Source organism: Candidatus Streptomyces philanthi, from assembly GCF_059553635.1.
The window spans coordinates 1-57,022 of record NZ_JCANQV010000007.1 but is presented as its reverse complement, the minus strand read 5'-3'; the positions used below and the strand labels follow the sequence as shown (position 1 = coordinate 57,022).

Annotated in this window: 54 protein-coding genes and 1 pseudogene; 25 read left to right on the top strand and 30 right to left on the bottom strand. The window is 69.8% G+C overall.

Annotated elements, in window-relative coordinates; all coding sequences use genetic code 11:
• Window positions 1-122: 122 nt before the first annotated feature.
• The 4 genes from AC51EU_RS02360 to AC51EU_RS02345 form a co-directional block, all read right to left on the bottom strand.
• Complete coding sequence (locus AC51EU_RS02360; protein WP_496264904.1) at window positions 123-548, bottom strand: SsgA family sporulation/cell division regulator; 426 nt, start codon at window positions 546-548, stop codon at window positions 123-125.
• A gap of 104 nt (window positions 549-652) precedes the next feature.
• Complete coding sequence (locus tag AC51EU_RS02355; protein ID WP_496264903.1) at window positions 653-1,429, bottom strand: IclR family transcriptional regulator; 777 nt, start codon at window positions 1,427-1,429, stop codon at window positions 653-655.
• A gap of 349 nt (window positions 1,430-1,778) precedes the next feature.
• Window positions 1,779-2,006, bottom strand: coding sequence for a DUF5326 family protein (locus tag AC51EU_RS02350; protein WP_496264902.1), 228 nt, complete (start codon window positions 2,004-2,006; stop codon window positions 1,779-1,781).
• Window positions 2,007-2,216: 210 nt separating this feature from the next.
• The gene (locus tag AC51EU_RS02345; protein WP_496264901.1) at window positions 2,217-2,534 is read right to left on the bottom strand and encodes a cupin domain-containing protein; all 318 of its coding nucleotides are present in this window, start codon (window positions 2,532-2,534) and stop codon (window positions 2,217-2,219) included.
• 48 nt (window positions 2,535-2,582) lie between these two features.
• On the opposite strand from AC51EU_RS02345, the gene AC51EU_RS02340 reads away from it, so the two are divergent.
• The 4 genes from AC51EU_RS02340 (at window position 2,583) to AC51EU_RS02325 (ending at window position 5,256) form a co-directional block, all read left to right on the top strand.
• Window positions 2,583-2,960 carry a phage holin family protein gene (locus AC51EU_RS02340; RefSeq protein ID WP_496264900.1) on the top strand — a complete coding sequence of 126 codons (378 nt, stop codon included), beginning with the start codon at window positions 2,583-2,585 and terminating at the stop codon, window positions 2,958-2,960.
• A gap of 73 nt (window positions 2,961-3,033) precedes the next feature.
• Window positions 3,034-3,507: a low molecular weight protein-tyrosine-phosphatase gene (locus tag AC51EU_RS02335; protein WP_496264906.1), complete on the top strand. Its 474-nt coding sequence runs from the start codon at window positions 3,034-3,036 to the stop codon at window positions 3,505-3,507.
• Window positions 3,504-4,634, top strand: coding sequence for a cystathionine gamma-lyase (locus tag AC51EU_RS02330; RefSeq protein WP_496264899.1), 1,131 nt, complete (start codon window positions 3,504-3,506; stop codon window positions 4,632-4,634). The genes AC51EU_RS02335 and AC51EU_RS02330 overlap by 4 nt, the downstream gene beginning before the upstream one ends.
• Window positions 4,635-4,776: 142 nt before the next feature.
• The gene (locus AC51EU_RS02325; protein ID WP_496264898.1) at window positions 4,777-5,256 is read left to right on the top strand and encodes an NUDIX domain-containing protein; all 480 of its coding nucleotides are present in this window, start codon (window positions 4,777-4,779) and stop codon (window positions 5,254-5,256) included.
• Between the two features lie 19 nt (window positions 5,257-5,275).
• On the opposite strand, the gene AC51EU_RS02320 is transcribed toward AC51EU_RS02325, so the two are convergent.
• The 3 genes from AC51EU_RS02320 to AC51EU_RS02310 form a co-directional block, all read right to left on the bottom strand.
• Complete coding sequence (locus AC51EU_RS02320) at window positions 5,276-5,914, bottom strand: pyridoxamine 5'-phosphate oxidase family protein (protein ID WP_496264897.1); 639 nt, start codon at window positions 5,912-5,914, stop codon at window positions 5,276-5,278.
• A gap of 4 nt (window positions 5,915-5,918) precedes the next feature.
• Window positions 5,919-6,170 carry a hypothetical protein gene (locus AC51EU_RS02315; protein ID WP_496264896.1) on the bottom strand — a complete coding sequence of 84 codons (252 nt, stop codon included), beginning with the start codon at window positions 6,168-6,170 and terminating at the stop codon, window positions 5,919-5,921.
• A gap of 243 nt (window positions 6,171-6,413) precedes the next feature.
• Window positions 6,414-7,049 (bottom strand): HAD family hydrolase, encoded by a 636-nt coding sequence (locus AC51EU_RS02310; RefSeq protein ID WP_496264895.1) that lies wholly within the window; start codon window positions 7,047-7,049, stop codon window positions 6,414-6,416.
• A 97-nt stretch (window positions 7,050-7,146) separates the two neighbouring features.
• Here AC51EU_RS02310 and AC51EU_RS02305 point away from each other — a divergent pair, with 97 nt between their 5' ends.
• On the top strand, window positions 7,147-7,599 hold the full coding sequence (locus tag AC51EU_RS02305; protein WP_496264894.1) for a GNAT family N-acetyltransferase: 453 nt from the start codon (window positions 7,147-7,149) through the stop codon (window positions 7,597-7,599).
• 40 nt (window positions 7,600-7,639) lie between these two features.
• On the opposite strand, the gene AC51EU_RS02300 is transcribed toward AC51EU_RS02305, so the two are convergent.
• The 7 genes from AC51EU_RS02300 to dnaB form a co-directional block, all read right to left on the bottom strand.
• The gene (locus AC51EU_RS02300; protein ID WP_496264893.1) at window positions 7,640-8,422 is read right to left on the bottom strand and encodes a TetR/AcrR family transcriptional regulator; all 783 of its coding nucleotides are present in this window, start codon (window positions 8,420-8,422) and stop codon (window positions 7,640-7,642) included.
• A gap of 805 nt (window positions 8,423-9,227) precedes the next feature.
• Window positions 9,228-10,373, bottom strand: coding sequence for a pyridoxal-phosphate-dependent aminotransferase family protein (locus AC51EU_RS02295; protein ID WP_496264892.1), 1,146 nt, complete (start codon window positions 10,371-10,373; stop codon window positions 9,228-9,230).
• 125 nt (window positions 10,374-10,498) lie between these two features.
• Window positions 10,499-11,977 (bottom strand): serine hydrolase domain-containing protein, encoded by a 1,479-nt coding sequence (locus AC51EU_RS02290; protein WP_496264891.1) that lies wholly within the window; start codon window positions 11,975-11,977, stop codon window positions 10,499-10,501.
• 130 nt (window positions 11,978-12,107) lie between these two features.
• Window positions 12,108-12,431, bottom strand: coding sequence for a hypothetical protein (locus AC51EU_RS02285; RefSeq protein ID WP_496264890.1), 324 nt, complete (start codon window positions 12,429-12,431; stop codon window positions 12,108-12,110).
• A 74-nt stretch (window positions 12,432-12,505) separates the two neighbouring features.
• Window positions 12,506-12,853 carry a MerR family DNA-binding transcriptional regulator gene (locus AC51EU_RS02280; protein ID WP_496264889.1) on the bottom strand — a complete coding sequence of 116 codons (348 nt, stop codon included), beginning with the start codon at window positions 12,851-12,853 and terminating at the stop codon, window positions 12,506-12,508.
• A gap of 180 nt (window positions 12,854-13,033) precedes the next feature.
• Complete coding sequence (locus tag AC51EU_RS02275; RefSeq protein ID WP_496264905.1) at window positions 13,034-14,485, bottom strand: amidase; 1,452 nt, start codon at window positions 14,483-14,485, stop codon at window positions 13,034-13,036.
• 113 nt (window positions 14,486-14,598) lie between these two features.
• On the bottom strand, window positions 14,599-16,062 hold the full coding sequence (dnaB, locus tag AC51EU_RS02270) for a replicative DNA helicase (RefSeq protein WP_496264888.1): 1,464 nt from the start codon (window positions 16,060-16,062) through the stop codon (window positions 14,599-14,601).
• 458 nt (window positions 16,063-16,520) lie between these two features.
• Here dnaB and AC51EU_RS02265 point away from each other — a divergent pair, with 458 nt between their 5' ends.
• Both AC51EU_RS02265 and AC51EU_RS02260 read left to right on the top strand, forming a co-directional pair.
• Window positions 16,521-17,858, top strand: coding sequence for an MATE family efflux transporter (locus tag AC51EU_RS02265; protein ID WP_496264887.1), 1,338 nt, complete (start codon window positions 16,521-16,523; stop codon window positions 17,856-17,858).
• 39 nt (window positions 17,859-17,897) lie between these two features.
• Entirely contained in the window at window positions 17,898-18,782 is an 885-nt protein-coding gene (locus tag AC51EU_RS02260) for a trypsin-like serine peptidase (protein WP_496264886.1), read from the top strand.
• A 67-nt stretch (window positions 18,783-18,849) separates the two neighbouring features.
• On the opposite strand, the gene rplI is transcribed toward AC51EU_RS02260, so the two are convergent.
• The 4 genes from rplI to rpsF all read right to left on the bottom strand — a co-directional run bounded on the left by rplI (window position 18,850) and on the right by rpsF (window position 20,636).
• Complete coding sequence (gene rplI / locus AC51EU_RS02255) at window positions 18,850-19,296, bottom strand: 50S ribosomal protein L9 (RefSeq protein ID WP_496264885.1); 447 nt, start codon at window positions 19,294-19,296, stop codon at window positions 18,850-18,852.
• An 18-nt stretch (window positions 19,297-19,314) separates the two neighbouring features.
• Window positions 19,315-19,551, bottom strand: coding sequence for a 30S ribosomal protein S18 (gene rpsR / locus AC51EU_RS02250; protein WP_003978893.1), 237 nt, complete (start codon window positions 19,549-19,551; stop codon window positions 19,315-19,317).
• Window positions 19,552-19,680: 129 nt separating this feature from the next.
• On the bottom strand, window positions 19,681-20,265 hold the full coding sequence (locus AC51EU_RS02245) for a single-stranded DNA-binding protein (RefSeq protein WP_496264884.1): 585 nt from the start codon (window positions 20,263-20,265) through the stop codon (window positions 19,681-19,683).
• An 80-nt stretch (window positions 20,266-20,345) separates the two neighbouring features.
• On the bottom strand, window positions 20,346-20,636 hold the full coding sequence (gene rpsF / locus AC51EU_RS02240) for a 30S ribosomal protein S6 (protein ID WP_383414766.1): 291 nt from the start codon (window positions 20,634-20,636) through the stop codon (window positions 20,346-20,348).
• A 231-nt stretch (window positions 20,637-20,867) separates the two neighbouring features.
• On the opposite strand from rpsF, the gene AC51EU_RS02235 reads away from it, so the two are divergent.
• The 3 genes from AC51EU_RS02235 to AC51EU_RS02225 all read left to right on the top strand — a co-directional run bounded on the left by AC51EU_RS02235 (window position 20,868) and on the right by AC51EU_RS02225 (window position 23,516).
• Window positions 20,868-21,185, top strand: coding sequence for a hypothetical protein (locus AC51EU_RS02235; protein ID WP_496264883.1), 318 nt, complete (start codon window positions 20,868-20,870; stop codon window positions 21,183-21,185).
• A 120-nt stretch (window positions 21,186-21,305) separates the two neighbouring features.
• Window positions 21,306-22,424, top strand: a complete 1,119-nt coding sequence (locus AC51EU_RS02230; protein ID WP_496264882.1) for a lipid II:glycine glycyltransferase FemX — start codon at window positions 21,306-21,308, stop codon at window positions 22,422-22,424.
• Window positions 22,425-22,484: 60 nt separating this feature from the next.
• On the top strand, window positions 22,485-23,516 hold the full coding sequence (locus AC51EU_RS02225) for an alanine racemase (RefSeq protein ID WP_496264881.1): 1,032 nt from the start codon (window positions 22,485-22,487) through the stop codon (window positions 23,514-23,516).
• Window positions 23,517-23,607: 91 nt separating this feature from the next.
• Here AC51EU_RS02225 and AC51EU_RS02220 read toward each other — a convergent pair whose 3' ends face one another.
• On the bottom strand, window positions 23,608-25,089 hold the full coding sequence (locus tag AC51EU_RS02220; RefSeq protein ID WP_496264880.1) for a glycosyltransferase family 87 protein: 1,482 nt from the start codon (window positions 25,087-25,089) through the stop codon (window positions 23,608-23,610).
• Between the two features lie 130 nt (window positions 25,090-25,219).
• Window positions 25,220-27,892: a transglycosylase domain-containing protein gene (locus AC51EU_RS02215; RefSeq protein ID WP_496264879.1), complete on the bottom strand. Its 2,673-nt coding sequence runs from the start codon at window positions 27,890-27,892 to the stop codon at window positions 25,220-25,222.
• Window positions 27,893-28,252: 360 nt separating this feature from the next.
• Here AC51EU_RS02215 and AC51EU_RS02210 point away from each other — a divergent pair, with 360 nt between their 5' ends.
• From AC51EU_RS02210 to AC51EU_RS02195, 4 genes are all read left to right on the top strand, one after another.
• On the top strand, window positions 28,253-28,933 hold the full coding sequence (locus AC51EU_RS02210; protein WP_496264878.1) for a PadR family transcriptional regulator: 681 nt from the start codon (window positions 28,253-28,255) through the stop codon (window positions 28,931-28,933).
• A 43-nt stretch (window positions 28,934-28,976) separates the two neighbouring features.
• Window positions 28,977-30,059 (top strand): inositol-3-phosphate synthase, encoded by a 1,083-nt coding sequence (locus AC51EU_RS02205; protein ID WP_496264877.1) that lies wholly within the window; start codon window positions 28,977-28,979, stop codon window positions 30,057-30,059.
• Between the two features lie 72 nt (window positions 30,060-30,131).
• Window positions 30,132-31,391, top strand: a complete 1,260-nt coding sequence (locus AC51EU_RS02200) for an MFS transporter (protein WP_496264876.1) — start codon at window positions 30,132-30,134, stop codon at window positions 31,389-31,391.
• A 404-nt stretch (window positions 31,392-31,795) separates the two neighbouring features.
• Complete coding sequence (locus AC51EU_RS02195; protein WP_496264875.1) at window positions 31,796-32,113, top strand: LppU/SCO3897 family protein; 318 nt, start codon at window positions 31,796-31,798, stop codon at window positions 32,111-32,113.
• Window positions 32,114-32,224: 111 nt separating this feature from the next.
• On the opposite strand, the gene AC51EU_RS02190 is transcribed toward AC51EU_RS02195, so the two are convergent.
• A complete protein-coding gene (locus tag AC51EU_RS02190; RefSeq protein ID WP_496264874.1) occupies window positions 32,225-33,706 on the bottom strand; it encodes a CCA tRNA nucleotidyltransferase in 1,482 nt (493 codons plus the stop codon).
• A 172-nt stretch (window positions 33,707-33,878) separates the two neighbouring features.
• On the opposite strand from AC51EU_RS02190, the gene AC51EU_RS02185 reads away from it, so the two are divergent.
• From AC51EU_RS02185 to trxA, 7 genes are all read left to right on the top strand, one after another.
• Window positions 33,879-36,203 (top strand): DUF6049 family protein, encoded by a 2,325-nt coding sequence (locus AC51EU_RS02185; RefSeq protein ID WP_496264873.1) that lies wholly within the window; start codon window positions 33,879-33,881, stop codon window positions 36,201-36,203.
• A gap of 46 nt (window positions 36,204-36,249) precedes the next feature.
• Window positions 36,250-38,379, top strand: coding sequence for a murein biosynthesis integral membrane protein MurJ (gene murJ / locus AC51EU_RS02180; protein WP_496264872.1), 2,130 nt, complete (start codon window positions 36,250-36,252; stop codon window positions 38,377-38,379).
• A 107-nt stretch (window positions 38,380-38,486) separates the two neighbouring features.
• Complete coding sequence (locus tag AC51EU_RS02175) at window positions 38,487-40,202, top strand: protein kinase family protein (protein WP_496264871.1); 1,716 nt, start codon at window positions 38,487-38,489, stop codon at window positions 40,200-40,202.
• 218 nt (window positions 40,203-40,420) lie between these two features.
• Window positions 40,421-41,110: an RNA polymerase sigma factor SigM gene (gene sigM, locus AC51EU_RS02170; RefSeq protein WP_496264870.1), complete on the top strand. Its 690-nt coding sequence runs from the start codon at window positions 40,421-40,423 to the stop codon at window positions 41,108-41,110.
• The gene (locus AC51EU_RS02165) at window positions 41,107-42,024 is read left to right on the top strand and encodes an anti-sigma factor family protein (protein ID WP_496264869.1); all 918 of its coding nucleotides are present in this window, start codon (window positions 41,107-41,109) and stop codon (window positions 42,022-42,024) included. Before sigM ends, AC51EU_RS02165 begins: the two co-directional genes overlap by 4 nt.
• Before the next feature lie 116 nt (window positions 42,025-42,140).
• Window positions 42,141-43,115, top strand: a complete 975-nt coding sequence (trxB, locus tag AC51EU_RS02160) for a thioredoxin-disulfide reductase (RefSeq protein WP_496264868.1) — start codon at window positions 42,141-42,143, stop codon at window positions 43,113-43,115.
• A 47-nt stretch (window positions 43,116-43,162) separates the two neighbouring features.
• Window positions 43,163-43,492: a thioredoxin gene (gene trxA / locus AC51EU_RS02155; RefSeq protein WP_496264867.1), complete on the top strand. Its 330-nt coding sequence runs from the start codon at window positions 43,163-43,165 to the stop codon at window positions 43,490-43,492.
• Window positions 43,493-43,563: 71 nt separating this feature from the next.
• On the opposite strand, the gene AC51EU_RS02150 is transcribed toward trxA, so the two are convergent.
• From AC51EU_RS02150 to rpmH, 9 genes and pseudogenes are all read right to left on the bottom strand, one after another.
• Window positions 43,564-44,181 carry a GNAT family N-acetyltransferase gene (locus AC51EU_RS02150; RefSeq protein WP_496264866.1) on the bottom strand — a complete coding sequence of 206 codons (618 nt, stop codon included), beginning with the start codon at window positions 44,179-44,181 and terminating at the stop codon, window positions 43,564-43,566.
• A 305-nt stretch (window positions 44,182-44,486) separates the two neighbouring features.
• A complete protein-coding gene (locus AC51EU_RS02145) occupies window positions 44,487-45,581 on the bottom strand; it encodes a ParB/RepB/Spo0J family partition protein (RefSeq protein WP_496264865.1) in 1,095 nt (364 codons plus the stop codon).
• Window positions 45,578-46,651: a ParA family protein gene (locus AC51EU_RS02140; RefSeq protein ID WP_496264864.1), complete on the bottom strand. Its 1,074-nt coding sequence runs from the start codon at window positions 46,649-46,651 to the stop codon at window positions 45,578-45,580. Before AC51EU_RS02140 ends, AC51EU_RS02145 begins: the two co-directional genes overlap by 4 nt.
• 315 nt (window positions 46,652-46,966) lie before the next feature.
• Window positions 46,967-47,692 (bottom strand): 16S rRNA (guanine(527)-N(7))-methyltransferase RsmG, encoded by a 726-nt coding sequence (gene rsmG, locus AC51EU_RS02135; protein WP_496264863.1) that lies wholly within the window; start codon window positions 47,690-47,692, stop codon window positions 46,967-46,969.
• Between the two features lie 128 nt (window positions 47,693-47,820).
• Complete coding sequence (locus AC51EU_RS02130) at window positions 47,821-48,327, bottom strand: Jag family protein (protein WP_496264862.1); 507 nt, start codon at window positions 48,325-48,327, stop codon at window positions 47,821-47,823.
• Window positions 48,328-48,340: 13 nt separating this feature from the next.
• Window positions 48,341-49,474: a membrane protein insertase YidC gene (gene yidC / locus AC51EU_RS02125; protein WP_496264861.1), complete on the bottom strand. Its 1,134-nt coding sequence runs from the start codon at window positions 49,472-49,474 to the stop codon at window positions 48,341-48,343.
• A gap of 3 nt (window positions 49,475-49,477) precedes the next feature.
• Window positions 49,478-49,795: a membrane protein insertion efficiency factor YidD gene (yidD, locus tag AC51EU_RS02120; RefSeq protein WP_496264860.1), complete on the bottom strand. Its 318-nt coding sequence runs from the start codon at window positions 49,793-49,795 to the stop codon at window positions 49,478-49,480.
• A gap of 74 nt (window positions 49,796-49,869) precedes the next feature.
• Window positions 49,870-50,226, bottom strand: a pseudogene (rnpA, locus tag AC51EU_RS02115) (ribonuclease P protein component); the annotation flags it as partial.
• Window positions 50,227-50,251: 25 nt separating this feature from the next.
• On the bottom strand, window positions 50,252-50,389 hold the full coding sequence (rpmH, locus tag AC51EU_RS02110; RefSeq protein ID WP_003949374.1) for a 50S ribosomal protein L34: 138 nt from the start codon (window positions 50,387-50,389) through the stop codon (window positions 50,252-50,254).
• Window positions 50,390-50,767: 378 nt separating this feature from the next.
• Here rpmH and dnaA point away from each other — a divergent pair, with 378 nt between their 5' ends.
• From dnaA to recF, 4 genes are all read left to right on the top strand, one after another.
• A complete protein-coding gene (gene dnaA, locus AC51EU_RS02105; RefSeq protein WP_496264859.1) occupies window positions 50,768-52,585 on the top strand; it encodes a chromosomal replication initiator protein DnaA in 1,818 nt (605 codons plus the stop codon).
• Window positions 52,586-53,548: 963 nt separating this feature from the next.
• Entirely contained in the window at window positions 53,549-54,679 is a 1,131-nt protein-coding gene (gene dnaN / locus AC51EU_RS02100) for a DNA polymerase III subunit beta (RefSeq protein ID WP_496264858.1), read from the top strand.
• Between the two features lie 181 nt (window positions 54,680-54,860).
• Window positions 54,861-55,739 (top strand): phosphogluconate dehydrogenase (NAD(+)-dependent, decarboxylating), encoded by an 879-nt coding sequence (gnd, locus tag AC51EU_RS02095; protein WP_496264857.1) that lies wholly within the window; start codon window positions 54,861-54,863, stop codon window positions 55,737-55,739.
• A 37-nt stretch (window positions 55,740-55,776) separates the two neighbouring features.
• Complete coding sequence (gene recF, locus AC51EU_RS02090; protein WP_496264856.1) at window positions 55,777-56,943, top strand: DNA replication/repair protein RecF; 1,167 nt, start codon at window positions 55,777-55,779, stop codon at window positions 56,941-56,943.
• Window positions 56,944-57,022 lie beyond the last annotated feature (79 nt).

Sequence of the window (57,022 nt, the reverse complement as noted above, 5' to 3'; positions counted from 1 at the left end):
CTGGGGTGGGCAGCCGCGGCACGGGCACCGGCCACGCCTCGTGCGTGGCGGCGGACGCGTGTCCGGGCCGTCGCACACCGCTCGGCGCCCCGTGGGGACCGGCGGTGGACACGGCCCGGACGTCAACCCGCCTTGGACGCCTCCGCGAGAATCCGGTCGAGGGCGGCGTCGAGGGTGTCGCACACCTCTTCCGTGCCGAGCGGGACCAGGCGGTCCGTACGGTCGAGGAACGCCACCAGGGGCGGTGCGCTGACGCGGAAGAGCGCGCGGTCACCGCCGACCTGGAGGCTGATGAAGACATCGCTGAGGTGTCCGCCGGAGGCGGGTTCGATGCGTACGTCCCCTTCGCCGGACGGGCGGCTCAGCCCGTCGAGCAGCAGTTCCCGGCTGAAGGCCCAGGTGACGGGCACATCGCCGGGAAGGTCGAAGGTGAGACGGACGGCGTAGGGATCGGCGGCGTCGAAGTCCAGCTCCACCGGGATACGGAATGCGAGTTCCTCCGAAACGAGAAAGCTCATGATCACTTCTGCCTGAACTGTGTCGGTCATCAACCACTGCCCCGCACTTCATCAGAGATGGCCGGGTTTCAACCCCCGTGGCCCTATTGACGCCATCGTCTGTCACGTGCAAGCAGATCACAAGGAGTGAGTTTTCAGATACTGATAGAGAATGCGAGTGTCGTTAACACGGACTCGGCCTTCGTGCGTAGCTGATCAGTGACGAAGCGCAATCGGTGCTGTTCCTCGGCGGGGAGCGAAACCGCCAGGGCGGCCGCCGCGGAGCCCACCTGGATGGGGATGGCGGAGCATACCGTGCCCATGGCATATTCCTGCTGATCGTACGCGACCAGCCCGCGACGCACCGTGTTCAGACGGTGTCTCAGGTCCCCCTCCGAGCTGACGGAAAACGGCGTTATCGAGTGCACGGGATGGCGGGACAGATGCTCCCGCCGGCTCCGTTCGTCGAGCTGGGCGAGCAGGCACTGACCGATGGCGTGGGCATGCGCGGTCGTTCGGAAATCCACCCATTCGTCCACCGGCGGACGCCGGGGATCACCACTGACGGCGACCACCTCGACCTCGCCCTCGCGGTAGACGGCGAAGTAGAGGGCGGCGTTCAGTTCCTTGCCCAGAGCGTCCAGCACCTCGGTGATCCGGCGGCGCTGCCTGCGGCGCGCCCCCGTCCGACCGAGGGCCGCGGCGGCCTCACCGAACACGAAGACGCCGTTGACGCGGCGCAGATAGCCCTCGTGGGTCAGGGTCCGCAGCAGGTGGTAGGTCGTGGGGAGCGGAAGTCCGGTCTCTCTGGCGAGTTGCTTGGCGGGAGCCCCTTCGGCGTGCTCCCCCACCGCTTCGAGCAGGCGCAGCGCGCGCTGCACCGAGCCGATCAGGGTGGGGTGGGAAATCGATTCCTCGTTCACGTCGGTCACTGACAACCCCCTGGTCCGAACGCCGCGGGGCGCCAGGCCCCCAGCCGCGGGACCGTTCCCGCGCCGCACGCGTCTCCCGGGGGGTCGCCGCCGTGGACCCGGTCCCGCCTCACCCCGTTATTTTCCGGAACGTCAACCTCCGGAAGACGCCTGAGACGGCACTCTAACTTGGCCGATCAGAGAGGTAACCCGATCGGCCTGCGAGTTAACTCACCTGGCGCACGTCTTGACCTGCGGTCACCTAACGGAGTGCCATGCGCACCAGTCGTGAGTCACCCGGTCCCCGCACACCAAGGCGCCCCGCTCCGGGAAGGGGAGCGGGGCGCCGGGCGGAGGTCGTCGGAAGGGCCTACCAGTCGCTCTTCGACGACGACGAGGAGGACGAGCCGGTGAACCGGCGCACCAGGTAGATCACCCCCGCGATCAGCGCCGCCGCGATCAGGATCTTGAACAGCAGGCTGATCAGGAAGCCCACGGCCGTCGCGATCAGACCGCCGAACACGACGATCAGCACCACGGGCACCACGACCCAGGTGACCCACCACGGAAGCCCTGCGAATATCCCCTTACCGGCCATCGCTCTGCCCTGCTTTCTGCGTCTGTCGCCTCGGTGCGTCTGCCACGTCGGAATGCCCGTCGTACCGGTACCGCCGACCACGTTCCGCGCCTGCGGCCTCACGTCGCCGATCCCCGTCCCTCCCGATGCTAGGGTTCCGCGCCACCCGGTGGACGCCCCGCGTCCCCGGACCTTCCCTGAACCGTCCCCTACGGGTCCCGGCCCCGCCCGTCAGCTCTCCGGCGGAGAGAAGACCACGATCACCCGCAGATCCTCGCTGATGTGGTGGAACTTGTGCGGCACCCCCGCCGGTACGTACACCACGCTGCCGCGCGCCACCGTCTGCGTCTCGTCCCCGACGGTGATCGCCGCCCGGCCGCTGACCACCATGTACACCTCGTCCTGGGCGTGCGGCGCCTGCGGATCGGTGCTCCCGGCGTCCAGCGCGTACAACCCGACGGACATGTTCCGCTCCCGCAGGAACTGCAGATACGCGCCGTTGTGCGCGGCCCGTTCCGCCTCCAGCTCGTCGAGTCGGAAAGCCTTCATCCCGTTCGCACCCCTCAATGGTCCGGTCTCGTCTGCGACGATCTCACCATGAAGAATTTCGTGGTCAAGACGATCGCCAACGCCGCGGCGCTTGCCGTGGCCATCTGGCTCCTCAGTGGCATCACGCTCACCGGGGAGAACACCGGCCGCAAGGCCCTCACGCTGATCCTCGTCGCACTGCTCTTCGGGCTGGTCAACTTCCTGGTGAAGCCCGTGGTGAAGCTGCTCTCCTTCCCCCTCTTCCTCCTCACCCTCGGGTTGTTCACCCTCGTCGTGAACGCCCTGATGCTCCTGCTCACGTCCTGGCTCGCCGGAAAGTTCCAGCTCGCCTTCCATGTGAGCGGCTTCTGGACTGCGGTACTCGGCGGCGTGATCATCTCGGTGGTCTCCTGGGCGATGCACATGCTGCTGCCCGACGAGGACTGACGGAAGGGAACCGGCCGTGACCGCCGCATTCCGCGTCTGCTTCGTCTGCACCGGCAACATCTGCCGCTCGCCGATGGCCGCTTCCGTCCTGCGTGCCCGCGCCGCCGGGGCCGGGCTCGGCGACCGCGTCGAGATCACCAGCGCGGGCACCGACGGCTGGCACGAGGGCGAGGACGCCGACCCGCGCACCGTCGCCGTGCTGGAGGCGGCCGGCTACCCCACCGCGCACACCGCCCGGCGGTTCACGGCCGACCGGTTCGCCCGGCTCGACCTGGTGATCGCGCTCGACGGCGGCCATCTGCGGGCACTGCGCCGCCTGGCCCCCACCGCGCGCGACGCCGCCAAGGTGCGGCTGCTGCGCTCCTACGACCCCGGCGCGGACCACCTCGACGTCCCCGACCCGTACTACGGCGGCCCGGACCGCTTCGAAGCCTGCCTGGACATGATCGAAACGGCGGACGAGGGCCTCCTGGAGGCGATCCGCACCGCCCTCGCCTCCGGGCGGCCCGAGGACGCCGCACCCCACTCCTGGAAGGACAGCGCATGACCGGCGACAGCACCCGGGCCGTACGCGCCGGACTGCCCGAGGCGGAGCCCTGGCAACCGGCCCTCCCCGGACCGGTGTTCGCGGCCCACTTCCACCTCCCCGGCGAACCCACCGGCCCGTACACCTACGGCCGCGACGCCAACCCCACCTGGACCGGTCTGGAATCGGCCATCGGCGAACTGGAGTCGCCGGACGCGCCCGCGCACACCGTGACCTTCGCCTCCGGGATGGCCGCGATCAGCGCCGTCCTCTTCTCCCTGCTGCGCTCCGGCGACGTGGCGGTCCTGCCCGACGACGGCTACCAGCTGCTGCCCGCCGTCCGCACCCGGCTGGAGAGCTACGGCATCGAGGTCAGGACCGCCCCGACCGGCGGTGACGCCCAGCTCGACGTGCTGGACGGCGCCCGGCTGCTGTGGCTGGAAACCCCATGCAACCCCGGGCTCGACCTCTGCGACGTCCGGCGGCTGGCCGACGCCGCGCACCGTGGGGGCGCGCTCGTCGCCGTCGACAACACCCTCGCCACCCCGCTCGGGCAGCGCCCGCTCGACCTGGGCGCCGACCTCTCCGTCGCCAGCGGCACCAAGGCCCTCACCGGCCACGGCGATCTGCTGCTCGGGTACGTCACCACCCGCGACGCGGCGCTCGCCGACTCCGTACGGCTGTGGCGCAAAACCGTCGGCGCGATCCCCGGCCCCATGGAGAGCTGGCTCGCCCACCGCTCGCTGGCCACCCTCCCGCTCCGGGCCCGCGCCCAGGCGGCCGGGGCGCTGGCGCTCGCCGAGGCGCTGCGCGAGCGCGACGACGTCACCGGGCTGCGCCACCCCGGCCTGCCCTCCGACCCCGGCCACGCCCTCGCCGTGCGGCAGATGCGGCCGGGAATGTTCGGCTGTGTGGTGTCCTTCGTCCTGCCCGACCGGGACCACGCGGAACGGTTCCTCGCCGCGCTGACCCTGGTCGACGACGCCACCAGCTTCGGCGGCGTACGGTCCACGGCGGAGCGGCGGGGCCGGTGGGGCGGCGACGCCGTCCCGGACGGCTTCATCCGTGTCTCGGTCGGCGTCGAGGACCCGGAGGACCTGGTCGCGGACGTCCTCGCGGCCCTGGACACGGCGCGGGACGGGGGCTGAGGCGCCGCCGGGCCGGTCCTGCGCGGGCACGGCGTCCGGGTGGTGGAACGACGGCGTCCGCAGGGTGGGCGAACGCCGTCCCGACCGAACGGGCCTGGTGCTGCTGGGTTTCGTGAGGCGCCGACTGCGGCATCTGTCCCGTATGACCGTACGTCCCGTCGTCAAACGCACCGCCCGGGCGATTCTCCTGGACGGCACCGACCTCGTACTGATCAAGCGCACCAAGCCGGACCGTTCCCCGTACTGGATCACTCCCGGGGGCGGCGTCGAACCCGGGGACGCCACGGTCGTCGCCGCCCTCCACCGCGAACTGGACGAGGAGCTGGGGGCGAAGGTCACCGACGTCGTCCCGGCGTTCGTCGACACCGTCGAGCACTTCGGCGACGACGGGGTGGACGGCGTGAAGGTGCAGCACTTCTTCGTCTGCCGACTGGAGTCGATGGACCCGTCCCGGCGGCACGGCCCGGAGGTCGACGCCCCGTGCGGCGCGTACGAGATCGTCCGGGTGCCGTTCACCCGCGTCGGCATCGCCTCCGTCGAGGTCGTCCCGCTGTCCCTGCGGCACTACCTGGACGGCAACATCGAGGGCGTGCGCGCGCTGCACGCCCCCGACCTGGGCTGAGACCGGCCGCGCCGCGGGCTCAGCAGCGCGGCCGCCGTGCCGCTGCCACGCCGAAGTAGTCGCCGCCCTTGCGCCGCCGGTCGTCGCTGCCCCAGGCCCGTTCCTCGCGGGAGCGGACGGGCACCTTCTGGAGATGCGGTATGTGTTTGGCGCAGTGGATGTACGCCTCTTCCACCTCGGCCGTCACCCAGAGCCGCGCCCGCCTCCCCGGTACCGGGTCGACCGGCAGACCGGGGTAGCGCAGCCGCATCTCCTCGTCCGGTGTCACCCGCGCCCGGCCGTTGATGTGCAGCCCGATGCGGTCCCGGGTGAAGTCGATCATGAGGATGCCCAGTCGCGGGTTCTCGGTGATGTTGCCCAGGGAGGCCATGACGCCGTTGCCCCGGTACTCGGGATAGGCAAGTAACCGGTCCCCCAGCACCCTCACGAACCCCGGCGGCCCGGCCCGGAACGTGGAGTCACAGGAGCCGTCCCGGTCCGCGGTGGCCAGGAAGAACATCTCCTGCCTCGCCACGAACTCCCGCATCGGCCCGTTGAGATGGTCGAGCACCTGCTCCGCGGCGAAACGCTCGGCCCGTGCGCTGGTGCCCATGGCCTGCTGGAGCAGACGCTCGCCCCCGGGGCCGTCACCCGTCCGTTCGTCGTCCTGCGCTGCCACACCTTCACCCTTCTGCCGAAACCAGCTCCCCGAGGGAGTCGTGCCGCATACGGTCGGACGGTGCCCCGGTCCCCACGTCGCGGATCAAGCCGGGTGGCTCGAAGAGGTACGCGTCGTACTCCCGCCACGGGCCGTAGTGCCGTACGGCGTCGGCGAGTTGATCCCGGACACCGTTGGTCGGCCCGGCACCGGCCGGACCGGTGGCGACGACCGGGCGCACCGACAGCCACGGATGGCCGCGCTCCAGGCGCGGCATCGCGTCGAAGTCGTAGAGATCACGGTCGCTGCGGGCCCCTCACCGACCACCGCACGGCCTTCGCACCCCCGGCAGCCCCACGGGCACCGTCCCCTTCCGGATACCGTGGCCGGCCCCGTTCCGCCGGAGCTCCGCGGGCCCCGCAGGACACCACGGCACATTCCGCACGGCCACCGGAACCGTGATACTCCCCGCCGGGGGCGGTTCACCACGCCATGGGCGGAATCTTTGCGAAAACCGTAATCAGCGGCCGGTGCGCCCCAGTTCGTACGCCTCCCGGAGGTCCCGTCCGCGGTACGCGCAGGAGGCCAGCGCGCTGACGTGGTGATCCCCGTTCACCGCGACGGACACCGGGACGGCCGAGAACAGGTCGGCGTCCGACATCGAGTCCCCGTACGCCACACAGTCCTTTCGGGTCAGCCCGAAACGCGCGCACAGCTCGTCCGCTATCCGGACCTTCGCCGCGGACGAGAGGATGCCCGCCGGCTCCACCGGCTCCCGGAACGGCAGCTCCGGCCAGCGCGAACCGTGTGCCGCGTCGGCGCCCCACGCCAGCAGCCGTTCGACGAAGAAACCGGGCGAGAGCGAGATCACCGCACAGCGCTCACCGCGCGCCCGGATATCGCTCCACACATCCCGGATACCGGACAGCCAGGGAGCGTTCTCGAACGCCGCCGCCACCTGCGTCTCCGTCAGGCCGTCCGCCCAGAGGTCGCACGCCCGCTGGGCGAACCGCGGCGGCGTCAGCTCGCCGGCCGCGAACCCGCGCTCCAGCTCGGCGATCTCCCGCTCCAGCCCCAGCTGCCGCGAGATCTCCACCGCGGCCGCGGAACCGTAGAGCAACGTCCCGTCCATGTCGAACAGATGCAGCTTGGCCATGTGCGCAGCCTAGGCTTCCCGGGGCAAGGCCCTGCCGGGGGCCGCGCCCCCTTGCACCGGCGGACGGTCTCCGGAGGCACCCCCTAAGGTCACGCCCATGAGCCCTGTCGAGATACGCCCCGCGACCGCCGCCGACCTGCCCGAGATCGTCGCCATGCTGGCCGACGACCCCCTGGGCGCCACCCGCGAGACCCCTGACGACCTGGCGCCCTACCGGGCCGCGTACGAGACCCTGGCCGGCGATCCGCATCAGCATCTGGTCGTCGCCGTACGCGACGGACGCACCGTGGGCACCCTCCAGCTCACGGTCATCCCTGGCCTCTCCCGCCGCGGCGCGACCCGCTCGGTCATCGAGGGCGTACGCATCCACGCCGACGAGCGCGGCAGCGGCCTGGGCACCACGCTCATCGAATGGGCCATCGCCACCTCGCGCACCCTCGGCTGCCGGATCGTCCAGCTCACCTCGGACACCAGCCGCGTCGACGCCCACCGCTTCTACGAACGACTCGGCTTCGAGGCGACCCACCTGGGCTTCAAGCTCACGCTCTGACGCCCGGCCCCGGCGCGGCCCGCACTCCTATTACCCCGGGTTACCCCTGGTCATCGGAGGACGGTGACGCGTCCGGAGTATCCATGGGGCCTCCCGTGCGGCCGCGCCGTGCGCGGTGTGCCTTCTGGCGGCAGGCACCACCGCAGTACCGTGCGGGCCGCCCGGTTCGCGCCGGGGCGAGCGGCCCGCCACACACCTCACACCGGGTTCCGTTACGATTTTCTGCCTGGATCGGGAGTTCCGTTACTCCACGACCTGCCCGCAGGCCGTCGCAGAGCAGCGCCGTGGCCCGCCCCCCGAACGCCGTCTCCCCCTCCGCGCTCCGCCGTTCCATGGCGGCGCAGCCCGCCAGCAGTACCCGGACGTCCTCCGGGGTGACGTCCTTCCGTACCGCGCCCGCATCCTGGGCCCTGGCTAGCAATACCCCCAGCGCATCGGCGAAATCCCGCCCGAACCCGGCCTGCCGCGCGTCACTTCCGTGCGCCTCTTCCAGTACCTCGCACAGGGCCTTGTTGCCGGCGGCGTGCCGCACCACCGAGCCCAGGAAACGGAAGAAGACCTCGCCGGGATCGGGCACATCCGCCAGGTCCCGCGCGGCATCGGTGAACAGCTGGATCCGGTCCGCGACCGCCGCCCGGAACAGCGCCTCCTTGGACGGAAAGTGCCGGTAGACGGTACCGGCCCCCACCCCCGCGCGTCGAGCGATCTCTCCAAGCGGAACCCTCAACCCCCTTTCCTCGAAGGCGGATCTGGCCGCCTGGAGCACCAGCGCACGATTGCGCCGCGCATCCGCCCGAACGGGTGATGTACCGGCATCGGCCATCCGTGTCTCTCCCTGAAAACCGACGGCAACCCCTTCGGCAAAGCCCGGGTTGCAAGCGGGTTGTACGTTCCGATTTTACGGAACACTTTCGGGAAGGTCCTCAGCGACGTGACGGGAGACGCGATCAGCGCGAGGCGATCACGAGAGCGACGGACGAGCCGGCCGCCGAAAGCGGGGTTCGAGAAACGAGGGCGACCCGAGAGAGAGGCCCAGGGAGAGCAGAAGCCGTCGAGAGCGCGGTAGCGCGCACGCGCCTCTCGTTCCGTTGCACCCGTTCCGTTTTTACGACCAGGAGAAAAGCACCCCCAAGCCTCGATGGCGTGACACCGGGGCAATTCGAGAGCGAGGGCCGCAGGCACGTCCAGGTGCCCTCGCGAAAGCCCTCTTCGCCCAACTCTCCTTCAGGTTGAGGAAGTTGAAGATCAACAGGGAGGTCCCGGCAGGGAATCCCCCACGAAATCGGCTGACGCCTCAGCGCATTCCACGGCGGCCCGCCGGCCCGGGAGAACACCCAGGACAGATCGGTGACCCCCAGGGCCCTCCACCTCTTCGGACTCCTGACGGCTGGGGCATCGCTTGAGGCGCGCCCATGGCAGCGGTAGCGGCCCTTTGCGCCAGCGCCTACCCCAGGACTTCAGCTGGAGAGACCACCTCTCACTCGCCCCCGAAGGGCATCAACATCCCTACATCAACGGCCACTTGCCGCTCCCTGTACACAAAACGGGGCCTGGTTTCACGTGAAACCAGGCCCCGCGTCAGGGTTCATCGTCCGCAGCCCACCCGGGCTGCCCAGTGGCTCGCCCGCTCAGGAGCCGACGGCCTCCACCGTCGCGTCCCAGGCCGCTCCGGCCGCCTCGGCCGCCGCGTCGGCGTCCACGTCCGCCCCCAGCGCTCGCAGGCCCTCGGCCAGCACCGCCAGGGAGGCCAGCACCACCTCGCGGTCCGCTGCGCGGCCGTAGTGGTTCACCCGGATCATCTCCTCGGCCAGCGCCCCGGCGGCGGCCTGCACGGGAACGTTGCCGTCGGCGGCGAGCGCCGCGGCCACCACGTCCCTCGCGTCCACCCCTTCGGGGGCACGCAGCGTGGTCGCCGCCGGTGCCGCGTCCTCGTCGCGGATCACATACGGCGTCAGCCCGCCGAGCGCTCGCACACCGGCCCGGACCGCCGCCGCTGCCGCACGGTGACGGGTGATGACCGCGTCCAGGCCCTCGGCGCCGACCCGGTCCACGGCCTGCTCCAGGGCGAGCATCTCCAGCTGCGCCGGAGCGTGCGGCAACGCCGTGCGGCCGCCGTCGATCCAGCGCTCCTTCCAGTCCAGCAGCGACAGGTACGAGCGCCGCGGCGCCTGCTCGTTGGCCATGATCCGCTCCCAGGCGCGGGCGCTCACCGAGACCGCGGAGACCCCCGCGGGCCCCGCCAGCGCCTTCTGCCCGCCGATCACGCACAGGTCCACGCCCCATGCGTCGGTGAGCAGCGGCTCCGCCCCCACGGACGCCACCGCGTCCAGCATCAGCAGCGCGCCGTGCTCCCGCACCACGGCACCGATCTCGGCGACCGGGTTGGTGTTGCCGGTCGCCGCCTCGGCGTGCACCAGGCTCACGAACTCGATCTCGGGGTGCTCCCGCAGCGCGTCCGCGACCTGCTGAGCACTCACGGCCCCCGTGAACGGCGCGGAGAGGGTGATGACCTCGGCACCGCAGGACCGCAGCCAGCCACCGAACGTCTCCCCGTACGGCCCGGTGATGACATTGAGCGCCGTGGAGCCGGGCCGTACGGCGGAGCGGATGCACGCCTCCAGCGGCAGCAGCGCCTCGCCCTGCGTCGCCACGACATCGCAGCGGGTGTGCATCAACGCGGCGACCTTGTCCTCGATCCGCGCGAAACGCGCCGCGTCGAGCGGCGGCAGATCGAGCAGAACCGGGGCGTCGGCGTTCACAGTCACGGCAGTCACAGCGACCTTCCAGCGGTAGCGAGCCGCGCGGTGCGGCGGCCCTGGACATCTCGCTCGACTGTACGTCCGTGCCTCACAGGGCCGCCGTACGGCCCGGACCGCCGTCACGTGCGGCCCGCGCCCGCTCAGACCCGCCAGCCCTCCGGGTCCACCCCGCCGGGCACCGTCCCCGCCGGAGCATAGGGCTCCCTGGTGAAGACGAACGTCCCCAGGTCCAGATGGCTGACCGCCCCGTCGGCGGTCCGCTCCACGCGCAGGGTCTCGCCCGTGTAGTAGCCGTCCAGGCCGGTCCAGGTGCCGTCGGGTTCCGCGCGGAACCGCGAGCTGCGGCCCGTTCCGGCCAGCGGGGTGAGCTCCAGTCCGCGTGCGGCGCGCAGCCGCAGCGCGAACGGGTGCGCGCCCCAGTACCAGGGGCCGGTCAGTGCGAGCAGGTCCGGGTCGAGCGGGCCGGGCAGCGGCCGCCACGGTTCGGGGATGCGCGGCTCGCGCTCCGCGACGATCTCCAGCAGATCGGCCGCCAGCCCGCTGATGGCGGGGCCGGACGTGCAGTTGGCCAGCGCGATTCCCGCGAGGTCCTCCTCCGCGTCGGTCCACAGCGCGGCCAGGAACCCCGGCATCGACCCGGTGTGCCCCGCCAGACGGCGCCCGTCCGCGGTCCGCCGCCCCGCGTCGGGGCCGACCGCGTCCCGCCGTACGAGCTGGAGCCCGAGGCCGTAACCCCCGTCCCAGTCCTCCCCCACCGGCGGCACTGCGGGCGCCCGCATTTCCGCGACACCGTCCGCGCTCAGCACGCGCTCGTCACCGCGCAGTAGGAACGCGGCCCAGTGGCAGAGGTCGTCCACCGTGGACCACAGCTGGCCGGCCGGCCCCATCGGGCCGGTGTCGTGCAGCGGCTCGGGGAGCAGTGCGTCGGCCCAGGGATGTACCGCCCAGCCCACCGTGTGCGGTGCCTTCGGCCGGAGCGTCGTCCGGAGCATCCCCAGCGGCTCCAGCACCTCGTCGCGCAGTACCTCGCCCCACGGTGTGCCGCCCCGCAGCCGTTCGACGACGGCGCCCAGCACGGCGTAGCCGGTGTTCGAGTAATGGTGCTGCCGACCGGGAACCAGGCGTCGGGGCCGTTCGCCGAAAAGGTCGGCGGTTCCGGGCCGCAGTGTGCCCTCGGTCCGCTCCCACCAGGGCCCACGCGGTTCGGCGGCCAGGCCGGAGCTGTGGCTGAGCAACTGGGCGAGGGTGACGTCGCCCACCGGAGTCCCTTCCAGGTGCCTGCCGACCGGGTCGTCCAGCCCGAGCAGTCCCTCGTTCCTCAGCCTCATCACCAGTACGGCGATGAACGTCTTGGTGAGCGATCCGATCCGGTACTGCACTCCGCTCCCGGACGGCTCACCGTCCGCGGCCCGCGCCCCGGTCCACACGACCTGTCCGCCCCGGACGACCGCCCCCGTCATCGACGGCGCCCGTCCCTTGGCCTGCCCGACCGCCAGCCGGCGCAGCAGCGCCCGCCGCGTCTCCGGCAGCAACGCGGCGAACTCGTCCCCGCCCGGCCCGTCTCCGGTCGCGTTCTCGTACTCGGGCTCGGCGGATTCCGCGGACGGTGCGATGGTCATCGTGCTCCTCAACGGCCGTTCCAGCTCCAGCGCATACGGACGGGCACCCCGCCCGCCGCCGCTCACTCTCCCTCGACCGACGCGCCCCGCCAACCCCGCCGCCCCGACCGCAGGGGCGCGTCACAGCCGCCTATCCGGCCGCCGCGGCCGCGATCGCCGCGCCGAGCATCGCCTGCTCGTCCTCCGGAAGCCGGCGCGACGCGTGCACCGAATGCAGCGCGGACCGCAGCCGCATCACATCCTCCGCCGTCCCCAGACACCCGAGATACGCGGGCAGTGTCAGTCCCAGCGCCATGAGTTCCGCCCGCGCGCACCACCGCGTCAGCAATTTCCCGACCCGCGCCTCGACCTCCGCCGGAAGCGCCCGCCCGGCATCCGGCGCCGTGTCCCGCAGTCCCTCCGCGACAGCGAACCGGATCCAGTCGCTGTACTGCCCTTCGGGTAGGTCGCCCACCCGTGCAGCGGCCCGTACGAAATGCTCGCGGGCCGTGTCGTCCCGTCCAAGCTGCCGCCATGAGTGGCCCAGTTTCACGTGAAACGAAGGGTAGAACCCGCGGACGCGTTCGTCGCCCACCCGGTCCGCGCGCTCCAGGCACTCCTGGTTCCAGCGGAGCGCTTCCTCGGGGGTGTCCTGGTGCCGGGCGACATAGTGCGCGGCGATGCATGCCTCATAGTCGTCGGTGGCGCTCTCCCACGCCTCTTGGAACAGCGCGAGGGCCGCTCCGCCTGCCCCGGCGCGTAGAACCGGTACCCCGTCACCCCATCCACCCGGGCCGGCCGCAGCACCCCGCAGTCGTCGTAGAACCGCAGCGCACTCGGCGCCACCCCCACCCGCCGCGCGAACGCGCCGATCCCCAGCAATTCCCCGCTGTCCATGACCGCGATTCTGGAACCTCAAGCAACCTGAAGGTCAAAGCCGACGACCAGCGAGCGCGCCTCAGCCGCCGCACCCGGCGGTTCGGCGCTGCTCGGCGCGGTGGGCGGGCATCGAGGATGCGTTGCCATGCCGGTGGTGTCTCGGCGATACGGGAAGAGACCAGATTCAGGTGGCGCGGCCTACTCCGGCGCCTGGAAGCCACCGATCGCCTGCTCAAGGAGTTCGGCCAGCCTCAGCGGGGTGCGGTCCTCGAACATCGGGCCGATGAGCTGCACTCCCACCGGCAGGCCCTCGGGCGACCGGCCCGCTGGTACGGCGGTGGCGGGAAGACCGGGCATGGTGGCCAGACCGGCCCAGACGAGCTGGTCGAAGTACGGATACGCGACGCCGTCGATGTCGATCCGGCGATTCATCAGGTCGGGGTTGTGGTCGTGAGGGAACGCGGGAGTGGGCGTGATCGGACACACCACGGCGTCGAACTCGGTGAACAACTGCCGCCAGCCGTGGCGATGGAGCTCGCGACGGTTGTTCGCCCCGATCCAGTCGCGGTGGCTGAACACCATGGCGCGCAGCCGCGCCGCATCGAGACCCTGGTCGTCTGCGCTCAGTCCGGCGGCGCGGACCTGCAACTGTTCGTACGCTTCGACGGGAAAACGTGCGACGGAACCCGAGAACAGGAACTGCATGTAGAGCACCGCGGCCTCGGCCAGGTCGGGCAGCAGCGGACTGTCCCGCTCGACGCGGGCACCGCCGTCCACAAGCGCGTCGGCCACCCGGCCCACGCCCGCCCGCACAGCGGCCCCGGTCGGAAGAAGTGGATGCTCGTCGAGGACCAGGACCCGGAAGTCGCGAAGCCGCTCGTGGCGCGCGGGCGGCAGCGTCAGGTGGTACGCCGTCCCGAGCGTCAGCGGGTCCGGTCCAGCCATGACGTCGAGCAGGAGCGTGAGGTCGCGAGCGGTGCGTGCCATCGGGCCGGCGACGGCGAGGTCGTGCTCGACCGGCAGGACCGGACCGGGCGGCGCGAGCATACCGCGGCTCGCCACCAGCCCGAGTGTTGGTTTGTGCCCGTAAATGCCGCAGAAATGCGCGGGAGTGCGCAAGGAACCGGCGAGGTCGGAGCCGATGGACAGCGCGCCGAATCCGGACGCGAGAGCAGCCGCCGATCCGCCGGAGGATCCGCCCGATGTACGACGGTGGTCCCACGGGTTATTGGTGGTGCCGTAGATCTCGTTGAAGCTCTGTATGTCCTGCAGCCCCAGGGGCACATTGGTCTTCCCCAGTATCACCGCGCCCGCGGCCTTGAGCCGCGATGCCTGCACCGCGTCCTCGGCCGGCATGTGGCCCCGGTGCGGCGGCAGCCCCCAGGTCGTGGGCAGACCCGCGACGTTGCAGGACTCTTTGACCGTCACCGGAATGCCGAGCAGCGGCCGGTCCTCACCGCGGGCGCGCGCCCGGTCGGCACCGCGCGCGGCGGCCCGTGCACGGTCGAAGTCCGGCACACAGATCGCGTTGATCGCATCGTTGTCCCGCTCAATACGGGCGATCGCCTCATCGGTCAGTTCCGCCGAGGTCACTTCCCCGGCACGCAAGGCAGCCGTGAGTTTTTCGGCCGTCAGAAAATTCCACTCCATGAATCCGACCGTATGCGCCTTCGAAAAGGGCACGAAATCCCGTTTCATACAATGGGGTTGGGGATTTCCGAAAACTCGTGGCGGCCTCTCCGGCCACGGAGGTCAGGCACCGATCACGTCTGTGCCATGTCCACGAACCGCGAGTAGTGGCCCTGGAACGCCACCGTGATCGTCGCGGTCGGGCCGTTACGGTGCTTGGCGACGATCAGGTCGGCCTCGCCGGCGCGGGGGGATTCCTTCTCGTAGGCGTCCTCGCGGTGCAGCAGGATGACCATGTCGGCGTCCTGCTCGATCGAACCTGATTCACGGAGATCCGAGACCATCGGCTTTTTGTCCGTGCGCTGTTCGGGACCACGGTTCAGCTGGGACAGCGCGATGACGGGGAGTTCGAGTTCCTTGGCGAGCAGCTTGAGGTTACGTGACATGTCCGAGACCTCCTGCTGGCGGCTCTCGGCGCGCTTGGAGCCGCCGGACTGCATCAGCTGGAGGTAGTCGATGACCACCAGTTTCAGTTCGTTGCGCTGCTTGAGGCGCCGGCATTTGGCGCGGATCTCCATCATCGACAGGTTCGGCGAGTCGTCGATGTAGAGGGGTGCCGCGGAGACGTCCGGCATCCGGCGGGCCAGTCGCGTCCAGTCCTCGTCGGTCATGCTGCCGGACCGCATGTGGTGCAGCGCCACGCGCGCCTCGGCGGACAACAGACGCATCGCGATCTCGTTGCGTCCCATTTCGAGGGAGAAGATCACGCTCGGGAGGTTGCTCTTGATGGAGCACGCGCGGGCGAAGTCGAGCGCGAGGGTGGACTTACCCATGGCCGGGCGGGCCGCGATGACGATCATCTGGCCCGGGTGCAGGCCGTTGGTCAGGGCATCGAGGTCCGTGAAGCCGGTGGGCACGCCCGTCATCTGGCCCTGGCGCGAGCCGATGGCCTCGATCTCGTCGAGCGCGCCCTCCATGATGTCGCTGAGGGGGAGGTAGTCCTCGCTGGTGCGCTGCTCGGTGACGGCGTAGATCTCCGCCTGCGCGCGGTTGACGATCTCGTCGACGTCGCCGTCGGCTGCGTATCCCATCTGCGTGATCCGGGTACCGGCCTCGACGAGGCGGCGCAGCACGGCCCGCTCGTGGACGATCTCTGCGTAGTACTCGGCGTTCGCGGCGGTCGGCACGGACTGGACGAGGGTGTGCAGATACGATGCGCCGCCCACTCGGCCGATCTCGCCGCGCTTGGTCAGCTCGGCCGCGATGGTGATCGGGTCGGCCGGCTCGCCCTTGGCGTAGAGGTCGAGGATCGCCTGGTAGACCAGCTCGTGGGCGGGGCGGTAGAAGTCCTCGCCCTTGAGGACCTCCACGACGTCCGCGATGGCGTCCTTGGACAGCAGCATGCCGCCGAGCACGGACTGCTCGGCGTCCAGGTCCTGCGGCGGGACGCGTTCGAAGCCGCCGGCCCAGGAGCCGTCGTCCTCGCGGTCGGGCCGGTCACCGCGTTTGCCCTCGCCCCGACGGGAGCGGGCGGCCGGCAGCCGGCCCTCCGGACCGGAGTCCGCCCAGGTGTCATCCATGGGCTCGGGAATGCTCACCCCGGCACCTCCTCCCGTCCGCGGCGCGGACCTTGCCGTGCCCCTTCTTTCTTACGGCACGGCTCTGACAATCGAGACGCCCGACTGCGGTTACGGCGCGTCGAGTTCGGATGGTCCTCCGGCCGGACGAGACGGCGGGCGCCGCACCACGGTAGGCCCGCGCGCACCGTCCGCCAATCTGGTTATCCACAGGCCATGTGGATGACCGGCCCTCTTCTGTGGAGAACTCCCCGGAACCTGTGCACAGCACGGGGGAAACTACTGTGGACAAGCACACAATCACCCCACTCGCACCGCTCTGACCTGCACCTTTCTCATCCATAGGCTGTGGGGGAGAAAAACTTCGGCAACCTGTTCAAGATCGCGACAAACGGCACGGAGAAGGGAGCTCCGCACCACGGAAAGTAAGGAGTGAGAGCCCTTTACATCTCTTACCTGTGGAAGATTAGATTGTGCGCATGACACAGGCTCCCGCGACGCCGCGGCACACCGCCCGCCGCCACGACCGCGAGATCATCGCGCTCGCCCTCCCCGCCTTCGGCTCCCTCGTCGCGGAACCCCTCTTCGTCATGGTGGACAGCGCCGTCATCGGCCACCTCGGCACCCCCCAGCTGGCCGGCCTGGGCGTCGCCGCCGCGCTGCTCACCACCGCCGTCTCCGTCTTCGTCTTCCTCGCCTACGCGACCACCGCCGCGGTCGCCCGCCGGGTCGGCTCCGGTGATCTGCCCGCCGCCATCCGGCAGGGCATGGACGGCATCTGGCTCGCCCTCCTCCTGGGCGCCGCGGTGATCGCGGTGGTGCTGCCCACCGCTCCCCGGCTCGTGGAACTCTTCGGCGCCTCCGGCACCGCCGCACCGTACGCCACGACCTATCTGCGCATCAGCACACTCGGTATCCCCGCGATGCTCATCGTGCTCGCCGCCACAGGGGTCCTCCGCGGCCTCCAGGACACCAGGACCCCCTTGTACGTGGCCATCGGCGGTTTCTCCGCCAACGCCGCGCTCAACCTCGGCCTTGTCTACGGTGCCGGACTCGGCATCGCCGGCTCCGCCTGGGGCACGGTCATCGCCCAGTGCGGCATGGCGGCCGTCTACCTCGCCGTGGTGATCCGCGGGGCCCGTCGGCACGGTGCCTCGCTGCGGCCCAACGCGGCCGGGATACGGGCGAGCGCCCAGGCCGGCGTGCCGCTCCTGGTACGCACCCTGTCGCTGCGCGCCGTCCTCATGATCGCCACCGCGGTCGCCGCTCGGCTCGGTGACGCGGAGATCGCCGCCCATCAGATCGTCCTCACTCTCTGGTCCCTGCTCGCCTTCGCCCTCGACGCCATCGCCATCGCCGGACAGGCGATCATCGGCCGCTACCTCGGCGCGGGCGATCCCGACGGCGCCAGGGCCGCCTGCCGCCGCATGGTCCAGTGGGGCATCGCCTCCGGCGTCGTCCTGGGCCTCCTCGTCGTTCTCGCACGGCCGCTCTTCGTCCCGCTCTTCACCTCGGACCCCGCCGTACGCGACCCCCTGCTCGTCACCCTGCTGGTCGTCGCGCTCGTCCAACCGGTCTCCGGCATCGTCTTCATCCTCGACGGGGTGCTGATGGGCGCGGGCGACGGGCCCTATCTGGCGGGCGCGATGCTGGTGACACTGGCGGTCTTCGCCCCGGTGGCGCTCGCCGTGCCCGCCCTCGGCGGCGGATTGACGGCCCTGTGGTGGGCCATGGGTCTGATGATGACCGTCCGCCTGCTGACACTGTGGCTGCGGGCCCGCTCGGGCCGGTGGATTGTGATCGGAGCCTCCCGCTGACCCTCGCCCAATCCACGAAGTGATGTTGATAATGACCGTGTGCGACTGCTTGCCAGGAAATCCGTCCTGCCTCTGACGTTGGTGGTCCTCGGAGCGGCCACCGTGGTGGGCTATGCCACGGAACAGGGCGGAACATCCGGTGATGCCCTCGCGGCCGGCGGGCACGGCGGCTTCGGCAAGTCGGGTGAGCCGGGCGAGTCCGGCGAGCCACCTCGCGACCAGGACCCCTCGGCGACGGCGCCGACCGACGAGGGCAGCGCCTACACCCCCCGTCGTACCGAGGAGAACGCCCGGATTGGCGCGATCTTCGAGAAGGACGACTCCGGCGACCACTTCTGCACCGGGAGCGTGGTGCAGAGCCCCGGCCGCAACATGCTGGTCACCGCCGCGCACTGCGCCGTCGAGAACTCGACCGGGAAGCCCGTCGACGACCTGGTCTTCGCCCCGGACTACCGCGACGGCGACGAACCCACCGGCCTGTGGAAGGTCAAGAAGGTGATCGTCGACGACCGCTGGAAGAAGTCGAACGACGAGGACTTTGACGTCGCCTTCCTCATCCTCGACGACAAGAAGGGCAAGAAGATCGAGGACGTCCTGGGCGGCAACAGTCTCGGCACCGACCGCGGCTACCACAACGAGGTCAAGATCACCGGCTATCCCACCAGCCGCAATACCCCGATCTCCTGCCAGAACCGCACCACGAAGTACAGCGACACCCAGCTCCGCATCCAGTGCACCGACTTCGAGGGCGGTACGAGCGGCAGCCCCTGGCTCATCGACTTCGACGACAAGAGCCGCTCCGGCACCGTCATCGGCGTCCTCGGCGGCCATGAGGGCGGCGGCGACGAGGACGACGTGTCCTACGCGGTGTACTTCGGCGACGAGATCGCGAAGCTGTACCAGCGGGCCCAGGACGAGGACTGACCGTACCCACGGCGAAGGGCCGCACCCCGGTGACGGAGTACGGCCCTTCGGCGTGACGCTACGGTGCTCAGGCGGCGATGACCTCGACGCCGAGCTTCGCGACGACCTCGGCGTGCAGACGCACGGAGACCTGGTGCGCGCCCAGGGTCTTGATCGGCGAGCCCAGCTCGACGCGACGCTTGTCGACGTCCGGACCACCGGCGGCCTTGATCGCCGAGGCGACGTCGGCCGGGGTGACGGAGCCGAACAGGCGGCCGGCCTCGCCGGCACGCACGGCGAGCTTCACCTTGACGCCCTCAAGCTGGCCCTTGATCTCGTTGGCCTGCTCGATCGTGGCGATCTCGCGGATCTTGCGACCGCGGCGGATCTGCTCGACGTCCTTCTCGCCACCCTTGGTCCAGCGGATCGCGAAACCGCGCGGGACCAGGTAGTTGCGGGCGTAACCGTCCTTGACGTCCACGACGTCGCCGGCGGTGCCGAGGCCGGAGACCTCGTGGGTGAGGATGATCTTCATGATTCGGTCACCCTTCCCTTAGCGCGCAGTGGAGGTGTAGGGCAGCAGCGCCATCTCACGGCTGTTCTTCACGGCCGTGGCGACGTCACGCTGGTGCTGGGTGCAGTTGCCGGTGACCCGGCGGGCACGGATCTTGCCGCGGTCGGAGATGAACTTCCGCAGCAGGTTCGTGTCCTTGTAGTCGACGTAGGAGATCTTCTCCTTGCAGAACACGCAAACCTTCTTCTTAGGCTTGCGAGCAGGCGGCTTCGCCATTGTCTCTCTCCAGTAAATTCAAGAAGTGTGTGCTGACGCCCTTGGGCCCCAGGCCGTTCCGCTGTGCCGTTTCACGTGAAACAACGCGTCGTTTCACGTGAAACAGCGCACGCGAGCGGCCGTACGGACCTAGAAGGGCGGCTCGTCCGAGTAGCCGCCGCCGGAGTTTCCGCCGGAGTTCCCACCCCAGCCACCGCCGCCACCCTGCTGGCCACCGCCGGCAGGACCGCTGGTCGCCCAGGGGTCGTCGGCGGGAGCACCGCCGCCCTGCTGGCCGCCGCCGGGGCCGCCGCCCCAGCCGCCGCCACCCTGCTGACCACCGCCGAAGCCGCCGCCCTGGCCACCGCGACCACCGGTCTTGGTGATCTTGGCCGTGGCGTTCTTCAGACTCGCGCCCACTTCCTCGACGTCGAGCTCGTAGACCGTGCGCTTCACGCCTTCGCGGTCCTCGTACGACCGCTGCTTGAGACGGCCCTGGACGACCACGCGGGTGCCCCGCGTGAGGGACTCGGCGACGTTCTCCGCCGCCTGACGCCACACCGAGCAGGTCAGGAACAGGCTCTCGCCGTCCTTCCACTCATTGGTCTGACGGTCGAAGGTGCGGGGGGTGGACGCGACGCGGAACTTCGCGACCGCCGCACCGGACGGGGTGAAGCGCAGCTCGGGGTCGTCGACAAGATTGCCGACGACCGTGATGACGGTCTCGCCTGCCATGGGGGAACCTCTCGGCGGGTGTGCTGCTGGCTGCTGGTGTTGCTGCTACTCGGACCCGATCACCGCTGGCGCGTGAGCGCTCAGTGGGTCTCGGGACGGAGGACCTTGGTCCGGAGGACCGACTCGTTCAGGTTCATCTGACGGTCGAGCTCCTTGACGACCGCAGGCTCGGCCTGCAGGTCGATGACCGAGTAGATGCCCTCGGGCTTCTTGTTGATCTCGTACGAGAGACGACGACGGCCCCAGGTGTCGACCTTCTCGACCTTGCCGTTGCCCTCACGGACGACGGAAAGGAAGTTCTCGATCAGGGGGGCGACGGAGCGCTCCTCCAGATCGGGGTCGAGGATGACCATCACCTCGTAGTGACGCATGTGGAACCCACCTCCTTTGGACTCAGCGGCCACGGTCGTTCCGTGGCAGGAGGGTCGTGATGCGTTCCGCGCCGCGCCGCCCGGGGGAATCCGGGCATACACGGGCGCAGACCGTACAGAGTACCTGCCTCAGGGCTTCCGGTTGAAATCCGCCCAGGAGAGCCCTCACCCTGGGACACAACGGGTGTGAGCGGCGTTACAGATCGCCGCCCTCTCTTTGGGAGGTGCCGCATGGCACAGGCAATACGGACCCAGCGCAGCCTGCTCTCGCTCCTGAACAGCGACGGGAAGGCGCATCCGGTCGAGAACACCCTCGCCGTCGTCACTCTTCTGCTCGGCGCCACCGCATTCCTGACCGCCCAATTCCCCCATCTCCACCTGTTGAGCTCCTGGACCGGCCTGATCGGGGTCTGTACCGGTGCGTGGGGCCAGTTCGTCTCCGCGACGACCGGTGAACGCTTCCTGCTGATCATCGGGCTCGGCGCATCGGCCCTCGGCCTCTTCCTCGGCATGGCCCACGGCGGGCTGTTCGGCGGCGTCATCGGCTGACGGCCGGACGCAGGCGGGCGCGGGCTCCCGTACACCCGCACGGGGTGCTCCCCAGTAGGCTTCGGCGCGAGAGCCGGAGCCCCGACCACACGGGGACACACCTGCCGAGGAGCGCCCCGCATGAGCCTGACCCTGAGGACCATCAGCCGAGAGCAGCATCTGGCGTACATCCAGAGCCTGCCGGCGGCGAGCCACATGCAGGTCCCGGCCTGGGCTGACGTCAAGTCCGAGTGGCGGTCGGAGAGCCTGGGGTGGTTCGACGGCACCGGTGAGATGGTCGGCGCGGGTCTGGTCCTCTACCGTCAGCTCCCCAAGATCAAGCGCTACCTCGCATATCTGCCCGAGGGGCCGGTGATCAACTGGTTCGCGCCGAATCTGGACGAGTGGCTGAAGCCCATGCTCAGCCATCTCAAGCACCAGGGTGCGTTCTCCGTGAAGATGGGCCCGCCGGTCATCATCCGCCGCTGGGACGCCGCGGCGATCAAGTCCGGCATCCAGAACCCGGAGGCCAAGCGCCTGCGGGACGTCGAGGCGACGTTCATCGAGCCCCGCGCCTTCGAGGTCGCCGACCGGCTGCGCCGCATGGGCTGGCAGCAGGGCGAGGACGGCGGCGCCGGGTTCGGCGATGTGCAGCCCCGCTACGTCTTCCAGGTGCCGCTGGCCAACCGCTCACTTGAGGATGTCCACAAGGGCTTCAACCAGCTGTGGCGCCGCAACATCAAGAAGGCCGAGAAGGCCGGCGTCGAGGTCGTCCAGGGCGGCTACCAGGACCTGGCCGAGTGGCAGCGGCTCTACGAGATCACCGCAGAGCGTGACCGTTTCCGTCCGCGTCCGCTCGGCTACTTCCAGCAGATGTGGTCCGCGCTCAACAGCGAGGACCCCAACCGCATGCGGCTGTACTTCGCCCGGCACGAGGGCGAGAACGTGGCCGCCGCCACGATGCTGATCGTCGGGGGCCATGTCTGGTACTCCTACGGCGCCTCGGCCAACCACAAGCGCGAGGTCCGGCCGTCCAACGCCATGCAGTGGCGGATGCTGCGCGACGCCTACGCGCTGGGCGCCACGGTCTACGACCTCCGGGGCATCGGTGATGTGCTGGAGGACAGCGACCACCTCTTCGGCCTGATCCAGTTCAAGGTCGGCACCGGCGGCGAGGCGGCCGAGTACCTCGGTGAGTGGGACTTCCCGCTCAACAAGCTGCTGCACAAAGCGCTCGACATCTACATGTCGCGCCGCTGACCCCACCCCACTGTTCCTCTCCCCCCACTCCCCAGCCACGAGAAAGGTTCCGGGCCGGCCATGGCGCTCACCCTCTACGTCGACACCGCGCGCTGGCGGGCGCATCAGCAGAGCGTTCTCCAGCAGTTCCCCGGGCTGGTCCCGGTCTGCAAGGGCAACGGCTACGGCTTCGGCCACGAGCGTCTGTCCGAAGAAGCGACGCTGCTCGGTTCCGATCTCCTGGCCGTCGGCACGACCTACGAAGCCGCCCGCATCAAGGACTTCTTCAGCGGCGACCTGCTCGTCCTCACGCCCTTCCGGCACGGCGAGGAGCCGGTGCCGCTGCCCGACCGCGCGATCCGTTCGGTCTCCTCGGTCGAGGGGGTCAGCGGCCTGGTCGGCGCCCGGGTCGTCATCGAGGTCATGAGCAGCATGAAGCGGCACGGCGTCCTGCCGGAGGACCTGCCGAAGCTGGCCGCGTCCATCGAGGACGTCCGCCTGGAGGGCTTCGCGATCCACCTGCCGCTGGACCGCGCCGACGGCTCCGACGCCGTCGAGGAGGTCATCGGCTGGATGGACCGTCTGCGGGCCGCCCGGCTGCCGCTGCACACGATGTTCGTCAGCCATCTCAAGGCCGAGGAGCTCGCCCGCCTCCAGCAGCAGTTCCCGCAGACCCGGTTCCGCGCCCGGATCGGCACCCGGCTGTGGCTGGGCGACCACGAGGCGACGACGTACCGCGGCTCCGTCCTCGACGTCACCCGGGTCTCCAAGGGCGACCGCTTCGGCTACCGCCAGCAGAAGGCCGCCTCGGACGGCTGCCTGGTCGTCGTGGCGGGCGGCACCTCGCACGGCGTCGGTCTGGAGTCGCCCAAGGCCCTGCACGGGGTGATGCCCCGGGCGAAGGGCGTGGCCCGCGCCGGGCTGGCGACCGTCAACCGCAACCTCTCGCCGTATGTGTGGGCCGGCAAGCAGCGGTGGTTCGCCGAGCCGCCGCACATGCAGGTCTCGATCCTGTTCGTCCCCGGCGACGCCCCCGAGCCGAAGGTGGGCGAGGAGCTGGTAGCGCATCTGCGGCACACCACCACGCAGTACGACCGCCTCGTGGAGCACTGACCGCACGGCACCCTCCACCGACGCCGAGGGGCCCGGTGCGCGCGGACATCCGCCGCGCGCCGGGCCCCTCCGTCGTGTCCGGCCACCGGACTCATTTCCGGGCGGTACCCCAGCTGACCTGTGGAACCGCCTCGAACCGCACCGCGTGCCGCGAGCTGCCGGTGACCCGTCCCAGGGTGAAGACGTCGGGGGCGTGGTCCAGGACGCCGCCCGAGGGGTCGTCGGCGCCGTCGCGGCGCACCACGTCGCGCTCCGGCAGCAGGATGTCGCGGACGACGACGGCGCACAGGTAGAGGGTGCCCAGCAGATGGACGGCGATCACGAGCTGGTAGCCCTCCACCGGCAGTCCCTGGTGCTTGTCGCCGTTGCCGAGGTAGGCGAGGTACATCCAGATGCCCAGGAAGTACATGACCTCGCATGCCTGCCAGATCAGGAAGTCACGCCAGCGCGGCCTGGCCAGCGCGGCCAGCGGGATCAGCCACAGGACGTACTGCGGCGAGTAGACCTTGTTGGTCAGGACGAACAGCGCGACGACGAGAAAGGCGAGCTGCGCGAACCGCGGACGGCGCGGCGCGGCGAACGTCAGCAGGGCGAGCGCGGCGCAGCCCACCAGCATCAGGAGCGTGGCGTAGACATTGGCGTTCTCCAGGGGGTTGCCGGTGCGCTGTGAGATCAGCAGCCAGACCGAGCCGAAGTCGATGGGGCGCTCCTGGCTGAAGGTGTAGAACTTCGCCCAGCCCTCGCGGAGGTGGAAGCCGGTTCCGTCGTACGCGATCATCACGGGCAGGTTCACCACGAGCCAGGAGGCCGCGGCACCGCCCAGCGTCCTGCCGTAGGCGCGCCAGGTCCCGGCGCGCCAGCACAGCACCAGCAGCGGTCCCAGCAGCAGTACGGGGTAGAGCTTCGCCGCGGTCGCCAGCCCGATCAGGAGTCCGGCGGCGACCGGTCGGCGCCGTGACCACATCAGCATGCCGGCGGCGGTGAGGGCGACGGCCAGCAGGTCCCAGTTGACGGTGGCGGTCAGGGCCAAGGCCGGTGCCAGGGCGACCAGCAGACCGTCCCAGGGGCGCCGCCGGTGGGTGCGGGTCACACAGACCGCGATCACCACGGCGCACACCATCAGCATGCCCGCGTTCACCAGCCAGTAGATCTGCTCGCGGTGCTGGAGCGCGCCCCCGTGCGGGGTCAGCCAGGAGGCCACTTCCATGAAGAGGCCGGTGAGCACCGGGTACTCCAGGTACTCCATGTCGCCGGGCAGCCGGTTGAAGTACGGGATGAGTCCGTCGGCGAATCCCCGGCCCGCGTAGAGGTGGGGGATGTCGGAGTAGCAGGCGTGGGTGTACTGGGCGGTGGCGCCGAAGAACCAGCCGCCGTTGTAGCAGGGCAGTTTCTGCACCATGCCGAGCGCGAACACACCGATGGCGACCAGCGCGATGATCCGGACCGGCGTCAGCCTGCTCGTCCCGAGCAGCGCGCGCCGGCCGATCGGCCCTCCGATCAGCTCGCTGCCGGAAGCGGCCACCTCGTCCCGCTGCGTGGGCCGTACCGGCTCGTCCTGTCGCACGCTCGTCATGCGCCCATCCTGCCGCACCGTCTGTGCCGGAACGTGGAGAAGCCCCCGCCCGGTCGAGCCGGGTCGGGGGCTTCTCCGCACCGCGTTTCACGTGAAACAGGGACGCCGTTTCACGTGAAACCGACGACGATCATGAATCGTGGCCGCCTGGTGTGCCACCGATCCAATCCCCGCCAGGGCCTGCCCCACCCGTGGACGGATCAGGCGTCTCGGTCTCCTCACCACCGGTGGCACCGCCCGGCCTGCCGCCCGGTCCTCCACCGGGGCCACCGCCGGGACCGCCGCCCGGTCCTCCACCGGTGGCTGCCCCACCGGTGTCCTGGCACTCCGGGTCCCATTCCGCACAGGTCTCGGTCGCGGTCGGGCTCGGCGAGTGCGACGGGGTGGCGGGCTCCGACGGCTCCTTGGACGGCGTCGGCGAGTGCTCCGGCTCCTGTGTGGGGGTCGGGCTGTTCTCCGGCATACCCGGCTCGTCGACCTGCTGGCCGATGGGCTGAGCCGTCGGGAAGGGCTCCGCGGGGGTGCCCTCCAGCGCCTTCAGCATGTACTCGGTCCACACCTCGGTCGGCAGCGCACCACCGTGAATGGAGTCGAAGCCGCCGACGCCGTTCATCGACAGCTGGCGCGGGTTGTGCGGGTCCTCACGGAACATCGTGACCGCCGTCGAGAGCCGCGGGGTGTAGCCGACGAACCAGGCCGACTTGTTCTCGTCGGTGGTACCGGTCTTGCCCGCCGCCGGCCGGCCCAGGCGCTGCGCTTCCTTGGCCGTACCGTTCTGGATGACGTTCTCCAGCGTCTTGGTCACGTTGTTGGCGATGTTCGGGTTCATCGCCGTTTCCTGGCTCGGCTTCTTGAACTCCGGCAGGGTCTCACCGTGGTGCACCACCTTGGTCACCGAGTACGGCTCCACCTTCATGCCTTCCTTGGCGAACGTGGCATAGGCGTTCGCCATGCGGATGGCGCTCGGGGTGGAGGTGCCCAGGGCGAAGGACGGGTTGAGGTTCTTGTCGAAGCTGCCCTCGGAGATGCCCGCCCTCTCGGCCATGTCCCGCACCTTGCTCATGCCGACATCCATGCCGAGCTGGACGAACGGGGTGTTGACGGACTGCTCCATGGCCTTGGTCAGCGTGATGTAGCCCCAGGGGTGCGGGCTCTCGTTCACCTGGTAGAAGGGCGTGTTGTCCTTGTTGAGGACGTAGTTGCCGTCGGCGTCCTTGACCTTGAGGTGGTCATTGCCGTTGTACCGGCTGTCGGGTGACAGTGGCTGCCCCCCGCTCGCCTTCGTCCCGTACTCCATCGCCGCCGCGAGGACGAACGGCTTCCATGTGGAGCCGACGGGCACGCCGAATGTGTCGGCGTTGTTGCTGAAGTGCCCCTTGTCGAATCCCTCGCCGCCGTACAACGCGACGATCTTGCCCGTCCCCGGCACCACCGAGGCGGCACCGAACTGGACGTACCTGTCCTTCTCCCGCTTGTCGGGGTTGATGTAGCGCTTGTCGACCTTCTTCACCGAGTCGGCGAGCGCCTTGACCTTCTTCTTCTCGAAGGTCGTGTAGATCTGGTAGCCGCCCTTGTCGAACACCGCCGGGCTCATACCGGTGGTCTTGAGCACGTACTTCTTGGCGGTGTCCATCAGGTAGCCGACCTGTCCGGCCTTGCCGGCCGTCGCCTTCGGCGTCTTGGGCATCGGGAACTTGGTGTACTTGGCGCGCTCGGCCTTGCTCATCAGCCCCACCTCGACCTCGCGGTCGAGGATCCACTTCCACCGTTCCTTGGCGCGCCTGGTGTTCTCCCGGGGCGAGGAGTGCGGCCCCATGCCTCCGGCGGGGTCGTAGAGATCGGCGCCCTTGAGGACGGCCGCCAGCAGGGCGCTCTCGTCGGGCTTCAGCTTGGAGGCGTCCTTGCCGTAGTACGACTGGGCGGCGGCCTGGATGCCCAGGGAGCTACGGCCGAAGTAGCTGGTGTTGAGGTACCCCTGGAGGATCTTGGGCTTGTAGTCGGTCTTCCACCCCAGCTTGATGGCGATGAACAGCTCTTTGATCTTGCGGTCGAGCGTCTGCTCCTGGGTCAGCATCGCGTTCTTGACGTACTGCTGAGTGATCGTCGAGGCACCCTGGACCTCTCCGCCCGTCGCCATGTTCCTCACGGCGCGCAGGATGCCCTTCGGGTCCACACCCGAGTCATGCCAGAAATTTTCGTTCTCCGCCGCGATAGCCGCGTTCTGCATCGACTTAGGAACGTCGGAGATATCGACGATCTGCCGGTTCGTCTGACCGTCCCGGACCATCACTTCGCCGTTGGCCCAGTAGTAGACGTTGTTCTCCTGCTGGGCAGCGGCCTTCTCGTTGGGTACCTCTACCAGGGCCAGACCTATGCCCGCGGCCGCGACCATCAGGCCGAAGAACCCGATGCACAGCCCGGAGACGAGCTTCCACGACGGCACGAAGCGGCGCCAGCCGTCACGGCCCGCCCTCGGGTAGTCGATGAAGCGCTTCTTGCCCGGGTTCCCACCGCGTCCGCGCCCCCGCCCGCCGTCGGCACCGCCACCGCCGGCACGGAGCCCGCGACCGCCACCCCGGCCACCGCCCGAGCCCATCGCGGCGGAATCGGACGAACGCCTGCGGCCACCCCGCTGTGCGGCCCGGCGCGCCTCGGCCCGTCCGCCCGCCGGCCTGTCCTGGTCCGGCTCGGCAGAGCCATGCGAAGGTGCCCCACGGCGCCTCGATGACTGCTGTGCGGCGCGTCGGGCCGCAGCACGCCCACCACCCTGGGATTGTGGTGGTTTGCGACGGTGCTCGCTCATGGAACGGATACTCCTCGGGCAGGCGCGCTATCTCGTCGCCTGAAGGCGGCAGTTGACTTCGGATCCCCCCGGAGCGCGGACCGTGTCCGGATACACGGACCGCGCCGCACCGGGGACGGTGACGCCATATGAGGGCGCGTGGTTCCCGGCACTTTGCATGCCGCACAGACTACGCACGGCCAAAACCTGCCCACTGTTGAAATTCACTCCAAATCAGTCAGCCGGTGACGACGAATCAGCGATGTGACGCCGTTCACCACTCCCACCCTTGTTCCGGCCTGGACGCCGTTCTATCGTCTGGATGTATCGAATCGATACATCAGCACGAGATAAAGAACGCACGAGGCCAGGAGGCGGAGGGTGAGCAGACGTTCCGGCATCCTCGAATTCGCCGTCCTGGGACTGCTCCGCGAATCCCCTCTGCACGGCTATGAGCTCCGCAAGCGGCTCAACACCTCGCTCGGGGTCTTCCGTGCGTTCAGCTACGGCACCCTCTACCCCTGCCTCAAGACGCTGGTCGCACATGGCTGGCTCGCCGAGGACACGGGCCGTTCCCCGGAGGGTGCGCCCGCCACGGGGCTGACCGGCCGCCGGGCAAAGATCGTCTATCGATTGACCACAGCGGGCAAGGAGCACTTCGAGGAGCTGCTCACCCACTCCGGCCCGGACGCATGGGAGGACGAACACTTCGGCGTCCGCTTCGCGTTCTTCGGCCAGACGTCGCGCGACGTACGGATGCGCGTGCTCGAAGGCCGCCGCAGCCGGCTGGAGGAGCGCCTCGAAAAGATGCGCACCTCCTTGGCCCGCAGCCGGGAACGGCTGGACGACTACACCCTCGAACTCCAACGCCATGGCATGGAGTCCGTGGAACGCGAGGTCCGTTGGTTGAACGGCCTCATCGAGAGTGAACGCGCCGGACGCGACCGGCACGCCCCGGGATTCACGGAGCGGCACAAGCAGGATCAGTCAGGGGACACGGACGGTCCGTCCCGGCGCCAGGGTGATTCCCGGCCGGCCCCGTCCGACGACACCACCACATGAGGCCCTGTCAGGGCTTCAGCGAAAACACAGGGAGCAGCCGGAAATGGGTTCGGTTCGCGTAGCCATCGTCGGTGTGGGCAACTGCGCCACTTCGCTGGTACAGGGCGTCGAGTACTACAAGGACGCCGCCCCGGACAGCCGTGTGCCCGGCCTCATGCACGTGCAGTTCGGCGACTACCACGTGCGGGACATCGAGTTCGTGGCCGCCTTCGACGTGGATGCCAAGAAGGTCGGTCTCGACCTCGCGGACGCCCTCGGCGCAAGCGAGAACAACACCATCAAGATCTGCGACGTACCGCAGACCGGCGTGACGGTCCAGCGCGGCCACACCCTCGACGGTCTGGGCAAGTACTACCGCATGACGATCGAGGAGTCCTCTCAGGCCCCGGTCGACGTCGTCCAGATCCTCAAGGACAAGCAGGTCGATGTGCTCGTCTGCTACCTCCCCGTCGGTTCCGAGGAGGCGGCGAAGTACTACGCGCAGTGCGCCCTCGACGCCAAGGTCGCGTTCGTCAACGCCCTCCCGGTCTTCATCGCCGGCACCAAGGAGTGGGCGGACAAGTTCACCGAGGCCGGCGTCCCGATCGTCGGTGACGACATCAAGTCCCAGGTCGGCGCCACCATCACGCACCGTGTGATGACCAAGCTGTTCGAGGACCGGGGTGTCGTCCTCGACCGCACGATGCAGCTGAACGTCGGCGGCAACATGGACTTCAAGAACATGCTGGAGCGCGAGCGCCTGGAGTCCAAGAAGATCTCCAAGACCCAGGCCGTCACGTCCCAGATCAAGGACCGCGACCTGGGCGAGGACAACGTCCACATCGGTCCCTCGGACTTTGTCGCCTGGCTCGACGACCGCAAGTGGGCCTATGTCCGCCTGGAGGGGCGCGCCTTCGGCGACGTCCCGCTGAACCTTGAGTACAAGCTTGAGGTCTGGGACTCCCCCAACTCCGCGGGCGTCATCATCGACGCGCTGCGCGCCGCGAAGATCGCCAAGGACCGGGGCATCGGCGGCCCGGTGCTCTCCGCCTCCTCGTACTTCATGAAGTCGCCGCCGGTGCAGTACTTCGACGACGAGGCGCGCGAGAACGTCGAGAAGTTCATCCGGGGCGAGGTCGAGCGCTGAGGCTCCCCCACCTCCCTCCGCAGGCTCCCGGACACGCTCCCGGGAGCCTGCGGGCTGTGTGAGGCTGTGCGCATGCATGCTGTGCGCGCTCTCGGCGTATTACTCCAGCGGCGCGATTTCCGCGCACTGCTGTCCGCGCGACTGCTCTCCCAGTGCGCCGACGGTGTCTTCCAGGTGGCGCTCGCCACCTATGTCGTCTTCTCCCCGGAGAAGCAGGCGACGCCCGCCGCCATCGCCTCCGCCATGGCCGTACTGCTGCTCCCGTACTCCCTCGTCGGGCCGTTCACCGGGGTTCTGCTCGACCGTTGGCGCCGCCGCCAGGTGCTGCTGTACGGCAATCTGCTGCGCACCGTTCTCGCCGCGGTCACCGCGGGTCTGATGCTGGCCGGGGTGCCCGACTGGCTGTTCTACGCCTCGGCGCTGTCCGTCACCGCCGTCAACCGCTTCGTCCTCGCGGGCCTGTCGGCCGCGCTGCCCCGTGTGGTCTACGGTGAACAGCAGCTGGTGATGGCCAACTCCCTCTCCCCCACCGCCGGTACGCTCGCGGCGACGGCCGGGGGCGGGCTGGCGTTCGTGGTCCGGCTCCTCGGCCCGCAGGTCGATGTGCTGGTCGTCCTGCTCAGCGCGGCCCTCTATCTCTGCTCCTCCCTCACCGCCCTGTCGATGGCGCCCGGACTGCTCGGGCCGGACCCTTCGCGGCTTCAGCCGCGTCTTGGTGCCGCCGTGCTGAGCACCGCGCGGGGACTGGTCCACGGTCTGCGTCATCTCTGGGAACGGCGGAGCCCGGCGCGGGCGCTGGCCGCGATGACGGCCGTGCGGTTCTGCTACGGCGCCCTGACGGTCATGGTGCTGATGCTGTGCCGTTATTCCTGGTCGGCGAGCGAGTCCGGCGGTCTGGCGCTGCTCGGGATCACCGTCGGCGTCTCGGGGGCGGGGTTCTTCGCGGCGGCCCTCGTCACTCCTTGGGTCCTCGGGCGGCTCTCCCCGTTCGGCTGGATCGCCTGCTGCGCGGTGATGGGCGCGGTACTGGTGCCGGCGTTGGGCCTGCCGTTCCGGCCGGCGCCGATGCTCGTCGCCGCCTTCGTCCTCGGCCTCAGCACCCAAGGGACGAAGATCGCTACGGACACGATGGTCCAGCACACGGTGGACGATGCCTTCCGCGGCCGGGTGTTCGCCCTCTACGACATGCTGTTCAACATCGCCTTCGTCGGCGCCGCGGCGGTCGCGGCCCTCGTGCTGCCGCCGGACGGACGGTCGGCGGCGCTCCTGATCGGTGTCGCGGTGCTCTACGCCGCGGTCGCCGTGGCCACGGGCCGGCTGGAGCGCCGATAGCCGGGGCAGGGAGCGGATTTTCCGGCGCGCAGGGCCGCACCGCTGTGTGCGCCCGGTACGTTACGGGGCGTCCATACACCTCGTCAGGACCATCTCAGGGGGAATCCATGACCACGCCGCCGCCCCAGGGGCAGAATCCGTACGGCCAGCCGCCCTCCGGCCCCTATCCGAATCCGCCTCAGGCGCCCTACGGGCAGCCGCAGGGCGGCCAGGCATATCCCCCGCAGCAGGGCGCTCCGCACTGGCAGCAGCCGCAGCCGGGATACGGCCCGCCGCCTCAGCAGGGGTACGGTCAGCCGCCTCAGCCGTACCCGCCGCAGGCCGGCGCGCCGGTTCCGCCACAGCCGTATACGCAGGGCGGGGGCGTGCCGCCGCAGAAGCCCCCGCGCAGCGGTCCTTCGGTGATGTCCATCCTCAAGGGCGTCGGGATCGTCCTTGCCCTGGTCGTCATCGGCGTCATCTGGTTCATGAACAAGGACTCGGCCGATACGGCGAAGGTCGGTGACTGCATGACGAACCACGGCAACGAGATCAAGCCCGATCTGGAGGTCGTGGACTGCGGTACGGCGGAGGCCGCCTTCACAGTGAAGGAGGTCCACACCGACACCACCGACACCACGGTCTGCCCGTCGGGCACCAAGTCCTACGCGGAGAGCCCGCACCGCCGCAGGCGGCACAGCAGCAGTACGGCGTTCGTGCTCTGCCTCACCCCTACGAAGTAACCCGGCCGCGCCCGGACCTCCGTGCGTCGTTTCACGTGAAACACGTCGGGGCGACGGCGCGGTGTTTCACGTGAAACACCGTGCGCGGCGCCCCGCGTTTCACGTGAAACGTCAGCCCTGGTTCTGTGCGGCCCACCACTCCTTGAGCGCGGCCACGGCCTGGTCATGCTCCATCGGCCCGTGCTCCAGCCGCAGCTCCAGCATCTGCTGGTACGCCTTGCCGACCTGCGGGCCCGGTGCGATGCCGAGGATCTGCATGATCTCGTTGCCGTCCAGGTCCGGGCGGATCGCGTCCAGCTCCTCCTGCTCCTGCAGACGGGCGATGCGCTCCTCCAGACCGTCATAGGCCCGGGACAGCGCATTGGCCTTGCGCTTGTTGCGCGTCGTGCAGTCCGAGCGGGTCAGCTTGTGCAGCCGTTCCAGCTGCGGACCGGCGTCCCGGACATAGCGGCGGACCGCCGAGTCCGTCCACTCGCCCGTGCCGTAGCCGTGGAACCGCAGATGCAGCTCCACAAGGCGCGAGACGTCCTTGACCGTGTCATTGGAGTACTTCAGCGCGGTCATCCGCTTCTTGGTCATCTTTGCCCCCACCACCTCGTGGTGGTGGAAGGAGACCCGGCCGTCCTTCTCGAAGCGGCGCGTCCTCGGCTTGCCGATGTCGTGGAGCAGGGCCGCGAGGCGCAGCACCAGGTCCGGCCCGTTCTCCTCAAGGTCGATCGCCTGGTCCAGGACCGTGAGCGTGTGCTCGTAGACGTCCTTGTGGCGGTGATGCTCGTCACGCTCCAGCCGCAGCGCGGGAAGCTCGGGCAGCACCTTGTCGGCGATCCCGGAGTCGACGAGCAGCCGCAGTCCCTTCCGCGGGTACTGCGCCATGATCAGCTTGTTCAGCTCGTCCCGTACGCGCTCCGCGGAGACGATCGTGATGCGGTCCGCCATCTCCTTCATCGCGGAGACGACCTCGGGGGCCACCTCGAAGTCCAGCTGCGCGGCGAAGCGCGCCGCACGCATCATCCGCAGCGGATCGTCGGAGAACGACTCCTCCGGCGTTCCCGGGGTCTTCAGCACCCGGGCGGCCAGGTCCTCCAGGCCGTTGTGCGGGTCGACGAACTCCTTCTGCGGCAGGAACACGGCCATGGCGTTCACCGTGAAGTCCCGGCGCACCAGGTCGTCCTCGATGGAGTCGCCATAGGACACCTCGGGCTTGCGGGAGGTGCGGTCGTACGCCTCCGACCGGTAGGTCGTCACCTCGATGTCGAACGAGTCCTTCTTGCAGCCGACGGTGCCGAAGGCGATGCCGACGTCCCAGACCGCGTCGGCCCACGGCCGGACGATCTTCAGAACGTCCTCGGGACGGGCATCGGTGGTGAAGTCCAGGTCGTTGCCGAGCCGGCCCAGGAGTGCGTCCCGTACCGAGCCGCCCACCAGAGCGAGCGTGAACCCGGCCTCCTGGAACCTGCTCGCCAGGTCGTCCGCGACGGGAGACACCCGCAGCAGTTCGCTCACGGCACGGCGCTGTACACGGCTGAGCGCGTTCGCCGCTCGCGTGGTCGGCTCGGCCTGCGGGGTGGGGTTCTCATTGTTGGCGTTCGGCACAACAGAACAGAGTACGTGGCCATGCCGGGGCAGGCGCCCCGCGAGGGGAGCGGGCACGGAGATTCGCGATCTTGTTGCAGCCCTCCGTGGCACCACGTCACAGCGCGCCTCGTTACCATGCGGGGACGCACATTCCGACGACCACTGACGACGACGAGGGACGGGCGAACGCGTGGCCGAGGCGGCAGGGTTCCAGGGGACTGTACGGCCGCGTGGTCGATGGCTGCGACGTGCCGTGACGCTGGTCACCGGGGTGCCGTTGCTCGCCGGTGTGCTCCAGGTCCCGCAGGCCCCGGCGGCGCACGCCGCGCCCACCGGCTCCCGCACCGTCGACATCGCCATCAATACGCTGACGCCGGCCGTCGCCGACAAGGACGACACGGTCACCGTCTCCGGCACCCTGACCAACGACGGCAAGGCCACGATCACCGACGCGCATGTCGCCGTGCGCCGCGGCCCCGTCCTCGACAACCGCAGCTCACTCGACGACGCCGCCCGGCGCACCGGCTTCTCGCCCTCCTTGGACGGCGAGGAGATCGACAAGCGCACGGCGAAGATCGCCTCGCTGAAGCCCGGTGCCAGCCAGCCCTTCGCCCTCAATGTGCCGGTCAAGGACCTGCACCTCGACGACGACGGGGTGTACCAGCTCGCCGTCTCGTTCTCGGGACGCACCTCGGCCGACTCCTACGAGCAGGTCCTGGGCATCCAGCGGACCTTCCTGCCCTGGCAGAAGGACGAGGTCTCCAAGAAGACCCGGCTCACCTTCCTGTGGCCGCTGATCTCCTCGACCCATCTGACCGCCGAGACCAAGCCCGACGCCCAGCAGACCCCGGTCTTCCGTGATGACACCCTCGCCGCGGAGATCGCTCCCGGGGGCCGTCTCCAGCAGATGGTCACCCTCGCCAAGAACCTGCCGGTCACCCTCGTGATCGACCCGGATCTGCTCGCCACCGTCGAGGCGATGACCAAGACGTACAAGATCCACAGCCCGGACGGCCCGACGGGCAGGAACCAGAACGTCGCCAAGGAGTGGCTGAGCCAGGTGGAGGAGCTGGCGAAGGACCATGAGGTCGTCGCCCTGCCGTTCGCCGACCCCGATCTGGCCTCGCTCGCCCACCACGGCAAGAACGTGCCGGGGGCGCTCAGCCACCTCGGCCCGGCCACCGACCTGGCGTCGAAGGCCGTCGACACGATCCTCCACGTCACCCCGCGCACCGACTTCGCCTGGCCGGTCGACGGCGCCGTCGACTCCTCGATCGTCGATGTCGCCACCTCCGCGGGGGCGCACAACGTCATCACCCGCAGCGACAGCCTGCGGGAGTCCGGCGGCCTGTCGTACACGCCCACCGCGGCCCGCCCCATCGGCGGCGGCAACACCGCGATCGTCGCGGACGCCGGGCTCTCCCGGGCCTTCGAGGGCGACATGTCCCGCCCCGGGAACGCCGCCCGCGCGGTGCAGGAGTTCCTCGCCCAGACCCAGATGATCAACCTCCAGGCCCCGGACCGCCGGCGCAGCATCGTCGTCGCCCCGCAGCGCACGCCGTCCGTCAGCCAGGCCCGGGCGATGTCCGCCGCGCTCCAGGCCCTGGACTCGGGCCCCTGGACCGAGCCGCTGGACCTCGGGGACGCGGCGACGCAGGAGCCGGACCCCGACGCCACCCGCCGGGTGCCCGGCGGCGGCTCCTACCCGTCGTCCCTGCGCCGGCAGGAGCTGCCGGTCAGCGCCTTCCAGCAGATGCAGGCCACCCGGTCCACGCTCGACGACTTCGAGGTGAACCTCGACCGGCCCGAGCGCGTCGTGACCCCGTTCGGCAACGCGATCATGCGCGACATGTCGACGCAGTGGCGCGGCGACGCCACGGGCGCGAGGAACTTCCGCGACTCCGTGCGGGACTACCTCATGGAACTGAACGGGAAGGTGCGCCTGATCCAGAAGTCGGAGGCGACGCTCTCCGGCCGCAGTGCGACGATCCCGGTCACCGTGCAGAACAACCTCCTCCAGGGCGTCGAGGGCATGACGCTCAGGCTGACGTCCTCGCAGCCCAACCGGCTCGATGTGGGCGACCCGCAGGAGATCAAGGTGGACGGCGGGCACAGCCAGTCGTTCAAGTTCGAGACCACGGCGAACGCCAATGGCCCGGTGCGGGTGACGGCCCAGCTCTACACGGCGGAGGGCAAGCCGCACGGCGCCCCCATGGTGTTCGTGGTGAACGTCACCGAGATCACCGCGACCGTGATGCTCGTCATCGCGGGCGGTGTCCTCCTGCTCGTCCTCGCCGGTGTGCGGATCTATCTCCAGCGCAAGCGCGCCGCCCGCCGCGCCGAGGAGAACAGCACGGACGACGCGGCGGAGGACGGCCCCGAGGGCGCGTCCGGCACGGACCGCGCCACGGAGAACGCGGACGGCGAGAACGCCGAGCAGCCGGGTGACCGGGAGCCGGACACCGGTTCGGGAAACACGGCCGCCTCCGGCTCGGGTGAGAAAGTGGACCGTTGATGGATGGCGGGGCCGGACGGCCGGCGACTGATGAGGTGGGGCAGCGATGAATGCGCCGTACGACGGTGACCGCGGCCGGGGCGCCCCGGGCGAACCGGCGGGACCGGTCCCCCCGGCACCGCCGGCGTCCCCGGCCCCCGACGCCCAGGGCCCGTACCCCCAGGACGCCCGCTCCGGCGACCCGTACGGGCCGGCGGACGCCACGGTCCAGCTCCCGGCCGCCGCGTACCCGCCGCCGCTCCAGCAGCAGCCGCCCGCGCAGCAGTGGGACGCGCCCGCCCCGCCGGTCTTCGGCGACGGGGACGCGACCACGCAGTTCGCGAGCGTCGGCCGGCCGGTCACGGGCGGCACCGACGGGCAGCCGAAGCCCGACGCGTTCGCGCACCTCTACCAGGACCAGCAGCCCTACCGGCCCCAGTCCCCCGCGGCGCCGCAATCGGCCCCCGTCGCGACCGGGGGCGGGCCGGAACCGGAGCCGCTGCCCGACCGGTCTGCGGAGACGCAGGACGCGCCGCCCGCGGCAGCCACCGGAAAGCAGTCCGGCGGGCGTGCCTCCGGGCTGCTGAAGTCCAGCGCGGTGATGGCGGCCGGCACGATGGTGTCGCGTCTCACCGGCTTCGTCCGGTCGGCCCTGATCGTCGCCGCTCTCGGCGGTGCCGTTCTCGGTGACTCCTGGCAGGTGGCCTACCAGCTGCCGACGATGATCTTCATCCTGACCATCGGCGGCGGTCTGAACTCCGTCTTCGTCCCGCAGCTGGTCCGCGCGATGAAGGAGGACGACGACGGGGGCGAGGCGTACGCCAACCGGCTTCTCACCCTGGTCATCATCGTCCTCGGCGCCCTCACCGTCCTCGCGGTGGTCGCGGCACCGTTCCTGGTGAAGCTGGTCTCCTTCGACATCTCCCGTGATCCGGCGGCCAACGAGGTCGCCGTCGCCTTCACCCGCTACTGCGTGCCCACGATCTTCTTCATGGGCCTGCACGTGGTGATGGGGCAGATCCTCAACGCCCGCGGCCGGTTCGGCGCGATGATGTGGACCCCGGTCCTCAACAACATCGTCATGATCGCCACCTTCGGCCTGTTCATCTGGGTCTACGGCACCGCCAAGACCTCCGGCATCGGCGTCACCACCATCCCGTCCGAGGGCATCCGCCTGCTGGGCCTGGGCACGCTGCTCGGCCTTGTCGTGCAGGCGCTGGCGATGATCCCGTACCTGCGCGAAGCCGACTTCAGGTTCCGGCTGCGCTTCGACTGGCGCGGGCACGGCCTGGGCAAGGCCGCCAAGCTCGCCAAGTGGACGGTGCTGTTCGTCCTCGCCAACCAGGCGGGCGTCGTCGTCGTCACCCAGCTCTCCACCTGGGCCGGCAACACCGCCGACCAGCAGGGCCACCCCGGCACCGGCTTCATCTCCTACGCCAGCGCCCAGCTGATCTGGAACATGCCGCAGGCCATCATCACCGTCTCCGTGATGGCCGCGCTGCTGCCGCGGCTGTCCCGCTCGGCGCACGACGGGGACACCGCGGCCGTCCGCGACGACATGTCCCAGGGGCTGCGGACCTCCGCGGTCGCCATCGTCCCGATCTCGTTCGGCTTCCTCGCCCTCGGCATCCCGCTGTGCACCCTGGTCTACGGCTCCTCCGGCGCGGGCGTGCCGATGGGCTACATGCTGATGGCCTTCGGTGTGGGCCTGATCCCGTTCTCCGTCCAGTACGTCGTGCTGCGCGCCTTCTACGCGTACGAGGACACCCGCACGCCCTTCTACAACACGGTGATCGTCGCCGCGGTCAACGCCGCCGCCTCCGCGCTCTGCTTCCTCGTCCTGCCCGCCCGCTGGGCCGTGACCGGCATGGCCGCCTCGTACGGCCTGGCGTATGTGATCGGCGTCGGCGTGGCCTGGCGCCGGCTGGGCAGGCGCATGGGCGGTGACCTGGACACCGCCCATGTCGTCCGCACCTACGCGCGACTGGCGGGGGCGAGTGTTCCGGCCACGATCATCTCCGGGATCCTGGTGTTCGGGATCATGCAGACGCTCGGCAGCGGGATCCTCGGCTCCCTGGCCGCACTGATCGTCGGCGGGGCGGCACTGGTGGGTGTCTTCTACGCCGCAGCACGGAAGATGCGGATCGAGGAACTGACCGCCCTGGTGGGCATGGTCCGCGCGAAGCTGGGGCGCTGAGTACGCACAACCATCGACCGCCACCGTGTGTCGTGCATAGTGGCGGACTGTGGGCACAATTGTCTTGGCTCATTGAGCCTGCAACGGATGGGGAGGCAGGAACGACGGTGGCGGAACGGAGCACGGCTGCCGTCGACGTGGCCGACACGAGCGGTGAGAAGCCGCCGGCCGCCAAGGCGGACAAGGCCACGAACGACGGTGCGAAGGCACAGAAGGTATCCGGCACGGAGAAGGACGCCGCGCGCACCGAATCCGAGGACGCGGCGCCCGCCGACGCCCCGTCACCGGAACTGCACAGCGGCCACAAGCTCGCCAGGCGCTACCGCCTTGAGGAGTGCCTCACCCGACTGGAGGGCTTCAGCAGCTGGCGCGCGGTCGACGAGAAACTGCGCCGCGCCGTGGGTGTGCACGTGCTGCCGGCCGACCACCCCCAGGCCCGGCCCGTGCTCTCCGCGGCCCGCTCCGCCGCCCTCCTCGGCGACCCCCGTTTCGTCCAGGTCCTCGACGCCGTCGAGGAGAACGAACTCGTCTACGTCGTCCACGAGTGGCTCCCGGACGCCACCGAACTCTCCACGGTGCTCGCGAACGGCCCCCTGGAGCCCCACGACGCCTACCAGCTGGTCCACCAGGTCTCCCAGGCCATGGCCGCCGCGCACCGCGAGGGCCTGTCCCATCTGCGCCTCAACCCCGGGTCGGTCCTGCGCACCGAGTCCGGGCAGTACCGCATCCGCGGCCTCGCTGTCATGGCCGCACTGCGCGGCATCACCTCCGAGGAGCCGGAGCGCACGGACACCGAGGCGATCGGCGCCCTCCTGTACGCCGCGCTCACCCAGCGCTGGCCGTACGAGACGGACGCCTACGGCCTGTCCGGACTGCCGAAGGGCGTCGGGCTGATCGCTCCCGACCAGGTGCGCGCGGGGGTCCACCGCGGGCTGTCCGAGCTCGCCATGCGGGCCCTGGTCAACGACGGCGCCACCGCCTCCCGGCAGGAGCAGCCCTGCACCACGCCCGACGAGCTGGCGAAGGCGGTCGCGGCCATGCCGCGCATCCGTCCCCCGGAGACGGCCTTCACCGCTCCCCCGCCGTACCAGCGCACCCAGTACCAGCAGGGCAGCTACCAGCAGCCGCCGCGCAACGGGCGGCCGGTGCCGGCCCCGCAGCCGGTCGCCGCGCCGCCGCCCCCGCTCCAGAGCCGCGCGGGCAAGGCCCTCAAATGGACGGTCTCCGCGCTGCTCATCGCCGCGCTGGGACTCGGCAGCTGGCAGCTGGCCGACACGCTCCTGAAGCGGGAGAACGACGCGGACCCGGGGACCTCCCAATCCGACGGTGAGCAGGACAAGAAGCCCGAACTCAAGCCGATCAAGATCGTGGGTGCGCAGGAGTACTACCCGGACGGCCAGCCTCAGCACGCCGACCAGGTCGACGACTCGTACAAGGGGCGCCCCGGCAAGTACTGGAACTCCCGCAGCTTCATCGACGGCCCCGAGCTCAACCCGCTCATCAAGAAGGGCGTGGGCGTCATCTACGACCTCGGGTCGAAACAACGGATAAGCAGGGCTCAGTTCAACCTGCGCTTCGACGGTCCCCACACCACGGTGACGCTGTACGCGGCGAACTCCTTGTCCTCCTCGGAACCGCTGAGCTCCATGCGGAAGCTCGGCACCACCACGACGTCCAAGGCCAGCGCGAAGATCGACCTCAAGAAGCCGGACGAGGCACGCTATGTGCTCCTCTGGATCACCGCGATGCCGTGGACCCCCAAGGTCGAATACAGCAACCCTGGGCACAAACAGGGCCTGTCAGGGGTCTCCTTCGCCGGCTGATCCGTCTCTTCCGAAGATCCCTGGTCGTGGCTGCCACGGCCGGGGATCTTGCGTAGGGCCGCCGTCGCCGCGCTGGACACGGACCTGCCGGAAGGCGGGGGCGAGGGGCGTTGTCCGCGCGGCGGAGCCTGGCCGCACCTGCTCCGACCGGCGTTTACATTCCCGGCGCGGCCCGCTTCAATGGGGGCGCGAGATCAGCAGCTACGGCCGGGGGGCCCGTGTCCACCGACAACGACGAGGCGACACCATCCGACGCCGATCTCCTCGCCCTGCACGTCCAGGGGGACCCCGACGCCTTCGGAGAGATCGTCCGTCGCCATCGCGACCGGCTCTGGGCCGTTGCCATCCGCACGCTGGGGGATCGTGAGGAGGCCGCCGACGCGGTGCAGGACGCCCTGGTCTCGGCCTATCGCGCGGCCCATACCTTCGGCGGACGGTCCGCGGTGACGACCTGGCTCCACCGGATCACGGTGAACGCCTGTCTCGACCGCGCCCGCAAGACGGCGTCCCGGCGTACCTCCCCGGTCGCCGAGACCGATCGCCTCGACCAGTTGCTGGAGCCGCAGGAGTCCGCCGCCGCGCCGGCCGAGCGGCAAGATCTGCACCGCCAGCTGCTCGGCGCGCTGCGGACCCTTCCCGAGGAGCAGCGCGCGGCCCTGGTGCTCGTCGATATGCAAGGCTATCCGGTGGCCGAGGCAGCGAAGATCCTCGAAGTGCCGACGGGCACCGTGAAAAGCCGCTGCGCACGGGGCCGGGCGCGGCTGCTTCCCTTGGTGCGCCATCTGCGCGGCACCGACGGGGACGACGGAGCAGTGAGCGGAAGGAACCGGGTGCGGCAGGAATCCGTCCCACCCATGCCAGGGCCGGAGGACACAGGTGCCGTGAAGGGCGGAGGTGGGCGAGCGTGACGTCGGCGACCGGCACGGATGAGCACCCGGAGGTCTCCGAGATCTCCGATCTCACGGATGATCTTCTCTCGCCGTCCCGTGCGGCAGCGGTGCGGGAGCACCTCGCGGACTGCGGCCCCTGCGAAGACGTCCGCGCGTCCTTGACGGAGATCCGGGGGCTGCTCGGCTCGATGCCGGGCCCGGTGCGCATGCCGGACGATGTCGCCGAGCGCATCGACGCCGCCCTGGCGGCAGAGGCGCGGACGAGTGCGACCGCCGTCGTGCGGGAACCCTCGGTTTCACGTGAAACCGGCGGGCCGGAGGACGCGGTTTCACGTGAAACAACGCCCGGAGCCCCGCTCCCGGGCGGTTCCCGGAGGCCCGCCGGACATCCTCGGGGTGCCTCCGGGCCGGGCCGCCGGGCCGCCGGCCGTTCCGTCCGGCAGCAGCGCTGGCCCAGGGTCCTGCTCGGCACGGCGGCCGCCGCCGCGTTGTTCGGCGTCGGGGGGCTGCTGTTCCAGGACTCCACCGGCGGCGCCGGACAGGCCGACGGCCCGGACCAGCATGCCTCCGCCCATGCGACGCCCCACGACGGCCTCACGGTCGCGGCGGTCGGAGGCCAGGTCCATGAGCTGCTCGCCACGACGGGTGCGCGGAAGGCGCCCGAGTTCGGCACCCGGAGCTCCGCCCAGACGCCGATGCGCGGCGAGGCCGATCCCCTTCCCTCCTGCGTACGCCTCGGCACCGGCCGTCCGGAAACTCCGATCGCCTCCCGCCAGAACCGGTACGAGGGCAAGGACGCCTATCTTGTGGTGCTGCCGGACTCCGCCGATGCCTCACGGGTGACCGCCTATGTCATCGACGCGTCCTGCGTCACCGCCACGCCACCGGCCCCGGGCACGGTGCTGCTGCGGCACTCGTATCCGCGCGGCTGAGCGCGGCCGGATGTGCGCTGCGGCACTCCGGGAATGCTCGCCCCGTAGGATCCGTTGGGTGGGGTGAGAGATCGAAGCGCCCCAGCAAGCAGTCGGCAGAGACAAGGAAGACACCCGTGAGCGACGTCCGCAACGTGATCATCATCGGCTCCGGGCCCGCGGGCTACACCGCAGCGCTCTACACCGCCCGCGCGTCCCTCAAGCCTCTGGTCTTCGAAGGGGCCGTCACCGCCGGTGGCGCCCTGATGAACACCACCGACGTGGAGAACTTCCCCGGCTTCCGCGACGGGATCATGGGACCGGACCTGATGGACAACATGCGCGCCCAGGCCGAGCGCTTCGGTGCCGAACTCGTCCCCGACGATGTCACCGCCGTCGACCTGTCCGGTGAGATCAAGACCGTCACGGACAGCGCCGGCACCGTCCACCGCGCCAAGGCCGTCATCGTCACCACCGGCTCCCAGCACCGCAAGCTCGGTCTGCCCCGCGAGGACGAGCTGTCCGGCCGCGGTGTCTCGTGGTGCGCCACCTGCGACGGCTTCTTCTTCAAGGACCAGGACATCGCCGTGATCGGCGGCGGTGACACCGCGATGGAGGAGGCGACCTTCCTCTCGCGCTTCGCCAAGTCCGTCACCGTCGTCCACCGCCGCGACACCCTGCGCGCCAGCAAGGCGATGCAGGAGCGTGCCTTCGCCGACCCGAAGATCAAGTTCGTCTGGGACAGCGAGGTGGCCGAGATCCACGGCGACACCAAGCTCTCCGGGCTGACGCTGCGGAACGTGAAGACGGGCGAGACGTCCGAGCTGCCGGTGACCGGCCTGTTCATCGCCATCGGCCACGACCCGCGCACCGAGCTGTTCAAGGACCAGCTCAAGCTCGACAACGAGGGCTACCTCAAGGTCGACGCGCCCAGCACGCGGACCAACCTGGAGGGTGTCTTCGCCGCCGGCGACGTCGTCGACCACACCTACCGCCAGGCGATCACCGCTGCCGGTACCGGCTGCTCCGCGGCCCTCGACGCCGAGCGCTTCCTCGCCGCCCTCGCGGACGGCGACTCCACCCCCGAGCCCGAGAAGACCGCAGCGGTCTGACCAACCGCTTTCCCGCTCCCCATCCCCCACTCAGTAAGGAGATTGCCATGGCCGGCGCCACGGTGACCGTCACGGACGCCAACTTCGAAGAGGTCGTCCTCAAGAGCGACAAGCCCGTACTCGTCGACTTCTGGGCCACCTGGTGCGGTCCGTGCCGTCAGATCGCCCCGTCCCTGGAGGCCATCGCCGCCGAGCACGGCGAGAAGATCGTCATCGCCAAGCTCAACACGGACGAGAACCCCGCCACCACCGCCAAGTACGGCGTCATGTCGATCCCGACCATGAACGTCTACCAGGGCGGCGAGGTCGTCAAGACCATCGTCGGCGCCAAGCCGAAGGCCGGGATCGAGCGCGACCTGGCGGACTTCCTCGCCTGAGGACCGCCGCGTTTCACGTGAAACGGGCCCGCCCCTTCCCCGGGGGCGGGCCCGTTCTCCGTTCGGAACGGCTACAGCGGCCGCAGGGCGGGCTCCTTCTGCACGGCGCCGAGCAGACGGTCGAGAGCCAGCTCCATGTCTTCCTTCCAGGAGATCGCGGACCGCAGCTCCAGCCTCAGCCGGGGGTAGCGCGGATGGGGGCGCACGGTCTTGAAGCCCACGGCGAGAAGGTGATCCGCGGGCAGCAGGCAGGCCGGTTCGGTCCACCGGGCGTCCCCGAACGCCTCGATGGCCTTGACGCCCCTGCGGATCAGGTCCTTGGCGACCGTCTGGACCATCACCCGGCCCAGCCCCTGCCCCTGATAGCCGGACAGCAGCCGTGCCGTGAGCAGCTGGACCGCGTCCGCGGAGACCGGGCTGGTGGGAAAGGCCAGGGAGCGCGGCACATAGGCGGGCGGCGCGTAGAGCACGAACCCGGCCGGCGCGTCGTCGACATAGACGACCCGGCCGCACGATCCCCAGTCCAGCAGGACGGCCGAGAGCCAGGCTTCCTTCTCCAGGGCCGGACGGCCCGCCTTCACCGCGGCCTCACCGCTGACCGGGTCCAGCTCCCAGAAGACACAGGAGCGGCAGCGCTGGGGGATGTCCGGAAGGTTGTCCAGTGTGAGTGGTACGAGCCGACGGCCCATGCAGCCAGGTCCTCGCTTCCCTCGCCCGCCGCACCACGGAGGGGCGCCGGTACGGTCCGCTCCCCGGCGGTCTCCCGGCGCGTCCCCGGTACCGGTCCGGCCGTGGGCCACGGCCGGCGGTCCGATGCGGCTCACCGTTCGCATGGCGCCACGCAGGGTAAGGAGACTCCCCGCGCATGCGTGCCATACCTGATCGCATCGTAACCACGCCGGACGGACGCGGACACCGCGACAAGGAAAAGGGCGGGCCATGTTCCCGGTAAGCCCCGGAACACGGCCCGCCCCTGTCGTGCCGATCGCTCGGCTCAGTCCTTCTCGTTGCCCTCCCCGGGCAACGACTTTCCCAGAACGGGCCCCTCTCCCGGAGCCAGCGTGCCGAGAATCCGTTCCAGGTCTTCTATCGACGCGAACTCAACGACGATCTTGCCCTTCTTCTGCCCGAGGTCGACCTTCACCCGCGTCTCGAAGCGGTCCGAGAGCCGGGAGGCGAGGCCGGTCAGCGCCGGGGAGACCCGTGCGCCGGCCCGCGGCCCCTTGTTCTTCGCCGCCTTCTTGGGCTCCGACGCCATCAGCGTCACGATCTCCTCGACCGCACGCACCGACAGCCCCTCCGCCACGATGCGGCGTGCCAGCGTGTCCTGCTCCTCGGAGTCGTCGAGCGAGAGCAGGGCCCGGGCATGCCCGGCGGAGAGTACGCCCGCGGCGACCCGGCGCTGCACGGCCGGCGAGAGCTTCAGCAGTCGCAGTGTGTTGGAGACCTGCGGACGCGAGCGGCCGATGCGGTCCGCCAGCTCCTCGTGGGTGCACGCGAAGTCCTTGAGCAGCTGGTCGTAGGCGGCCGCCTCTTCCAGTGGGTTGAGCTGTGCCCGGTGGAGGTTTTCGAGGAGGGCGTCGAGCAGCAGCTTCTCGTCGTCCGTGGCCCGGACGATGGCGGGGATCTTCTCCAGCCCCGCTTCCCGGCAGGCCCGCCAGCGGCGCTCCCCCATGATGAGCTCATGCCGCTGGGGTCCGGTCTGACGGACCACCACCGGCTGGAGCAGGCCCACCTCACGGATGGAGGTGACCAGTTCGGCGAGTGCGTCCTCGTCGAAGACCTCGCGCGGCTGGCGCGGGTTGGGGGTGATCGTGTCCAGCGGCAGCTCGGCAAAGTACGCGCCCGCCACCTCGGGCTCGGACGGTGCCTCCCGTGCGGCGGGTACCTCGGTTTCACGGGAAACAGAGGGCACCGGCAGCGAGGCCACCTTGGCAGCCGCCACGCCCCGTTCCGGGTCGAGGACGGGTACCGCCGTCGGTGATGTCGTTCCCCGTCCCATGGAGGGACCTGTCTGATCCGTACTTTGCGGTGCTGCGGGGATCAGTGCGCCGAGTCCTCGGCCCAGTCCCCTACGTCGTTCGCTCACTGCGTCCCCTCCGGCATGCTGTGCTGTGGTTCGTAGTTCACACTCAGGCCCTGGCCGCCCGCCGTCCGGCGGGCACCGCGCAGGGCGATCTCTCTGGCCGCCTCCAGATACGAGAGCGAGCCACTCGACCCTGGGTCATAGGTGAGCACCGTCTGCCCGTAGCTGGGTGCCTCGGAGATGCGCACCGAGCGGGGGATGCTCGTACGGAGCACCTCGTTGCCGAAGTGGCTGCGTACCTCTTCGGCGACCTGGGAGGCCAGTCGGGTGCGTCCGTCGTACATGGTGAGCAGGATCGTCGAGACGTGAAGCTTGGGGTTGAGGTGCCCCCGCACCAGGTCCACATTGCGCAGCAGTTGCCCCAACCCCTCCAGTGCGTAGTACTCGCACTGGATCGGGATCAGCACCTCGGCACCCGCGACCAGAGCGTTCACGGTCAGCAGGCCGAGCGACGGAGGGCAGTCGATGAGGATGTAGTCCAGCGGCTGTTCGTACGCCTTGATCGCGCGGTCCAGCCGGCTCTCCCGTGCCACCAGGGAAACCAGCTCGATCTCCGCGCCGGCCAGGTCGATGGTGGCAGGCGCGCAGAACAGGCCCTCGACATCGGGTACCGGCTGCACCACGTCGGAGAGCGGCTTGCTCTCCACCAGCACGTCGTAGATCGACGGCACTTCGGCGTGGTGGTCGATGCCCAGTGCGGTCGAGGCATTTCCCTGGGGGTCGAGGTCGATCACAAGGACGCGTGCGCCGTGCAGCGCGAGGGAGGCCGCCAGGTTCACCGTGGTCGTGGTCTTGCCGACCCCGCCCTTCTGGTTGGCGACCACCATGACGCGGGTCTGCTCGGGCCGGGGCAGTCCCTCGCCCGCGCGACCGTACGCTTCCACCGCCAACTGAGCTGCTCGACCGATCGGGGTGTTGTCCATCAGGGGCGGCGTTTCACGTGAAACGTCCTCCCCGGACGACTCGCTTCGGGGACCGGGGACCGGATCGGTCATCGGTCCCGCGATATTGGCGTCGGACCGCAAGGATTCACTCTCCTCGACATCAGGCTCGCAATGTTCAGAGCCTGCCATGCTTCCGGCAGCACGAACCAGTGAGGTCCGTTCTCCTGTGGACAAGCCCTTCTCTGTGGATACTTCCGTACCCCGTGTGGGTTTACGGTGCCGTGGCGTGGCGGTCGCACGACCACGTCCGATGATCCCTTGCAGCAGAGAACGTCGTTTCACGTGAAACACGATGCCAGCGACGCGCCCGATTCAGCCGCGACACTCCGGTATGCAGCGTTTGAACCGTTTCCCGGCGGGACGACCGGCGGCAGCAATGACAGAAGCGATTTCCACGGCATCGCGGAAATCGCTTCGTCATGGTCTTTGTGCGGCGCCTGGGCCTCAGCGCCGCCTGGCCCGCGGCGCCCGGCCGGCCCGCGCCGCCTTCGCCCGCTTGGCGGCGAAGCGCACCCCTCCGGGACTCTCCCCCACCTCGACCCGCACCACGGTCGAGAGCGGATCCACCACGCCCTCGCCGACGTGCACCACCGAGGTCGCCACCACACCGAGCTTGCTCAGCGCGGCCCGCGCGCTCTTGAGCTCCTCCTCCGCGGTGTCGCCCTTGAGCGCCAGCATCTGCCCGTACGGCCGCAGCAGCGGAACGCCCCAGCCGGCGAGACGGTCGAGCGGCGCCACCGCGCGGGCGGTCACCACATGCACCTGCGGCAGCTTGCCCATGACCTCTTCCGCCCGTCCCCGGACGACGGTGACATGGTCGAGGCCGAGCAGTTCCACGACCTCCTGGAGGAAGTTTGTCCGGCGCAGCAGCGGCTCCAGCAGCGTGATCTTCAGGTCCGGGCGGACCAGCGCCAGTGGAATGCCCGGCAGCCCGGCCCCCGAGCCGACATCGCACACCGAGACGCCCTCGGGCACGACCTCGGAGAGCACCGCGCAGTTCAGCAGATGCCGCTCCCACAGCCGCGGCACCTCCCGGGGGCCGATCAGCCCCCGCGTCACGCCCGCGTCGGCGAGCAGCTCGCCGTACCGCACGGCCTCCGCAAAGCGCTCACCGAATACCTCCCGCGCCGCCTGTGGCGCGGGAGGGAGCTCCGCTGCTGCGTCCGTCACGGGGAACCGCCCTTCCTCTGAACTGCTTTCCTGTCGGGTACCCACCCCGGGATTACCCAGAAGGCTGACAAGTTTCGGCCCCGCCTGCGAGCAGACGGGGCCGGGGCCATCGGGAACGCCGGGCCGGATCAGGCCGGGAGCACGACCACGCGACGCTCGGGCTCCTCGCCCTCGGACTCGCTGCGCAGCCCCGCCGCGGCCACGGCGTCGTGCACGACCTTGCGCTCGAACGGCGTCATCGGGTCCAGCTTCACCGGCTGCCCGGTCTCCTTGACCTCATCCGCCGCCTGGGCGCCCAGCGCCGCCAGCTCCTCGCGCTTGCGCGCCCGGAACCCGGCGATGTCCAGCATCAGCCGGCTGCGGTCACCGGTCTCCCGGTGCACCGCGAGCCGGGTCAGCTCCTGGAGCGCCTCCAGCACCTCGCCGTCGCGCCCCACCAGCTTCTGCAGATCACGGCTGGTCGTGTCGCTGATGATCGACACCGCGGCGCGGTCGGCCTCGACGTCCATGTCGATGTCGCCGTCGAGATCCGCGATGTCCAGCAGCCCCTCCAGGTAGTCGGCGGCGATCTCGCCTTCCTGCTCCAGGCGGGTCAGGGTGTCGGTGCCCTTGGCGGCAGGGGTCGTGTCCGTCACGTAAGGACTCCTTCTACTTCTTGGACGGGTGCTTGGGGCGCTGCTGGCCCTTGCGCTGTCCGGACTTGGTGGTGCGGGATCCGGAGGCGGAGCCGCCCTTCGCCTTGCTGTCCTGCGGGGCGTTCTTCTCCGACGACTGCTTCTGGGCCGCGTCCTGCCCGCCGGTGGCACCGCCCGACTGTGCCCGTGCCCGGGTACCGCCGGTGCCCGCCGTGCCGGTCGTCTGCCTCTTGGCGCGCGGCTGGCGCTTGGGCTGCTGACGGTTCTGCCGCGCTTCCTCGGCCGCCTTCTTCGCCTCGATCTCGGCGGGGGTCTCGACCAGCTTGCCCCTGGCGCGCAGCCGCTCCTGACGCTCGGTGAACGCCTTGCTGCCGGGGGTGGGGTTCCGGCGGATGACGTACATCTGCTGCCCCATGGTCCACACGTTGGTGGTCAGCCAGTAGACGAGGACACCGACGGGGAAGTTGATGCCGAAGACGGCGAACATGATCGGGAAGACGTACATCAGCATCTTCTGCTGCTGCATGAACGGCGTCTTCACCGTCAGGTCGACGTTCTTGGTCATCAGCTGGCGCTGCGTGTAGAACTGCGACGCCGACATCAGGATGATCATGATGACGGTGACCACGCGGACGTCGACCAGGGACGCGCCCAGGCTCTCGATCTTCTGCGCGCTGTCCATGAACTTCGCGGCCAGCGGGGCACCGAAGATGTGCGCCTGCTGCGCGCTCTGCAGCAGAGAGGTGTCGATGAAGCCGACCACCTTGTTCTGCGCGATGTGGTTGAGCACCTGGTACAGGGCGATGAAGAACGGCGACTGCGCCAGGATCGGGAGACAGCTCGAGAGCGGGTTGGTGCCCGACTCCTTGTAGAGCTTCATCATCTCTTCGGACTGGCGCTGCTTGTCGTTCTTGTAGCGCTCCTGGATCGCCTTCATCTTCGGCTGGAGCGCCTGCATGTTCCGCGTCGCCTTGATCTGCTTCACGAAGAGCGGGATCAGGCAGATACGGATCAGCACCACCAGCGAGACGATGGACAGACCCCACGCCGCGCCACTGTTCCGGTCGAAGATGAGGCTGTAGAACGAGTGGAACTGGACGATGATCCAGGAAACTGCGTAATAAAGAGGACTGAGGATCGTGTCCACGAATCAGGCTCCTTGGGCGTTGGGCTGAGTCTCGGGCCGGGCGACGGGCTCAGGGGCGGCAGGCCCGCCCAGACGGCTCCTCAGCCGCTGGTGCCAAACCGGACGCTTCCGGGGAGGTACATGGTCGACCCCACCGAGCGACCACGGATTGCAACGCAGGATGCGCCAAGCGGTGAGCGCGGTCCCTTTCACCGCGCCGTGCCGGTCGATGGCGGTGTAGCCATAGTGCGAGCACGACGGGTAGTACTTGCAGACCGGTCCCAGCAAGGGGCTGATGGTCCACTGGTACAGCTTGATCAACAGCAGCAGCGGGTACTTCACTGTGCGCTCCCTCCCGGTTCTTCTCCGGGGGTCCGAGGGTCATCCCCCGGGGGATTGCAGCTGCGCGGTACCCGTCCCACCAGCCGCTGCAACGCGGCGTCCAGGTCGCGGGCCAGTTCGTCGTGGCTCGACTCACCCGCACCGGGCAGCGCCCGTACGACAACCAGGCTACCGGCGGGCAGCCGGTCCAGCCGTTCCCGCACGAGATGCCGAAGGCGGCGCTTGACCTTGTTGCGGACCACCGCGATGCCGACGGCCTTGCTCACGACGAAACCCGCACGCGCCGGGGAAACACGTTCCCCCGCTGCGTGCGGGTCCGTTGCATCGCTGCGGAAGTGCACGACAAGGAGCGGGCGCCCGGCCCGGCGTCCCCGGCGTACCGCGGCCGCGAAGTCCTCGCGCCGCCTCAGCCGATTTTCGGTAGGCAGCACGTCATGGACCTAGAGGTCTGGCTGCTCAGGCCGACAGGCGGGCGCGACCCTTGCCACGGCGGGACGCGAGGATGGCACGGCCGGCGCGGGTCCGCATGCGCAGACGGAAGCCGTGGGTCTTCGCACGACGGCGGTTGTTCGGCTGGAAGGTGCGCTTGCTCACTCGGGGGCTCCAGGGATACTTGCTGCCTCGTTATGAGACAGATGTGGGGCGTCGACTGGCTGTCACCGTGCGCCCACGAGTAGCTCGCAACGCCCACGTGCACCGCTTCACGAGCACTGTGTGCGCGATCATTGCCCATCGGAGGCAGGCGGCAGCAGCCATCGACAACTCGACCTGGTCACGGTACGCGGGGCCGCGCCATTCGGTCAAACCGTCCGGAGGTCACCCCCGGAAGGGGCCGTCCGGGACACACTATGCACAGCCTGTGGACAACAACTTGAATCCCCAGGCCCGGCCTGACTACCGTGGCTGAACTCCGATTCCTTCCCGCCCGTCCCGAGAATCACACATTCGTGGGACTGTGAGAGAGCGTGCCCTGTGGCTGATGTACCTGCCGATCTTGCCGCAGTGTGGCCGCGCGTACTCGACCACCTCCTACGGGCGGACGGCGACGGCCTCAAGCCCAAGGACCAGGACTGGCTCAAGCGGACCCAGCCGCTGGCCCTGGTCGCCGACACCGCGCTGCTCGCCGTACCCAACGAGTTCGCCAAGGGCGTGCTCGAAGGGCGGCTCGCCCCGCTGATCGGCGAGGCGCTCAGCCACGAGTGCGGCCGCCCGATCCGGATCGCGATCACGGTGGACGACTCCTCCGAGGAGCCCCCGGCCCCGCAGCAGCCGTCCCCGCAGACCCACCAGACCCAGCACCAGCAGCACCAGCAGCGCCCGCAGCACGAGGCGTACGAGGGCTACGACGGCCGGCAGACGTACGGCCGCCAGGGCGACGACCTGCCCGGCGTCCGCCCCGCCTACCCGGATTACCCCCAGCCCCGCCACGAGCCCGGCTCCTGGCCGCAGCACGGCTCGTCCATGAGCGCCGGCCCGCGCGAGGACTACGGCTGGCAGCAGCAGTCCCTCGGCGGCTTCGCCGAGCGCGACCCGTACGCCTCGCCGCCGCCCCGCGTCCAGCAGCCGCAGAACGACTACCGCTCCGCCGCGCCCGAGCGCTCCGACGGCCGCACCCCCTACGACCAGCGCCGCGAGCTGCCCGAGCACCAGCAGCCGCACGGCCGCCACGCCGCTCCCGGCCCCTCGCTGCCCGTGCCCAGCGGCGCGCCCGGACCGCTCGCCGCCCAGCCGGCCCCGGCCGCCGGCCCCGGTGAGCCGACCGCCCGGCTGAACCCCAAGTACCTCTTCGACACCTTTGTCATCGGCGCCTCGAACCGGTTCGCGCACGCGGCCGCGGTCGCCGTCGCCGAGGCGCCGGCCAAGGCGTACAACCCGCTGTTCATCTACGGCGAGTCCGGGCTCGGCAAAACCCATCTGCTGCACGCGATCGGGCACTACGCGCGCAGCCTGTACCCGGGGACGCGGGTGCGGTACGTGAGCTCGGAGGAGTTCACCAACGAGTTCATCAACTCCATCCGCGACGGCAAGGCGGACGCGTTCCGCAAGCGCTACCGCGACATGGACATCCTGCTCGTCGACGACATCCAGTTCCTGGCGAGCAAGGAGTCCACGCAGGAGGAGTTCTTCCACACCTTCAACACCCTGCACAACGCGAACAAGCAGATCGTGCTCTCCAGCGACCGGCCGCCCAAGCAGCTGGTCACCCTGGAGGACCGGCTGCGCAACCGCTTCGAGTGGGGTCTGATCACCGACGTCCAGCCGCCCGAGCTGGAGACCCGGATCGCGATCCTGCGCAAGAAGGCGGTCCAGGAGCAGCTGAACGCGCCGCCGGAGGTACTGGAGTTCATCGCGTCCCGGATCTCGCGCAACATCCGCGAGCTGGAGGGCGCGCTGATCCGGGTGACCGCGTTCGCCTCGCTCAACCGGCAGCCGGTGGACCTCGGGCTCACCGAGATCGTGCTGAAGGACCTGATCCCCGGCGGCGAGGACGCCGCGCCGGAGATCACCGCGACCGCGATCATGGCGGCGACCGCCGACTACTTCGGGCTGACCGTCGACGACCTGTGCGGGTCCTCGCGCAGCCGGGTGCTGGTGACGGCCCGGCAGATCGCGATGTATCTGTGCCGTGAGCTGACCGATCTGTCGCTGCCGAAGATCGGCGCGCAGTTCGGCGGCCGGGACCATACGACGGTGATGCACGCCGACCGCAAGATCCGCGCGCTGATGGCGGAGCGCCGCTCCATCTACAACCAGGTCACCGAGCTGACCAACCGCATCAAGAACGGCTGACGGCCTCCTCGGGCCGGTCCCGCCGCCGGCGGTCCACAGGGCGTCCCGGGCGAGTCCCGGGGCGCCCTTCGCCGTCGGGGAGCGCGGTGGAGAGGCCGTCCACAGCCGCCACAGGAGACGTCGTCCGCACGCGTCCGCGGGCCCCGGCGACCCGTTCCGGGGCTCCGGCCGCCGCCTCCGGTCCCGTTTTCCACCGTCCCAAACCTGTGGAGGACGCCAAGCCGTGTTCGATTCCGGGGCGGGTTACGGGTTCCCTCCACAGATTGGGCAAGATTCTTCCGTCCACATGCTGGGGACTGCGAAGTTATCCCTGGGGAATCCACAGGCCGGGGTTCGCGGGGGGCATCGGCCGAGGTCAGGTGCATGTGGATTTGTGGCCAAACGTTATCCACAGGGTGTGGACGAAACCTGTGTCCACAGGGCCGGGTCGCGGTTGTCCACCGGCTGCCCACAGGGTCGCGGTCGTTGTCCCCAGCTTCTCCACACCCCTGTCCACTGTTCGGCAAGACGACACCCACCCTCACCGGCGCGAGTGAAAGCCGTCACATCAAGAGGGTGGGTTGGCCTGTGGGGAACATGGGTAAAACTGGGGACGGCGCTGGGGAGAAGTGGCCCTCGCCTGTGTATCGGGTGTGCACAACTTCGGGCGATCCACAGAGGACCCCGGTTATCCACCACCGCCACCCACAGGGCCGGTGGACAAAAAATGCGCGCTGACCTGCGCAGAAGAAGTTGTCCACGGTTTCCACAGGCCCTACTACTACGACCACAGAGATCTACCGGGGAACTTGCTCGGAAACGGGCCCTGTGCACAACTCGGGCCCGGAGCGCCGTCCGCGCGTCGAGCCGACTTGACCCCGAGCCGCACCGACTGTCGGTGGCGTGCGTCAGACTGGAACCCGGCAACTCAGCCGACGACGAAAGCCAGCAAGGCGTGAGCCGAACAGCAGGAGGCGGTTACCGGTGAAGATCCGGGTGGAGCGCGATGTACTCGCGGAGGCAGTGGCCTGGGCGGCCAAGAGCCTCCCGGCCCGTCCGCCGGTGCCCGTCCTCGCAGGTCTGCTGCTCAAGGCGGAGGACGGCGCCCTGAGCCTGTCGGGCTTCGACTACGAGGTCTCGGCACGGGTCTCGGTGGACGCCGAGGTCGAGGAGGAGGGCACGGTCCTCGTCTCCGGCCGCCTCCTGGCCGACATCTGCCGTGCGCTCCCCAACCGCCCGGTGGAGATCTCCACAGACGGTGTACGGGTGACGGTCGTCTGCGGCTCGTCCCGCTTCACCCTCCACACCCTGCCTGTGGAGGAGTACCCGGCCCTGCCGACGATGCCCGGCGCCACCGGCACCGTCCCCGGTGAGGTCTTCGCCGCGGCCGCCGCCCAGGTGGCCATCGCCGCCGGCCGCGACGACACCCTCCCGGTGCTCACGGGTGTCCGTATCGAGATCGAGGGCGACACCGTCACCCTGGCCTCCACGGACCGCTACCGCTTCGCCGTCCGTGAGTTCCTGTGGAAGCCGGAGAACCCGGACGCCTCCGCCGTCGCCCTGGTCCCGGCCAAGACCCTGCTGGACACCGCCAAGTCGCTGAGCAGCGGTGACACCGTCACGTTGGCGCTCTCCGGCGCGGGTGCCGGCGAGGGCCTGATCGGTTTCGAGGGCGCCGGCCGGCGCACCACGACCCGTCTGCTGGAGGGCGACCTCCCCAAGTACCGCACGCTCTTCCCGACCGAGTTCAACTCCGTCGCCGTGATCGAGACCGCGCCGTTCGTCGAGGCGGTCAAGCGTGTGGCGCTGGTCGCCGAGCGGAACACCCCGGTGCGGCTGACCTTCGAGCAGGGCGTGCTGATCCTGGAGGCCGGTTCCAGCGACGACGCACAGGCTGTGGAGCGTGTCGACGCGGAGCTGGAGGGCGAGGACATCTCGATCGCCTTCAACCCGGGCTTCCTCCTGGAGGGCCTGTCGGCGATCGACTCCCCCGTCGCCCAGCTGTCCTTCACGACCTCGACCAAGCCGGCGCTGCTCAGCGGCCGCCCGGCCAAGGACGCCGAGGCGGACGAGGCGTACAAGTACCTGATCATGCCGGTGCGGCTGTCGGGCTGACGCCCGGAGCCCGGGTGCGCGCACCCGGTGCGGCCGCCGGGTCCGGGGCGGGGCGTACGGCACGTCCTGCCCCGGGCCATGGCCGCTGATGAGCGGTTGAGCCCACAGGTGTGCACGCATCGTCGGGCGTACGCTCGGACTGGGTACAAACAGCAACGACTACGTGCAAAGAGGGTCACTGATGGAGCTCGGTCTCGTCGGTCTCGGCAAGATGGGCGGCAACATGCGCGAGCGCATCCGCCGCGCAGGCCACACCGTCATCGGATACGACCGCAACCCCGACCTGGCGGACGTCCACAGCCTTCAGGAGCTTGTGGACGGCCTCAAGGGACCGCGGGTCGTCTGGGTCATGGTTCCGGCCGGTCAGGCCACCCAGTCGACGATCGACGAGCTGGCCGAGCTGCTCTCGCCGGGCGACATCGTCGTGGACGGCGGCAACTCCCGCTGGACCGACGACGAGAAGCACGCCGAGGAGCTGAAGGCCAAGGGCATCGGCTTCGTCGACTGCGGTGTCTCCGGCGGTGTCTGGGGCCTGGAGAACGGCTACGCCCTGATGTACGGCGGCGACAAGGACGATGTCGCCAAGGTGCAGCCGATCTTCGACGCGCTCAAGCCCGAGGGCGAGTTCGGCTCGGTGCACGCCGGCAAGGTCGGCGCCGGCCACTTCGCGAAGATGGTCCACAACGGCATCGAGTACGCGATGATGCAGGCGTACGCCGAGGGCTGGGAGCTGCTGGAGAAGGTCGACTCCGTCACGGACGTGCGCGAGGTCTTCCGTTCCTGGCAGGAGGGCACGGTCATCCGCTCCTGGCTGCTCGACCTCGCGGTCAACGCGCTCGACGAGGACGAGCACCTGGACAAGCTGCGCGGTTACGCCGCCGACTCCGGTGAGGGCCGCTGGACGGTCGAGGCCGCGATCGACAACGCCGTGCCGCTGCCCGCGATCACCGCCTCGCTGTTCGCGCGCTTCGCGTCGCGTCAGGACGACTCCCCGCAGATGAAGATGATCGCCGCGCTGCGCAACCAGTTCGGTGGCCACGCGGTCGAGAACAAGAAGTAACCGGCTCCCAGCAGCCGGGGAAGGTCGGCGCCCCACCATGCACGTCTCGCATCTGTCGCTCGCCGACTTCCGCTCGTACGCCCGGGCCGAGGTCCCTCTCGGTCCGGGCGTCACGGCGTTCGTGGGCCCCAACGGGCAGGGCAAGACCAATCTCGTCGAGGCCGTCGGCTATCTCGCCACCCTCGGCAGCCACCGGGTCGCCTCCGACGCGCCGCTGGTGCGGATGGGTGCCGAGCGGGCGGTCGTACGGGCCGCGGTAGTGCAGGACGAGCGGCAGCAGCTGGTCGAGCTGGAGCTGAACCCGGGGAAGGCCAATCGCGCGAGGATCAACAGGTCCTCGCAGGTCAAGCCGCGGGACGTGCTGGGGATCATCCGTACCGTGCTGTTCGCGCCCGAGGACCTGGCGCTGGTCAAGGGCGACCCGGGCGAGCGCCGGCGCTTCCTGGACGAACTGATCACCGCGCGCTCCCCGCGGATGGCCGGGGTGCGCTCGGACTACGACCGCGTCCTCAAGCAGCGCAACACCCTGCTGAAGACCGCGGCCCTGGCGCGCAGGCACGGCGGGCGGAGGGGGGCACCTCCCGGGGGAGCGGATGCGAGCTCGGGGGCGGACCTGTCGACGCTGGACGTCTGGGACCAGCACCTGGCGCGGGCCGGTGCCGAACTGCTGGCGCAGCGGCTCGACCTGATAGCCGTGCTGGGACCGCTGGCGGACAAGGCGTACGAGCAACTGGCGCCGGGCGGTGGTCCGTTGGCGCTGGAGTACCGGGGTTCGGCGGGCGATCCCCCGGCCGCCACCCGCGAGGAGCTGTACGGGCAGCTGCTGGCGGCGCTGGGCGCGGCCCGGAAGAACGAGATCGAGCGCGGGGTGACGCTGGTCGGCCCGCACCGCGACGAACTGCTCCTCAAGCTGGGGCAGTTGCCGGCGAAGGGGTACGCCAGCCACGGCGAGTCCTGGTCGTACGCGCTGGCGCTGCGGCTGGCCTCGTACGAGCTGCTGCGGAGCGAGGGCAATGAGCCGGTGCTGGTGCTGGACGACGTCTTCGCCGAGCTGGACGCGCGCCGCCGCGAGCGGCTGGCGGAGCTGGTGGCCCCGGCCGAGCAGGTGCTGGTGACGGCGGCGGTCGACGACGATGTGCCGGAGGTGCTGACCGGGGCGCGGTACGCGGTCTCCGGTGGTGAGGTACGGAAGGTGCCGTCGTGAGCGGTGAGGGGACCAAGCCGCCGGAGCTGTCCGGTGTGGATCTCGCCCGTCAGGCGCTGGTGGCCGCGAAGGAGCAGGC

Coding starts and splice junctions, on each gene's coding strand:
- AC51EU_RS02215 (WP_496264879.1), bottom strand. CDS start 27,892: ATGAGCGAGCACCGTCGCAAACCACCACAATCCCAGGGTGGTGGGCGT.
- AC51EU_RS02330 (WP_496264899.1), top strand. CDS start 3,504: ATGACCGGCGACAGCACCCGGGCCGTACGCGCCGGACTGCCCGAGGCG.
- recF (WP_496264856.1), top strand. CDS start 55,777: ATGCACGTCTCGCATCTGTCGCTCGCCGACTTCCGCTCGTACGCCCGG.
- AC51EU_RS02205 (WP_496264877.1), top strand. CDS start 28,977: ATGGGTTCGGTTCGCGTAGCCATCGTCGGTGTGGGCAACTGCGCCACT.
- AC51EU_RS02220 (WP_496264880.1), bottom strand. CDS start 25,089: ATGACGAGCGTGCGACAGGACGAGCCGGTACGGCCCACGCAGCGGGAC.
- AC51EU_RS02290 (WP_496264891.1), bottom strand. CDS start 11,977: ATGACCATCGCACCGTCCGCGGAATCCGCCGAGCCCGAGTACGAGAAC.
- AC51EU_RS02150 (WP_496264866.1), bottom strand. CDS start 44,181: ATGGGCCGTCGGCTCGTACCACTCACACTGGACAACCTTCCGGACATC.
- murJ (WP_496264872.1), top strand. CDS start 36,250: ATGAATGCGCCGTACGACGGTGACCGCGGCCGGGGCGCCCCGGGCGAA.
- AC51EU_RS02225 (WP_496264881.1), top strand. CDS start 22,485: ATGGCGCTCACCCTCTACGTCGACACCGCGCGCTGGCGGGCGCATCAG.
- AC51EU_RS02305 (WP_496264894.1), top strand. CDS start 7,147: ATGAGCCCTGTCGAGATACGCCCCGCGACCGCCGCCGACCTGCCCGAG.
- AC51EU_RS02140 (WP_496264864.1), bottom strand. CDS start 46,651: ATGGCAGGCTCTGAACATTGCGAGCCTGATGTCGAGGAGAGTGAATCC.
- AC51EU_RS02245 (WP_496264884.1), bottom strand. CDS start 20,265: ATGGCAGGCGAGACCGTCATCACGGTCGTCGGCAATCTTGTCGACGAC.
- AC51EU_RS02265 (WP_496264887.1), top strand. CDS start 16,521: ATGACACAGGCTCCCGCGACGCCGCGGCACACCGCCCGCCGCCACGAC.
- rpsF (WP_383414766.1), bottom strand. CDS start 20,636: ATGCGTCACTACGAGGTGATGGTCATCCTCGACCCCGATCTGGAGGAG.
- AC51EU_RS02300 (WP_496264893.1), bottom strand. CDS start 8,422: ATGGCCGATGCCGGTACATCACCCGTTCGGGCGGATGCGCGGCGCAAT.
- AC51EU_RS02200 (WP_496264876.1), top strand. CDS start 30,132: ATGCATGCTGTGCGCGCTCTCGGCGTATTACTCCAGCGGCGCGATTTC.
- AC51EU_RS02350 (WP_496264902.1), bottom strand. CDS start 2,006: ATGGCCGGTAAGGGGATATTCGCAGGGCTTCCGTGGTGGGTCACCTGG.
- AC51EU_RS02235 (WP_496264883.1), top strand. CDS start 20,868: ATGGCACAGGCAATACGGACCCAGCGCAGCCTGCTCTCGCTCCTGAAC.
- AC51EU_RS02275 (WP_496264905.1), bottom strand. CDS start 14,485: ATGGAGTGGAATTTTCTGACGGCCGAAAAACTCACGGCTGCCTTGCGT.
- AC51EU_RS02230 (WP_496264882.1), top strand. CDS start 21,306: ATGAGCCTGACCCTGAGGACCATCAGCCGAGAGCAGCATCTGGCGTAC.
- AC51EU_RS02340 (WP_496264900.1), top strand. CDS start 2,583: ATGAAGAATTTCGTGGTCAAGACGATCGCCAACGCCGCGGCGCTTGCC.
- AC51EU_RS02195 (WP_496264875.1), top strand. CDS start 31,796: ATGTCCATCCTCAAGGGCGTCGGGATCGTCCTTGCCCTGGTCGTCATC.
- AC51EU_RS02280 (WP_496264889.1), bottom strand. CDS start 12,853: ATGGACAGCGGGGAATTGCTGGGGATCGGCGCGTTCGCGCGGCGGGTG.
- AC51EU_RS02325 (WP_496264898.1), top strand. CDS start 4,777: ATGACCGTACGTCCCGTCGTCAAACGCACCGCCCGGGCGATTCTCCTG.
- rpsR (WP_003978893.1), bottom strand. CDS start 19,551: ATGGCGAAGCCGCCTGCTCGCAAGCCTAAGAAGAAGGTTTGCGTGTTC.
- AC51EU_RS02360 (WP_496264904.1), bottom strand. CDS start 548: ATGACCGACACAGTTCAGGCAGAAGTGATCATGAGCTTTCTCGTTTCG.
- rplI (WP_496264885.1), bottom strand. CDS start 19,296: ATGAAGATCATCCTCACCCACGAGGTCTCCGGCCTCGGCACCGCCGGC.
- AC51EU_RS02335 (WP_496264906.1), top strand. CDS start 3,034: ATGGCCGCTTCCGTCCTGCGTGCCCGCGCCGCCGGGGCCGGGCTCGGC.
- AC51EU_RS02345 (WP_496264901.1), bottom strand. CDS start 2,534: ATGAAGGCTTTCCGACTCGACGAGCTGGAGGCGGAACGGGCCGCGCAC.
- trxA (WP_496264867.1), top strand. CDS start 43,163: ATGGCCGGCGCCACGGTGACCGTCACGGACGCCAACTTCGAAGAGGTC.
- AC51EU_RS02315 (WP_496264896.1), bottom strand. CDS start 6,170: ATGCCGCGCCTGGAGCGCGGCCATCCGTGGCTGTCGGTGCGCCCGGTC.
- AC51EU_RS02310 (WP_496264895.1), bottom strand. CDS start 7,049: ATGGCCAAGCTGCATCTGTTCGACATGGACGGGACGTTGCTCTACGGT.
- gnd (WP_496264857.1), top strand. CDS start 54,861: ATGGAGCTCGGTCTCGTCGGTCTCGGCAAGATGGGCGGCAACATGCGC.